The following is a 56,974-nucleotide window of genomic DNA, read 5'->3' on the forward strand; positions in this document are numbered from 1 at the left end:
GCGGGTGGCCCAGCCGCCGAGCAGCGGGAGCACATCGGCGGCGACTTCTTCGAGCACGGTCTCGCGGCCCGCGTACGGTCCGTCGGCGCGCGGCCAGTGGGTGATCACGTCGGTGAACCCGGCGTCGCGGGCGCGGCCCACGTGCTCCTGGAACGCGCCGACGCTCTCCAGGGAGTACAGCGGGGAGGCGTCCACGCTGACGTAGCGGGCCACCTTCGCCGGGTCGCGCCGCTGCGCGGCCAGGATGCCGTCGAACCGCCGCGCCCGCCGCTCCACGTCGCGCCACCACTCGTCCACCGTCGTGGCCTCCCGCGAGCCGGTGGTGACCCACCCCTGCCCGTGCCGCGCGGCCACCAGCATCGCCCTGGGCCCGTTGGCCGCGACGACGAACGGCACCCGGGGCCGCTGCACGCAGCCGGGCGCGCTGCGCGCCTCGGTGGTGCGGTAGAACTCGCCGGAGTGCGTCGTCTTGGGCTGGATCAACAGCGAGTCGGTCAGCCGCACGAACTCGTCGAACCGGTCGGCCACCTGGTCGGGGGTGATCTCCTCGTTCCCCATGACCACGCGGTCGTACCCGCCCGCGCCGCTCGCCCCGGACCCCAGGCCGAGCAGGAACCGCCCGTCGGAAATGTCGTCGATGGCCAGGATCTGCCGGGCGAAGGGGACCGGGTGCCGGAAGTGCGGTGTCGCGACGAGCGTCCCGAGTCTGATCCGCGAGGTGACCATGGCGGCGGCGGTCAACGTGGTGATCGAGTCGAACCACGGGCCGTCGACCAGGGTTCTCCACCCCAGGTGGTCGTAGGTCCAGGCGTGGTCGAAGCCGTATTCCTCGGCCCCCCGCCAGCAGGGCTCCGCGGCCCACCATCGATGTTCGGGAAGGATCACAATGCCAACGCGCACCAGGCGAACCTATCGCTCAGAGCCCACGATTCAGGCCGAGGTAACCAAGCCCACCCTGGACAGCCGCCCACGTCGGGGAGGATAAGACGGTGGACAACCCCCGCCTCGTTGCCTCCGACGTCGACGGCACCCTGCTCGACCCGATGGACCGCGTCTCCCCTCGCACCCTGGACACCATCACCAGGGTCCGCGCGGCCGGAGCGCCGTTCGTGCTGGTCAGCGGCAGGCCCCCGCGCTGGATTCCCCCGGTCGCGGCCCTCGCGGGCCTGGAGGGCTACGCGGTCTGCGCCAACGGCGCCATCGTCTACGACATCACCTCCGACGAAGTCCTCTCCGCGCACTCGCTCGACCCGATCCTCTTGCACGACGTCACCCACACCCTGGAGACGGTCCTACCGGGCATCCGGGTTGCCACCGAACGCGCGGAAGTCGGCGCGGACCTCGGCGTCACCGCGTTCGCGTCCGAGCCGGGGTACAGCAATCCGTGGGGGGACGCGGAGAACAACGTGCGGCCTCGTGCGGAAGTGCTCGGGCACCCGGCCAGCAAACTGCTGATCCGGCACCAGGGCATGACCAGCCATGAGATCGCGCTGGCCGCCACCGAACTGCTGGGCGACGCCGTTGACGTGACTTACTCGACTGACCGCGGGCTGATCGAGGTGTCGGCGCCCGGCGTCACCAAGGCGACGGGGCTGGCTGAAGTGGCTGGTTTGCTGGGGGTTCCGCAGACCGCGGTGATCGCGTTCGGGGACATGCCCAATGACATCGAGATGCTGCGGTGGGCGGGGCATGGGGTGGCTATGGCCAACGCTCATCCCGCTGTGAAAGCCGCCGCGGACGAGGTGACGGCCAAGAACTCCGAGGACGGGGTGGCTCGGGTGCTGGAGCGGTGGTTCTGAGGGGGCTTGCTTTCGTGGGGTTGCTCGATGGGGTGGAGTGGTTTCTTCGGGGCCCCTACGAAGGAAGATCGCCCGTGTGAAAGAGGGTGGGAAGCCTGCGGCATCACACGCGCGGCCAGCTTAGCGATCTTCCTTCTCCCCCGAAGAAACCACTCCACCCCATCGAGCACCTGGCAGCGTTGAGTCCGGCTGGCAGGAGGGCGGGTTCGCTGTCCCGCTGCGGTCGAGCCCCCGGCAGGGTCTGGCTTCCTTGGCAGGTGAGAGGGCTGGCCGCTTTACCCCGTCAAGCACCTGAGAGGTCGGGCTCGGTTGGCAGGTGAGTGGGGTGGGTTCCTCAAGGTGAGGCGGCGCTCGGGGAGCACCGCCTCACCTTGATTCAGTTGTTTTGTTCAGTTGTTTGTCGAGCTACTTGCTTGCGACCTTGCGGTACTTCGCCACCGCGATGGGGGTGAAGATCACCAGGATCGCCACGCAGGACACGATCGCGAACAGGACCGCGTGCTGGGCAGGCCAGGACTCGGGGCGGGCGGCCAGGACGCCGGGGCGTTCGTTGCCGAATAGCTCGCGGGCCGCGTCGGCGACGGCGGTGACCGGGTTCCACTCGGCGAAGACCTTCAGTGGGCCGGGCATACTCGACGCCGACACGAATGCGGACGAGATGAAGGTGACCGGGAACATCCAGATGAAGCCCGCGCTCTGGGCGACCTGGACGTTGCCGGAGAGCATCCCGATCCAGGCGCCGATCCAGGACATGGCGAACGAGAACAGCAGCAGCATGGCGTAGCCGATGACCGCGTCCACGACGCTGCCTCGGATGCGCCAGCCGACCAGCAGGCCGCAGACCGACATCACCAGCAGGCCGAGCGCGCTGACCACGAGGTCGGATGTGGTGCGGCCGACCAGCACCGCCGCCCGGGACATGGGCAGCGAGCGGAACCGGTCGATGACGCCCTTCTCCAGGTCGGCGGCCATGCCGATGGTGGTGTAGGCGGAGTTGAACGCGACCGTCTGGGCGAAGATGCCGCCCATCAGGAACTCGCGGTACGCATCGGGGTCGTTGCCGATGCTGTTGCCGAAGACGAACGCGAACAGCAGCACGAACATGATCGGCTGCAGGGTCGCGCCGAGCAGCAGGTCGGGCTGGCGGCGCACGTTCATCAGGTTGCGCCACGTGACGACACCGCTGTCGCGGGTGCTCGCGGAGATCGTGGTCATCGGGACTTCGCCTTCCTGCCCTTGCTCTTGCCCTCGGGCTCGGCGGTGGGCTCGTCCTCGGCCGAGTGGCCGGTCAGGGAGAGGAACACGTCGTCGAGGGTCGGGCGGTGCAGGGCGACATCGAGGACGGTGACGCTCTGCTGGTCGAGCCTGCGCAGCGCTTCGACCAGGGCCTTCGGGCCGGTGTCGACCTTGACGTGCACGCGCCGCTGGTGGTCCTCGGTGACCGGCTCGTCCGAGCCGACCTCGGACAGCACCTGGGCGACCGCGGCAAGCTCGCCCGGCTCGCCCACGACGATCTCCAGCCGTTCGCCGCCGACCTGGGCCTTGAGCTGGTCGGCTGTGCCGTCGGCGATGACCTTGCCGTGGTCGATCACGAAAATCTTGTCGGCGAGCTGGTCCGCCTCCTCCAGGTACTGCGTGGTGAGCAGCACCGTGGCGCCGTCGGCTACCAGTTCGCCGATGACCTCCCAGGTGTCGAGCCGCCCGCGCGGGTCAAGCCCGGTGGTCGGCTCGTCCAGCACGACGACCGCGGGCTCGGCGACCAGCGCGCCCGCGAGGTCGAGCCTGCGGCGCATACCGCCGGAGTAGGTCTTGGCTGGCCGGTCCGCGGAGTCCTGAAGCCGGAACCGGGCCAGCAGCTCGCGGGCGCGGGCCGCCGCGTCGGTGCGGTTCTTCCCATAGAGCCTGCCGACCATGTAGAGGTTTTCGTAACCGGTGAGGTGCTCGTCCACGGCCGCGTACTGGCCGGACAGGCCGATCGAGCGCCGGACGGCGTCCGGGTCGGCCACCACGTCGTGGCCCGCGACGAAAGCCCGCCCGGAGTCCGGGCGCAGCAAGGTAGTGAGGATTCGTACGGTGGTTGTCTTCCCGGCCCCGTTGGGGCCGAGCAGACCGAGGACGGTGCCTGCGGGGATCTCTAGATCGACACCGTCGAGGGCGCGGGTCGACCCGAAGGTCTTGACCAACGCTTCCGCGCGCACAGCGATCGAGGACGCGGGCGGGGGCATGTGCCCTCCCTGGATAGTCCGAATGAGTCAGTGCCCGGAGGGTAAACCGGGCCACCGACAAAGTCGGCCCATTTTCGCCGAGGGCGGCACCCGATCGGCCCAACTCACACCACTGAGGGTGAGGAACCTAGAGGTCGACCCCGGTCCACTCCAGGCAGTGCCACCCCGCCTGCCACCCCACCCGCGACCCCGAGCCGCGCCACTCCATCAGCACGTGCCCGGTGTTGGGCAGCGGCCGCGCGTTGGCGAGCTGGGCGCCGATGTTGTCGCACAGCCAGTCGGCGACGAGCCGGATGACCCCGCCGTGGCTCACCAGCAGGACCAGGCCGTCCGGATGCCGGTCCTGGATCTCCCGGAGGGCGGGGAAGTAGCGTGCGCGGATCTCTTCGCCGCTCTCGCCGCCGGGCATCGCCGCGGCCAGGTCGCCTTCGGCCCACCGGGTGAAGACCTGGCCGAACAGCGTCATCGCCGCGTCGTCCGAGCGGCCCTCCAGGTCGCCGACCTGGAGTTCGTGCACGCCGTCGACGACAACCAGCGGCAGCCCGTGGGTCTTCGCCAGCGGCTCGGCGGTCTCCCGCGCGCGGGTGGCGACGCTGGCGTAGACGGCGGCCACGGGTTCGTCCGCGAGCCGTTCTGCGAGGGCGGCGGCCTGCCTGCGGCCCATCCCGGTCAGCGACGGGCCGGGCGGGCGGGAGTCCAGCACGTGCCGCACGTTCGCGGGCGTCTCACCGTGCCGGATCAGCATCACCCGCAGGCTCACGCGTCCTCCCCGCGGCGCAGCGCCGCCAGCCAGGCCGCTGACTCCCGGTAGTCGGTGTCGCCGGTCCCATCGGTCACTGTCGACGCCACACCGTCCGCTTTGGGATAAGAGCCGAGGAAGCGCACGCGTTGGCTCCGGCGGTGCAAGGCGGCGAGAGCGTCGCCTACCCGCTGCTCGGCGATGTGGCCGTCGAAGTCCAGGTAGAAGCGGTACTCGCCGAACCGGTTGCGCAGTGGGCGCGACTCGATCCTGGACACGTTGATCCCGCGCATCGCCAACTCGGTGAGCATCGCGGCCAGCTCGCCCGGCCGGTGCGACACGACGACGAACACCGACGTGCGGTCGGCCCCGGTGGGCTCGGGGAGCGCGCCGGGTCGGGAGAGCACCAGGAACCGGGTCACCGCGTCCGACTCGTCGGCGACCTCGGTCGCCAGTTCCGCCAGCGGGTAGTGGGCTGCCGCGACCGGGGCCGTGACGGCGGCGTCGAACTCCCCCGCCAGCACGCCGACGGCGGCGGCGGCCGTGGAGGTCGACGCCAGCTGGGTCACGTTCGCCATGTGCTTACCGAGCCACTGTTGGACCTGTGCGAGCGCGTGCGGGTGGCTGGCCACGGTCTGCACGTCCGCGAACGTCGCACCGGGACGGACCAGCACGGAGAACCGGACCGGCAGCACGCGCTCGGCGACCGCGACGACGGGCGCGTCCCCGGCGAGAGTGTCCATCGTGGCCGACACAGCGCCCTCGACCGAGTTCTCCACCGGCACGCACGCCAGGTCCGCCTCACCCGCGCGTACCGCGGCGACGGCAAGCGGGATCGTCGGCAGCGGCACCAACTCCGCGTGCGCGTCGAACGCCGCGGCGGCCTGCTCGGTGAAGGTTCCTCGGGGCCCGAAATAGGCGATTCTCGGCACGCGCTCACCCTACGCACGATCGGGGAACACCTGTCACAGACCGTCTACGCTGCCCAACGTTGTTCCGTTGATTGCCAAACAACGGTTACCGCCGGTGCTTCCCAGATGCCATGCTGGGAGTGTGACCGCGGATTCGGAGACCGGGACGGCGGCGGTGCCCCGCCGGATATCCGGCACCCCAGACCTGGTCCTGTGCGCGGTGAGCGAGTCGCTCGCCGCGGCGTGGGAGACCGCGGCCGAGGGCAGGCAGGACGTCCGGGTGCACCGCGGGTCGGTGCTGGATGTGCCCGCGCACGCCGTGGTGTCCCCGGCGAACTCGTTCGGCTGGATGCGCGGCGGCATCGACGCGGTGTACGCGCGGGCCTTCCCGGGCGCGGAGCAGCGCGTGCGCAGCGCGGTGCTGGCCTACCACGGCGGCGAGTTGCCGGTCGGCGAGGCGCTGATCGTGCCGACCGACGCGGTGGCCCCCGCGTGGCTGATCACCGCGCCGACGATGCGCGAGCCGTCGCAGATCCTGGCGCACGACACCGTCCATCCCTATCTGGCGGCGAAGGCCGTCTTCCGCCTCTGGCGCGACGGCACCCTTGACGACGGCACCCCGGTCCGCGCCGCCGTGCACACCATCGCCATGCCCGGGTTGGGCACCGGTGTCGGCCGGGTGCCACCCGAGGTGTGCGCGCGGCAGGTCTCGGTGGCCTGGGACGAGATTTTCCTCGAAAGCTGAGTTCTGATCACCTCGCCGCAGGTCATCGGGTGTTTCATAAATCGGGCGTTCACCGAAACGTCACGTGCGCCACACCGTAGGTCCCCCGATCGGTGTAATCGGTCACAGCGCAAACCCGTGCTGAGCACCTACGTTGACGCTAGGTACGCCCATCACAACTCGGCGAGGAGTCGGACATGGCGCGGGTGCGCGAGCTGAGCCCGTATGTCGAGCTCCGCCGCGAGCAGTGGCGTGAACTGCGCAAGTCGACGCCCCTGCCGCTGACCTTGGACGAGCTGGTGCGGCTGCGCGGCCTGCGCGACCCGGTCGACCTGGAAGAGGTGGTCGACGTCTACCTGCCCCTCTCCCGGTTGATCTCCCTCCAGGTGGCGGCCCGGCAGCGCCTGTACGAGTCGACCACCGAGTTCCTCGGCGAGGACCCCCGGGCGGGCCGCAAGGTCCCGTTCGTCATCGGCATCGCGGGCAGCGTCGCGGTGGGCAAGTCCACCACCGCCCGGCTGCTGCGCACCCTGCTGGCCCGCTGGCCCGACCACCCGCACGTCGACCTGGTCACCACGGACGGCTTCCTGTTCCCCAAGGCGGAGTTGCTGCGGCGGGGGCTGATGAGCCGCAAGGGTTTCCCGGAAAGCTACGACCGCCGCGCCCTGCTGCGGTTCGTGTCGGAGGTGAAGTCCGGCGCGGAGGAAGTGCGCGCCCCCGTCTACTCCCACCTGGCCTACGACATCCTCCCGGACGAGGAACAGGTGGTCCGCAGGCCGGACATCCTGATTGTCGAGGGCCTCAACGTCCTCCAGCCCGGCGCCCGGCTGGCGGTGTCGGACCTGTTCGACTTCTCGATCTATGTGGACGCCCACTCCGACGACATCGAACGCTGGTACGTGGACCGTTTCCTGGCCCTGCGCAGCACGGCCTTCGCCGATCCCGCCTCCCACTTCCACCACTACGCCGCCCTCACCGACGCCGAAGCCCAGGCAGAGGCCGTCCGCCTGTGGAAGCAGACCAACGAGCCCAACCTGGTCAACAACATCCTCCCCACCCGCCCCCGCGCCACCCTGGTGCTCCGCAAAGGCGCGGACCACCGCATCAGCCGCGTCCGACTCCGTAAGCTCTGACCCGTGATCCGCGTCCTGCTGGTAGACGACCACGAAGTCGTCCGCCGCGGCCTGCGAGACCTCCTGGACGGCGAAGACGGCATAGAGGTCACCGCGGAAGCCGGGAGCGTCGCGGAAGCGCTCACCAGGGCGAACGCGGTCCCGGTAGATGTGGCCGTAGTGGACGTCCGCCTCCCCGATGGCGACGGTGTGGCCCTGTGCCGCTCCCTGCGGTCCCTGAACCCAGCCCCCCACTGCCTGGTCCTCACCGCGTTCGACGACGAGAACGCCCTGGTAGAGGCCATCATGGCAGGCGCGGCAGGCTATCTGCTCAAACAAGTGCGCGGCCAAGACCTGGTGACAGCCGTCCGAGAAGTAGCCGCGGGCAGGTCGCTCTTGGACCCGGTCACCACAGCCCGAGTCCTGGACAGAATGCGCCGCACAGCCGAAACCGATGAACTGGCAGGTCTGACCGAACGCGAAAGAGCGGTACTGGACCTCATCGGCGAAGGCCTCTCCAACAGGGAAATCGCCGAACGCCTCTTCCTGGCCGAGAAGACGGTCAAGAACTACGTGACCTCGGTACTGGCCAAACTAGGCATGGAACGCCGTACCCAGGCAGTAGCCTGGATCGCCCGCCGTCACACCCGCTGACCAAGGGGAACCTCCCACACCACGGTGGTCCCACTACGTGGAGAAGACCGCACATCACATCGTCCACCCAGCTTCTCAGCCCGCTCACGAAGATTCTTGAGCCCCCGCTGGGTAACGCCCTGGGGAATGCCGCAGCCGTCGTCAGCGACGGTGAGCCGCAGAACATCCTTGTCACGGCGAAGACGAACAGCGACCCGAAGAGCACCAGCGTGTCGAACCACATTCGACAGCGCCTCACGCAACGCTGCCCGAGTGTGATCGGCGACCACAACCGGCACGTCCCGGATGTCATCGGGAAGATCGAACGACGGCTCGAACCCCAACAGCTCCCGGGCGATGGCGATCTCCGCCCGAACCGAATCGGCGAGATCGGCAGGTTCCTCAGGATCAGGGTTCCGCAGAGTGCGAACCACAGCCCGCACATCGGCGATGGCGGCGTCCAACTGGTCCACCGCGTCCCCCAACCGAGCGGCATCAGCCTTCGCGAGCTTCTTGGCGGGCCGACGCGCGAGCAGATCCAACTGCATCCCAGCCGCGTACAGCCGCTGCACGATGACGTCGTGCAAATCGCGGGCAAGCCGCTCACGTTCTTCGTACACACCAACCCGCTGCCGGGCGTTGGCGCCGTCCGCGAGGACCAGAACCAGCCCTGCCTGCGCAGCGAAGGCGGTAAGCACCTCCACCGTCCCCCGCATGAACGGCTTCCCTGACCGACGGCGGTAAACCGTCAACGCCCCAAGCCGACTCTCCCGAGTGCCGAACGGCGCGGCGGCGAACGGCCCGAACCCCCGCAACTCGGCAGGCACATAGGGCGCGGTGCGCGGATCAGTCACCATGTCGTCGGTGACGATGGGAACCCCGCCACGCGCGACCCGAGCCGCCGACGACCGCGGCGAGAGCACCAGTCCCACTGGATCGAAGTCGCGAGCGCCGTAAGCGGCCTCCACGACGAGCGACCCGTCCCCGCTGCCTGCCATCACCAGCCCCAGATCCGCCTCGGCGAGCTCGGCCGCCGCGCGCACCACCAAGTCCAGCACCGCGTCCGGGTCACGCCCGGACAGCGCCGCCGTGGCGATCTCGGTGGACGCGGTGAGGGTCCGCGCGGCAAGAGTGGGGTCCATGAGCTGCATCCCAGGTTAAGCCCTCACGCGCGCGACCTCGCGCACCTCGCCATCGGACACCTGGAGAATCACATCGGCGTCGTCAGCTTCCTCGGCCCGGTGGGTCACGTGCACGATGGTGCGGCCCGCCAGGGTCTCCCGCACCCCGGCGAGGACCCGGCGGGCAGTGGGGACGTCGAGGTGCGCCGTCGGTTCGTCGAGCAACACCAGCTCGGCGTCGGCGAGCAGCGCACGCGCAAGAGCGATCCGTTGAGCCTCGCCTCCCGAGACAGCGGTCGCGCGTGCGTCCAGATCCAGGTAACCAGCGGCCGCCCGGGTAAGAGCGGCCCGTAGGTCGTCGTCGCTCGCGTGTGGCGCGGCCAGCCGCAGGTTCTCCCGGATGGACGTGCCCACCAGCATCGGCTCCTGCGGGCACCAGGCAACGGTCGCGGGCCGGGTCACCGTGCCACGCTCGGCGTCGAGAAACCCCAGCAGCAGCGCCATCAGCGTGGACTTGCCAGCACCGGACGGCCCGACAACGGCGACATACGCGCCCGGCTCGATCCGCACGTCCACGTCCCGCAGCGCGGGCCGGTCGGCGCCAGGCCAGCGCACGTCCACCCCGTCGAGCCGCACCCCCGGCCCTGCCGCGAACCGTGCCGAGAACGGCGGCGCGTCGGTATGCGTGTGCGCGGCCCGCAGAGCGGGCAGATGCGTGATGGCAGGCGGCAGCAGGGCGAGCGCTTCGGCGACCGCGAGCGGCACCAGGGCGACGATCGGCACGAGAACCGGGTCGATCCGACTCGCGGCGAGCGCGGTGGAGGCGACCGTGGCCATCCCCAGCGCGAGGGTGATCAGCGCCAGCGCCGCACCCGCCCCGAACGCCTGCTTGCGGGCCCGCGCGACCAGCGCGGCGTCGGCGTCGGCCAGGGCCGCGCGCCGAGCGGTGTGCCTGCCGAACGCGATCAGGTCGGCAGCCGAGTCGAGCAGCGTCAACACCCCGCCCGCGACGACCCGCCGCCCCTGCGCAAGCGCTTTCGTTGCCTGTCTCTCCACCACCACGGCGATCAGCGGCGCGCCCACCCCGGCGACCAGCACCGCCCCGGCCAGCACCACCCCCGCGACCGGCAGGATCACCGCCTGGATGACCACCGCGGCCACCGCCACCCCGGCCGCGACCAGCGGCGGCACCAGCACCCTCGGCGTCAGATCGCGCACCGCGTCCACGTCGTCCACGAGCCTGCGCAGCCCTTCTCCCCGCCGCAGGCCAAGCGTCCGCGCGGGCCCGAGCCGCACGAGACCCCGCCACAGCCGCACCCGCGAACCGGTGGCCGTGCGGAAAGCCGCGTCGTGCGTGACCAGCCGCTCGACGTACCGCAGGCCGGCACGCGCGAGCCCGAACGTGCGCACCCCGACGATCGCCACCGACAGCGTCAGTATCGGCGGCTGCTGCGACGCCTTGGCGATCAGCCAGGCCGACAGCGCCGCCAGCACCACCCCGCAGGTCAGCGACCCCGCGGCCAGCGCGGCCCCGGCGAGGGTCCGCCCGCTGAGCAGATCGCGCAGCCGCCCAACCCGGGTCACCGCGTTGTCGACCACCGCCACGGCCGCGCCGGGAGCGCCCACCGGTTCGACTCCCCCATCGACCCTCCGGTGGGTGGCCAGCAGCACGGCGGTCCCCCGTTGCGCCGCGCGGTCGACGGCCGCCATCACCAGCGCGGCCGTGGCGGGGTCGAGGGCGGCGGTCGGCTCGTCGAGCAGCAGCAGCCGGGTGCCCGGCCGCAGCAGTGCCCGCAGCAGAGCCACCCGCTGCCGCTCCCCCTGGGATAGTTCGTCGATCCTACGATCCAGTAGTTCAACAATCCCCAGATCAGCGGCGGCCGACCTCAACTCCGCGACCGGCACCGGCCCGACCTCGGCAGCCACGGTGGATTCCGCGAAAACCGGCTTTTGCGGTACCCAGGTGACGATTTGTCGCCAAGTCGACATGTCGATGTCAGCCAGCGGCACGCCGTCGACCAGCACGTTTCCGCCGGACGGGGACACGAAGCCGAGCAACACCCCGAAAAATGTCGACTTCCCACTTCCACTGGGCGAGTCGAGCCGCACGACCTCCCCGGGCCGCACGACCAGCGACAGCCCGTCCGGGGCGAACCCGTCCCGCCGCCGCACCCACAGCCCCTCGACTCGGATCTCGCCGAACTCCCGCACCGCCCGCCCGCCGGGCACGGGCGCGACCGGAATCTGGGCGACCCGCCGGACCGCCTCCATCCCGTCCTCGCTCGCGTGGTGCGCCGCCCCCGCCGCCCGCAGCGGCAGGTAGCACTCGGGCACGACGATCAGCACGAACAGCCCGACCGCCAGCGACAGGTCTCCCCCGACCAGCCGCACCCCGATCACCACCGCTACCAGCGCCACGGAAAGCGTCGCCACCAGTTCCAGCGCGAACGCCGACGAGAACGCCACCCGCAGCACCCCGAGCGTCCCCCGCCGGTGCGCCTCCGACACCGCCCGCACCGTCTCGGCCTGCGCCTCGGCGCGACGGAACGCGGTGAGCACCGGGAGCGCGCGCACCAGTTCCAGCAGGTTCCCCGACAGCCGTTCGGTCGCCGCCGCGGCCGGTCCGACCCGGTCTTCGGTGTAGCGCCCGATGAGGATCGCGAAGAGCGGGATCAGCGGCACTGTCATGGCGACCACGACCGCTGACGGCCAGTCGACCACCAGGATCACCGCGCCCACCCCCAGCGGCACCACGGCGGCGGTGACCAACGCGGGCAGGTAAGTGCCGAAGTAGGCGTCGAGCGCGTCGAGCCCCTTGGTCGCGAGCGCGGTCAGCTCACCCGGCCCCCGCTCGGCGATCCACTCCGGCCCCCGCGCCAGCGCCCGGTCGATCAGCACCCCGCGCAGTTCCTCCTTGGCGCCCGCCGCCGCCCGCGCCGCGACGACCTGCGTCGCCCACCCCAGCAGGGCCCGCGCGACGACCGCCCCGGCGAGGACGGCGAGCGCCCCCGACGGCATCCCCCGTCCGCTCACCACCCCCGCCAGGGCCGAGGCGAGCGCCCACGCCTGGACCACGAGCGCGGCCGCGGTCATGGTGGCGAGGACGCCGCAGGCGAGCAGCGCCCGGCGCGCTGACGGGGACAGCCCCGGCAGCGCGCCGAGCGGCCCCCTCCCGAGCCGACTGGCGGGTCGAGGTCGCTCGGGAGAGATCGGGGGGTTCACGGGACGTGCACCGGCGGGATGTGCGCGGTGCTGACGCGCTTGCGGAACACCCAGTACGTCCAGCCCTGGTAGACCAGCACCGCGGGCGTGCCGAACAGCGCGACCCAGCTCATGACCTGGAGGGTGTACGGGCTGGACGCGGTGTCGGCCACGGTCAGCGAGAACGCCGGGTCGAGCGTCGAGGGCAGCACGTTCGGGTAGAGCGCGCCGAACAGCGCGATCACCGACGCGGTGATCAGCACGCCCAGCCCGGCGAACGCCTGCCCTTCCCGCCCCAGCGCGAGCCGCTGGAACGCCACCGCGCCCGCCGCCGCGGCCACCCCGACCGCGAGCCAGGTCCACAGCGACCCGGATTCAAGCTGCACCAGGATCAGCAGCGCGGCCAGCGGCAGCAGCGCCCCCGGCCCGAGCCGCAGCGCCAGCGCGCGGGCCCGGTGCCGGATGTCGCCGTCGGTCTTGAGCGCGACGAACACCGCGCCGTGCGCCAGTGAGAACCCGGCGACGGCCAGCGCCCCCAGCGCCGCCTCCGGGGTGATCGCGGCGAACGGCGAGCCCACCCGGTTGCCGTCGGCGTCGAGCGGGAGCCCGAACATCATCGTGGCGAGCAGCAGTCCGACGCCGAGCGCGGGCAGCCACGACCCGGCGACGATCACCCGGTCCCAGTTCCGCCGCCAGCGCTCGGTGTCGACCTTGCCGCGGTACTCGAAGGCGACGCCGCGGCCGATCAGCCCGAGCAGCACGACCAGGATCGGCAGGTAGGCCGCGCTCAGCAGAGACGCGTACCAGCCGGGGAATGCGGCGAAGGTGGCGCCGACGGCGACGATCAGCCAGACCTCGTTGCCGTCCCACACCGGGCCGATGGTGTTGACCATGACGCGGCGTTCGGTGTTGTCCTTGGCCAGCACGGGAAGCAGCATTCCGACGCCGAAGTCGAAGCTCTCCAGGAACAGGTAGCCCAACCAGAGCAGGGCGATCACGCAGAACCAGACGACCGAGAGTTCCACAGTGGACTCCTAGTAGGCGAACGCGAGCGTGTCGCTCGGCTTGTCGGATTCCGGTTTGTCCGGCGGCATGACGCCTGCGACTCCGGCGCGGGTGTAGCGGGCGATGAGGAACACCTCGACCACGGCCAGCGCCGCGTAGACGACGGTCAGCGCGATCAGCGAGGTCAGCACTTCGCCGCTGGTCAGCCCGGACACGCCGCGCGCGGTGAACATCCACACACCGTCCACACCGGACGGGTTGGGTGCGACGACGAACGGCTGCCGCCCCATCTCGGTGAAGATCCAGCCGAAGCTGTTGGCCAGGAACGGTGTCGCGATCCCGGCGAGCGCGAGCCGGGGGAACCACTTGCTCTTCGGGACGCGGCCCCCTCGGGTGAGCCACAGGACCGCGACCGACGCGAGCGCCGCCAGCGCCCCGAAGCCGATCATGAACCGGAAACCCCAGTAGGTGACCGGGAGGTTGGGCACGTAGTCGATCGGCTTGCCGGACAGCTCGCCCAGCCGCTCGTCGACCGGGTAGTTGGTCCCGTAGCGCTCCTGGTACTCCCCGACCAGCTGCTCGATGCCGCGCACCTCGGTGGTGAAGTCGCTGTGCGCCAAGAAGGACAGCAGCGCGGGCACGGTGATCGACTTGACGTTCTCGCAGTCCGGCCGGGTCACATCGCCCACCGCGAAAACCGAGAACGCGGCAGGCTGCTCGGTGTGGCACAGGGCCTCGGCGGCGGCCATCTTCATCGGCTGCTGCTCGAACATCAGCTTGCCCTGCAGGTCCCCGGTGATCGCCAGCGCGGCGAACGACACCACGCCGACCCACCCGCCGAGCTTCACCGACGCCCGCCACACCGGCCCGTCGTCGTCGCGGCGCCGCCACAGGTGCCAGGCGCCGATGCCGACGAGGAACGCGGCCCCCACCGCGAAGCACCCGGCGACGGCGTGCGGCACGGCGGTGAGCGCGGTGTTGTTGCCCAGCACCGCCCAGATCGAGGTCAGCCGGGGCCGCCCGTCGACCATCTCGACGCCGACCGGGTGCTGCATCCACGAGTTCGCCGCGATGATGAAGTACGCCGAGGCGATCGTGGCCAGGCTGAACGCCCACGCGCAGGCCAGGTGCACGCGTTTCGGCAGCCGGTCCCACCCGAAGATCCACAACCCGAGGAACGTGGACTCCACGAAGAACGCGACCAGCCCCTCCATCGCCAGCGGCGCCCCGAACACATCCCCGACGAACCGGGAGTACTCACTCCAGGCCATCCCGAACTGGAACTCCTGCACGATGCCGGTCACCACGCCCATCGCGAAGTTGACCAGCAGCAGCTTCCCCCAGAACTTCGTCATCCGCAGGTACTTCACATCACCCGTGCGCACCCACGCCGTCTGCATCCCGGCGACCAGCACCGACAGGCCGATGGTCAGCGGGACCATCAGAAAGTGGTAGACGGTGGTGATGCCGAACTGCCACCGCGCGAGTTCCAGTACGTCCACGCCGACCAGCCTGTCCCCGCGCGCGCCCGGACAGTAGGTGCCCGGGTCCCGCGTGGACGGGACGTAGGTCCCGTGAGCGGAGACACGTCCACGGCCACGGGTCCGGCGGTTAGGATCGGGACAGCCAGAGGGGAGTAGTTCCGACGGCCAAGCGTCCATGACGAGTGGCCCGGCGAGGACATCGACATACTGACTCGCGTGCGAGTCCGGTGCCTCACCCGCTTCCAGGAGCGGGCGAACGAGACCTCCGGCCGGGTTCACTCATGCCCGGTCGGAGAAGACTCGCCTTCCTCCGTCCGGGCCCGGACGTAGAGGACTTACCGTGGGCACAGCCCTGATCGCGTTCGCCAGTGCTTTCGCGTTGGTGTTCGTCGTGGAACTGCCGGACAAGACGCTGGTGGCCACTCTCATCCTGACCACCCGCTACCGCGCGTGGCCCGTGTTCGTCGGGGTGACCGCCGCGTTCGCCGTCCAGTGCGTGATCGCCGCCGCGTTCGGGGGCGTGCTCACGCTCCTACCGGACCAAGCGGTAGCGGGGATCGTCGCGGTCTTGTTCGCCGTGGGCGCGTTTCTCTTGCTGCGGGAGGGGTTTTCTGAGCAAGAGTCCGATTTGGATGAAGAGACTTCCGCTCAGCAGACCGTGCCCTTTTTGCGCGCTGCCCTGACCTCGTTCGGTGTCCTCTTCGCGGCGGAATGGGGGGACGCTTCCCAGATCGCCACGGCGGGCCTGAGCGCGAAGTACGCGGCTCCGGTGTGGGTTGGGCTTGGCGCGTGGCTGGCTCTGGTTTCAGTTGCTGGGATCGCGGTTCTGGTGGGCAAGAAGATCGCTGAGCGCATCAAGCCGCATCTGATCCAGCGCGTTGCGGGGGTGGTGTTCGCGGCGTTCGCCCTGTTCGCGGCGTATCAGGCGCTGTTCGCGTAACGTCCTGGATAAGAAGTTACCCTGGGTGCTCGATCGACCACGGAAGGGAGAGAGCGTGGACAATTTTGACGAGGTGTACGTCGGTCCTGTGGTGTTGGAGGTGGTTCCCACCGAATACACGAAGATTCCGGGCGACCACGACGTGCGACACAACTACGACGAAATCTGACCGACCGCGACGGGGGCGGGTAGCCCCGCCCCCGTCGCCTTCCACGCAGAGGTCGCCCGTGTTCAAGTTCTGCCTGCACCAGACCCAACCACAACACCCGTGGCAATGGACCGTGGACTGCTGGTCGGATGGGATAAGCACCATTCAACCCTTTCCACACCCGATGCTTGAACACATCTCCATGACCGACGGCCAATCCACCTTTTTCGTCGTGCGGGAACGAATCGACGCCGGTTCGCCGCTCGACGCAAGGCAGACATCAAAGATCGCCGACACCCGCACCTACCAACAATCGCTCGCCGAAATACGCGCATCCGCGCTGGACTTCACACTCATCGAATGCAATCCCGACCTCCCTTTTCGGATAACCGTAGGATTATGGGGAACAGCTCCCCTCTACCTGACCGATGCCGGGGGCAGGCTGCACGGTTCATGGTCGCTGCCGGATCTGCGGGAACATTTCAACCTGGATGCGCTCGAAGAAAGGGTCGTCACTCGCATCCTGACCGTACGGCATCGCTACGCTCGGGAGACGCTGTTCAGCGGTGTCTACCAACTCACCGAACGCGCCTACGCAACCTTCGACGAAGTGGGTCTTGCCATCCACTACCCGGAGCCTGCAAGACACGCTCGCCCCCGCGAACTACGGGAGGGAGTCGATGCTGCCGAGATCTACCGGCAGACATTGTCCGACGCGGTGCATGAAAGGCGTTTCAACCCCAAGGAGACCGCCGTCGAGCTTTCAGGGGGAATAGACTCGGCGAACATCGCAGCCACGCTCGCCGAGGAACACCACGGACAGGTCCTCTCTTACGCCCTGTTGATCGGTGGCGAGGCAGGTGAGCAGCAGGTCAGGCGCAGAGCCGAGATGTTGACCAGATTTGGATTTCCCGACCTGACCGTCGACGCGTTGCCTTTGGCTCCCCTGAACCCGACTGGGCAACGTGCCCGTGGCGAATTGATCGATCCTATGGGCGAGCCTTACCACGAGGCAGTCGGGAAGATTCTCGCTAGAGCGCGTCAGCAAGGGGTACGGACGGTGTTCACTGGGGACGGTGGCGACGAACTGCTGAGCCTGCGCGGTGACGAGTGGGCTGAGGTCGGCAGAGTGCCGGGGCGCTATGCCGACAATGTCGAACTACCGGCCTGGCTAGGCCCACGTGCCCTTGATGTCATCGACTCGATCGAGGAAAATGTCGCCCCGCCATCGACCATCAACCATTCGACCCTGCGTGGCTTCGCTCTGCGCTCACCACAATTTCTCGATGCCGGACTGTGGCCGGTATCGCCGTTCTGCTCGCCTCGGCTGATCCGCTTCGCCGAACAACTCCCGGTGCGCTGGCGACACGACAAGTACGTTGCCCGTGAGCGCTTGGCCCGGCTCAGCTTCTCACCTGAGGTCGTGCGACCGCCCAAGCGGGAGAACTTCCGGCATGTCATGGAACACGGGCTCCGACACTACGGCATGCCCTTGCTCGAAACGCTGTTACCGGATTCGATCACGGTCGACCTCGGGTTCGTTGACGGTGACGCACTCCGCAGAGAACACCAACGAGTGAACGACGGCGGCCCCATCGCCACAATGCTGTTCGCGGTGATCTCGCTTGAACTCGCTCTACGTGCTCTGACGACGAGCCGCGACTACGGGAAGGACTCATTGTGTATGTGATCCGGCCGGGCGCCCCCGAAGATCGCGAAGCGGTCGCGACCTTGGTGGGCGCGCGGGCAGAGTGGATGCGCGCGAGCGGTCTTTCGCGGTGGCAAGGGTGGGCGAAAACCGCTGACACGCTGGCGAGTCTGGTCGGTGAGCCTGGTTGGCCGACGGTATGGCTGCTGACCGACGTCAACGGCGCCCTCTTGGGCACCACCACGCTTGGCATCACCCCAGACCTCGGCTGGACCGAGCAGGAACGCGCTGAGCCAGCGATCTTCCTCCAGTCCACGGTCACCCACCCGGCGGGCGCGGGTGGAGGTCTGGGGATGGTCATCGCGTTCTGGGCGCTCGACCGCGCCGCGCGCCAAGGGCGGCAGTGGGTTCGGCGGGGGGTGCTCAGCGACAGCGGTGGCGGAAACCTCGGCTTGGTGCGCTACTACCGGCGGCAGGGTTGGCGAGTGGTCCGCACAGTCCCGCACCCGCGCAAGCCGGGCGAGATCACCGTGTGGTCACTCGCCCGGCCTGCGGCGCGACAGCCCGATCTCGTCGGCGTCGTGACCGAGCCGACCACAGCGACGCATGACCGCGCATGTGTCTGACCTGTGGCACGTTCGCCGGATCAGGGGCGGGTCAGCGGAGGGCGTCGGCTACGAGGAGGGCGGTGGTGACGACCTTGGGGCCGACTACCTCGCCGTCTAGGGGCTCGAAGGTGACTACGCCGACGCTGGCGCGGAGGCCGGGGACGCCGCGGACGGGGGCGGCGATGCCGTAGGCGCCTGGTTGGAGTTCGCCTACGGTGCCGATCCAGCCGGGGCCTTCGGTGCGCAGGTCGATGGCTTTGCCCGCGGCGCCTCGGTGGAGGCCGTGGCGGGTGCCGACGCGGTAGGCGACGTGGTAGGTGGTCCAGGTCGGCTCTACCACCGCGACCGCTTGGGCTTCGTCGCCGTCGGCGACGGTGAGGTGGGCGGTTGCGCCGACGGCTTCGGCGAGTTCGCGGAGGGCGGGTAGGGCGGCGATGCGCAGCTGGGGGGCGACTTTCGCGGCTAGTTGCAGCAGGCCTAGGCCGAGTCGGACCTTTGAGCCTTCCCGCCGCACTAGGCCGCGGGCCTGGAGGGGGACCAGGAGGCGGTAGACGGCGGCGCGGCTGGCGCCGATGGCGGTGGCGAGGTCGCTGATGGTGGGGGCTTCGGTGTCGGCGTCGGCGACGGCTTGGAGCAGGGCGAGGCCGCGGTCCAGGGTGAGTGAGCTTTCCTTGGTGGCGGGCGCGGACGGCCGGGGCGCCGGGCCGGACGAGCGGATGCCCGGCATGTCAGACCGCCGCCACGACGGTTCCCGCGACCTCGGACAGGCCGATCACCGACCCGTCGGGGCCGGGCGCGGTGGCGGTGATGACAACGGTGTCGCCGTCTTCGAGGAAGGTGCGTTGGGCGCCGTCGTCCAGGGTGATCGGCTCCTTGCCGCCCCAGCTCAGTTCGAGGAACGAGCCGCGTTGGCGTTTCTCCTGGCCGGAGACGGTGCCGGAGGCGAACAGGTCGCCGGGGCGGACGGTGGCGCCGTTGACGGTCATGTGCGCGAGTTGCTGGGCGCAGGAGTACGCCATGCCCGCGAACTCGGGCCGGGTGACGACGGTGCCGTTCCAGGTCACGGTGAGGGTGATGTCCAGGCCCCACGGCTGGTCTTCGACCAGGTAATCCAGCCTGGGGTGGCCGGGGTCGGGCACCGGGACGCGGGCCGCGGCGAAGGCCTCCAGCGGGGTGATCCATGCGCCCAGGGAGGTGGCGAACGACTTGCCCAGGTGCGGGCCGAGGGGGGCGTACTCCCAGGCCTGGATGTCGCGCGCTGACCAGTCGTTGACCAGTGCGACGCCGAAGATGTGCTCCGCGGCTGCGGAGGTGGGCACCCGGCGGGCGACTGGGCCGCCGCAGACGAAGCCGACTTCGGCTTCGATGTCGAGCCGGGTGGTCGGCCCGAACACCGGTCCGTGCTCGCCCGCGCGCTGCCCGTGCGGGCGGACGACCTCGGTGCCCGAGACGACGACCGTGCCCGACCGGCCGTGGTAGCCGACCGGCAGGTGAGTCCAGTTCGGCAGGAGGGCTTCACCGTTCGGCCGGAAGATGCGGCCGACGTTCTCGGCGTGGTGGCGCGACGAGTAGAAGTCCACGTAGTCGCCGACGGTGAACGGCAGCCGGGTACGCGTGTCCGCCAGCGGCAGCAGTTCCGCGCTGTCCGGCGCGGCGGTAGCGGTGACCAGTTCGCGTACGCGCGCGCGAAGAGCGGACCAGGCAGTCCTACCGGCGGCCAACAGCGGGTCGAGCGAGTCCGCGGAGACCAGCTCGGCGAGCTCCAAGGTGAACTCGTCCGCGAGGGGCCGCAGCGGGAGGGCGTGGTCGCCGACGCGCACCGCGACGGCCTGCCCCGAAGCCGTCTCCACGACGCCGCAGGGCAGCGTCTGCGGGCCGAACGGGCGGTCGGCGGCGAACGCGGGGTCCTCGATCCAGGAGCGCGGCGCGGTCACAGCAGGCCCAGCCCCTCCAGATCCTCGACGGGCTCCCGCAGCGAGCACGAGCCGTAGGAGCCGAAGACCGCGCGGACGGCGTGGGCGGCCTGGTCCGACAGCGCTGACGCCTCGCCCGCGAGCACCGCGCCGTCGGTCTCGGAGAGTGCCCCGCGCACGTCGCCGCCGGAGAGCAGGCGGGCAGTGGCGACCAGCAGGTTCAGGAACCCGTGATGGGTGAACCCGGTCTGCTCGTCGGTGCGGCGGACCGCGTTGTGCAGTCCGGCGGTGGCCTTGAACGACGCCTCACCGGCGCTGATGACCGCGAGGAAGTCGGCGACCTCGTCCACGCTGGGGAACGCCTCGTGGCTCACCCCGCCGCAGCGGATCTTGGGCCAGCTGCCGTGCTCCACGACGCGGCGGATGCCCTCCAGCCACTCCGGGCCGCCGCGGCGCGGCTCGACCACCCGGATGACGTCCTCGGGCACGAACTCGTTGACCCGTTCCAGCCACACGTCGTCCACGTCGGCGGGCGCGGGCATCTCGACCATGCGCAGCGCGAGCAGTTCGGCGCGCGACTCCACGATCGACAGGGCCTTGGGCACGCCCCCGAGCCCGGTGTCGGTCACCAGCGAGAGCGCCACCGGCTTGGCTGGCTTCGCCTTCACCAACTCGGTGATCAGCTCGGGCAGCCGGGACGCCTGGCACAGGAACACGCCCAGCACGCCCGCGTGCTCGCCGTCGCGTCCCGCGAGGTGCAGGCGGACCGCGTCGGGCATGGCTGCGTTGCCCGGTGGGAAGAGAGCGGCGTCGTCGACAAACCGCGCGAACAGCGGCGGGATGCCTCTTGGACCGGGCGCTGGGAGAGGAACGGCGCTTGACACGGCTGACACGCTAGTAGCGTATCGGCTACTGAACAAAGATGTCCGTTATCCGGACTTTTCAGTGGAGTTTCGGAGGGGCCATGCCGCACTACCGCCGCGTCGGGGAGATCCCCCGAAAGAGGCACACCCAGTTCCGCTCACCGGACGGTTCGCTCTACGCCGAAGAGCTCATGGGCGTCGAGGGTTTCTCCTCGGACTCGGCGCTGCTCTACCACCGCCACCTGCCGACCGCGATCGTGAACGCCGAGGTGGTCGAGGATTTCCGCGGCCCGCTGCGGCCAAACCACCCGCTCAAGCCCCGGCACCTGCGCACCCAGGACCTCAAGTGGCCCTCGGGGGCCGACGCGGTGACCGGGCGGCGGACTCTCCTGGGCAACTCGGACGTCGTGATCGGCTTCACCGTCGCTACCGAGCCCAGTCCGCTCTACCGGAACGCGGTAGGCGACGAACTGCTCTATGTGCAGGGCGGTAGCGGCACTGTGGAGACTGTCTACGGCCCCCTGCGGGTCGCTGACGGCGACTACGTCGTCATCCCGACCTCGACCACTTACCGCGTCGTCCCGGACGGCGAGATGCGGCTCTACGTCGTGGAGGCGACCGGCCATATCGGCCCGCCCCGGCGCTACCTGTCGGCGAAGGGCCAGTTCCTGGAGCACTCGCCCTACTGCGAGCGCGACCAGCGCGGCCCCACCGAGCCGTTGCTCGCCGACGGCGAGGACGTCGAGGTCCTGGTCCGCCACCGCGCGGGCCTCACCCGGCTCACCTACGCCAACCACCCGTTCGACGTGGTGGGCTGGGACGGCTGCCTGTACCCGTGGGCGTTCCACATCGGCGACTTCGAGCCGATCACCGGCCGCGTGCACCAGCCGCCGCCGGTGCACCAGACCTTCGAGGGCCCGAACTTCGTGGTGTGCTCGTTCGTGCCGCGCAAGGTCGACTACCACCCCGAGTCGATCCCGGTGCCCTACAACCACGCCAATGTCGACTCCGACGAGTTGATGTTCTACGTGGGGGGCGACTACGAGGCGCGCAAGGGTTCCGGCATCGGCATCGGCTCCCTGTCGCTGCACCCGTCCGGTTTCACCCACGGCCCGCAGCCGGGCGCGGCCGAGGCGTCGATCGGGGTGGACTATTTCGACGAAACGGCGGTCATGGTGGACACTTTCCGGCCGCTTGAACTCGGTGAAGCCGCAGGTGAATGCGAGGATTCCCGTTACGCGTGGTCATGGAGCAGGCGCGGTCCGAACTGGGACTGAATGGTTGTGGACAACTTCTGATGGCCCGCCCTTTTCGCCCGCATAATGACGGTCTCGTCGGCGGAGCTTGGAGGGCACCGGCATGGCCTACGCGAAGGAACTGGCGGACCCGTGGGGCCTGCTGCTGGCGGTGAGCGCCGCCCTGGTGGCCGTGGCGATCGACCTGCCCGCCGGGGCCGTCGTCGCCGTGGGCGTGGCCGTGCTCTGCGGCCGCGCGGCGATCATGCTCTGGACCCGCGCCAACAGCGAGCCCGAGGTGGAGATCGTCCCGGAGCAGGTGTGGCTCGACCGCGCTGTCACCGCTGAGGCCGATTTCCACGCCGCCTCGACAGCGTTGGTCTCGGACTCCTTATCCGACTGGCTCGCGGACATGGCCGGTGGCATAGAGGACGCCGTCAACACTCTGCACGCTCTCGCGGCCCGCGCCGACGAGCACCCCGAGGTCCTGGCCCACCTGGAATACGGCGCGCTCGCCCTGGAAGACCTGGTGTCCCGCATCGAGAACCTGGCGAGCGCGGACGCCGACGTGCTCGCCGACTTGGCCGACTATCTCGACGTCATCCGCCGCACCGTGGCCGAAACCGAGGAAACCACCCGCCCGACCGTCGGCTGAGCACCCGGCCCCGGAGACGCATCGGCGGTCAGGTGGCTGATAGTTGGCGTCTTGCCGCAGGTCAGGGCGGTCTTCGGTCGTGCACCGGGAATCGGCGCTGGAGTTTTTCCGACGCATTCCGGCGGGACCTTTCAACCCCGGATGCTCGCCTTTTTCTTGCGGGGGTGGAAAAGGTGAGACCGCGACCGCCCCCGGTGGCGATCCTGACCCAACGTCCCTGGTAGGCGACACGCGGACGGCAGGATCGCGGGACTTCTCAGTCACGTCCAGGATAGAGTAATGCTCAGCCAGTATTTGTCATTCATATCTGACGCGGTGACTCTTTCATTGTGGATGCAGGACCGGCGTCGTTGAGAAGTGGGGTGAAGGGTGTCTCAAGAGGACGCGACGGGGTCGACGGTGGCACGCCGCCAACTGGGCCGCTTCCTGCGGGAACTGCGGGGCAGGGCGCGGTACTCGGTGCGGGCGTCGGCGCAGGAGTTCGAGTGGTCTGAGACCAAGATGTGGCGGATAGAGTCAGGTCTGACGTCTATGCGGGGCCAGGACGTCAAGATGATGTGCCAGTTCTACGGCGCTCCGGAGGAGACCACCACTGCCCTCATGGCGTTGGCCAAGGAGACCAAGGCGAACGGTTGGTGGATGAGCTACAGCGACGCCATCCCCGAGGACTTCGACCTCTACATCGGTCTCGAAGACGCGGCGGCGGAGCTTGACGGCTACTGGATAGATGTGGTGCCGGGGCTGTTGCAGACCGAGCGCTATGCCCGCGCCCTGATCGAGAGGCGGGTCGGCATCAGTCCAGAGGTGGTCGATCGCAGGGTGCGGCTCCGCATGGCCAGGCACACGTTGCTGTTGCGCATGGTGCGTCCACTGTGGGCGAGGATCGTGCTCGACGAGGCCGTCCTGCATCGCCCGATCGGTGGGGCCGACGTGATGATCGAACAGCTTCGGTATCTCGTCGTGATGAGTCAGCGCAACAACCTCGCTATTCGGGTGATTCCGTTCTCTGCCGGTACTCATCGGGGCATCTCGTCCGGCCGGTTCGTCAAGCTGGACTTCCCGTCCTTGGCGAACGGTTCCCCTTCCGAGCCGACCACGGTCTACGTCGAGGGCTACACCGGAGCGCTCTTCCTGGAGAAGCCTAACGAGATCGAGCGCTACAGTGAGGCGTTCGCGGAACTCTGGGAAGCCTCGATGAGCGAGGTGGAGTCCGTGAACTACATCGCCAAGCTGGCAAGGGAGACGCAGTGATGAGCAGCGACAGGCTGGCCGACGCCCGGTGGTTCAAGAGCACCCGGAGCCTGGAAGAACGCGAGTGCGTCGAGGTGGCCTTCCTGGGCGACGGCGAGATCGCGACCCGCGACAGCAAGGTAGGCGGCACCGAGCAGGTGCTGCTCTTCGGCACCCGCCAGTGGGACGCCTTCGTGCGCAACCTGAACGCCTGACAACACCAGACTTCACCACAAAGCAGCCCGCCCGCACCCGCTGCGCGCGGGCTGCTTGACGAACACCCCCGTGATCACCATCGTGGAAGCCGCCCTTCACACAAAGGAGACCCCGCGATGAGCAACGACAAGCTGGCCGACGCCCGCTGGTTCAAGAGCACCCGGAGCCTGGCCGATGAGTGCGTCGAGGTGGCCTTCCTGGGCGACGGCGAGATCGCGACCCGCGACAGCAAGGCAGGCGGCACCGACTCGGTGCTGCTCTTCGGCACCCGCCAGTGGGATGCCTTCCTACGCAACCTGAACGCCTGACCTCGCCGCAGGCAGCCCGCCCGGGGGCTACGCGGGAATCCGGTAGGTCGGAAGAGGCTCGGTAAGCCACACCGGATCGAAGGACAGACCGGTCCGCCGTTCCATCGCCGCCAGGCTCGCGGACCGCAAGTGCTCCAACGGGAACTCGTCGTCCCCCACCCACCCCGGCAGCAGGTCGTTGGCTCCAGCAGGCAACCCGATGAACGTCGGATCGAAGCGCCCCGTGATCCGCCCGTCCACGGCCTGCACAAGCTGATGCCCGTTCACACTCCAGTACACCGAGAAGAACAACCCGGTCGGCCTCGACAGCACGCAAGCGACCTCGGCGCCGTTGCCGACCCAGCCGTTCGGCTCAATGGCCACCAGATACTCACCGTGCGCCTTGAACTGCACAAGACCGTAGTCGCCCAAGTGCTCGGCTCGCTCGGCATCGGCCTGCCCGAACGTCAGCAGGCCGATCCCCTGATCCACCCCGTAGGCAACCCGCACCTCATCCACGGTGCGCCCCCTACTGACAGCCACCGTCCACGACAGGTCGTAAGCCGTGTCCACCCACGTGTAGCGGTTCACACCGCGCATTCTTCCACCGGTTCCTCCGCGTCATCGGCGCCGGTGAACGGCTTGGTCGCGACCTTCGCGGGATTCGCGATCACCACCAGGAACCTGTCACCTTGGCCAACGCCTGCCTTGGCGTAGCCGCCTGCCACTGCCCCGCCCTGGCAGCGCTGCTCACGCAGGGGAACTTCCTCCACACGCGCACCAGAGCCACCCTCATCGGTGGTGGCGAAGCTGAACTCGTCGCAACTGCCACCGTACTTCGGGACAAACGTGCCGCAGGCCGCAGCGCGGTTCGCGGCCTGCTTGGCCGAGTTGCGGGTCAGGATGGAGGGAATGCCGTCCGACCATGCCAGTTGGATGTTGCGGGAGATGAACGGCATCTTCGCCGCGTCGATGGGTACGACCTTGAGATCGCCGCACTTGCGAGTGGTCAGAGCGACTTGTGGCGTGCACTGCTTGACCGTGGACTCACCATCACCGCCGACAAGGAGCTGGAGACCGTCGTCCGCCACGATCACCGGATCATTGCCGCCGAACAGGTCGCCCACGGTGTCCGCGACTTGATCCACGCCCAAGTAGGCCACGAGACCAGCCACGACCAGGAGCGGCAGGAACATGCCCGTCTTGGTGCTCGCCACGGATACCCCCGCCTACTACATACAGTCGCCATGCGGACACGACAGGTGTAGTAGGCGGAGGCGGCAAGACGTGACGCATTCGGGAGGCTGTACCCCAGTCGGAGCAGCCGGTGCGACAGCATTCGTAAGACGGGGTGGCAGTGCTGGATACGACACCGTACCTGTGGATCATGGACGAGCGGTACGCATCCGTCACGGTCGCCGTGGCGGAAGGCGCGACACAGGACGGACTGATCACCGCCTACCGCGGTGCCCCTGACTCGTCCGGGACCATGACATTTTCCGACGCGGCGGCCACGTGGGAGGACGGCGACCCTTTCTATGTCCAGACGTTCGCGGCGGGCTCGTGCGTCGTCGCCGTTGAGAACAACGGGGTTGCCGGAAATGATCTCGGCATCGCCAAGGCGGCCGTTGGCGATACCGGCCAGTTCGTCAGCTTCCGATGGAGCGTGACCGGCGGCCACCACCTTCTATCCCTTGTCGGCGGCCAGGTTGACGGCGACTGTGACGTGTTGGCCTACGTCCACGGCGGCGAACCCAACGGCCCCGTACCCGAGTGGGTCAGCCGGGTCGACTGGACGAAAGACCCGGCCCGCGCGGCGTACCTGGCCCTGATCTCGGACGTGATGCGCGTACAGGTCACCCCTGAGTGGTTCACCGGCCCACACACCACAACGCCGATCCCGTGGACCGCGTAGTGGCGCTCTGCCCGCTTTGGCGGATTCGTTGGCGGATTCGGTCGCACGATTGCGCCAAGTAACTGTCCGTAGTTCGCCCCAGTGCTCGGCTCGCTCGCCATCGGCCTGCCCCAATGTCAGCAGGCCGATCCCTGATCCACCCCGTGCGCAACCCGCACCTCGTCCTCGGTGCGCCTAGGCAGGACCGTCGGGCCTCGTCTTTCGCCGATCCCGGCAGCGCCGCCCACCTCGGCCACACTGAAAAGATCAGCAACTCAGCAGGTACGGACGATTTCGATTCCGAGCTGATCGACTACGAGCTGCATCGGATTACTGAAGGAACGCTTCGCGGGTGGATCGCTAGCCGCGAAGTGCAAACCAAGGAGATCGTAGCTAGCGCCGACCTTACCTCCTGGCGGCCAGAGCCACACAGCGGAACCAGAATCCCCACCCCCCGTGAAATCTTCCCCGATCCCTGTAATGCCAATTTGCCCAGCGAACACCGCCGCTGCTTGGTGAATTTTCGACCATACTCGTACGGTCACATTCACATCTGACACCTTCCCTTTTGTCACGCCAGTGCTACGCCCCGACTTCCCAACCTCCTCACCGAGAGAGTTATTCCAGTCCTGTACGATACTGCTCCCAAACTCTTGGCGCCCATCCTGATGATCCTTGTCAGTACAAAGGAATGCGCAACTGGCCGGAATGACTAGCTCGGCAATGGCGCAGTCAACACTATTTTTCGCCCCCGAGAAGTCGATAGGGGCCGACGAGTGGTACTTTGCGGCCCAGTCATTGGGCATCTTCCCCTTGTCGTCCACCCCAGGCTGAACAATCGGATCATTCTTTTTGGCTGTATTATCTTTGCCGATCACGTGGTCGCACGTCAGCAGATAATAAACCTTCGGAGTGCCGCTCCGAATCACGATGCAGCCGAGAGTTCCCACGGCAGCTTGATCAGCACGGCCGATCGAAATACCAGGGAGGACGGGCCTGTACCGCTCCTGGTGCTTCTCGGCGTACGGGTCCTTCCCCACAGGGGCGGCTGACAGCTTATTCTCACGTTGAATCACCCCCGTAACGGTTATGCGCAGAGGAACGCTGAGGGCGGCCGTCCGGCCGATGCTGGAAGTGAGAAGCGAGCGGATTTCTTCGTCGGGCACCGGCTCTCTGGTCATGACTTCAAGGATCAAATTGCCCGGCTCTGAAGGGCGAGAAGGATCCGCCATGCCGACAGCTACCCCCTGTAGCTTTTCCTCTACAGCCCGGACCGACCGCCCCGCCGCACGGGCGCGTACGGCATCCTGGATAACCCGACTGAGCGCGTAGTGAGCCTCGATCATCTCCTGCGGTGTCCCGTCAGGGTTATTAGAGGCCAGAGCGTCGAAGTCCAGATCGTCGTTCCCCGAAGACATGTAAGAGACCTCTCTTGATCGTCATTTATCAGTCGTTATGCGATCCTGCACCCGGACGTCGACAGCCCTTCATTTGTTCTACCACTGTCCTCAGGTGACCGCGACTCAGGAGGTTCACGCCGTGGCCAAACGGACGTTCCCGTGAAACGTCTGGGTGATTTCTTGTCCCCCATCAGTAGGAAGGGGTCTCAACCCGCTAAAGGACCACCCGTCTGGTACCGAATATATGATTGGGCGGCATCCGATTGGTGCGCCCCGCGGGAACAACATGCCGACTGTGAGCGCCAGTGAAAACTTGAGAAGGAGAGCTATGCCAACGATAGCTGATGACGCGCTTGAAGGGATTTCAAGTGCCGTATGGACAAGGCTGGCCGTGCTGGCCAACAAGAACAAGTCCTCAGACCAGGACGACGTCACAGCGGCCCAGATGAAGAAGCTGTACTGTGACAGCATCCAGAATTTCCACAAGAATCCCGACACGACACAGACAGTCCAGGGGCCAGAACAGATCGACACAACGGCACCTCAGATGGTAATCGGCCCCTACAGCTTGACGGTGGTGGACTCCATCTCAGTCAGCGTCGGCGGGGAATTCACCGCTGGGGACGCAACCAGTTGGAGCGCAAACCTCACCGCCAGCCTGATGGTTTCGGGACGCACAGTTTGGACTACGTCCTACAACTTGTCTCCCGAGAACTACTACGTCCGGTACACGCCGAACGTGGGCATCGCAAAAGCCGACATCACCGTTGGCTTCTTCGGGCAGAAGCTGTGCTTCACAGCATCCGGAAACGCTTGCTACTGGTGGTTCGGCTTCCGGTGTACAGACTTCAACTCGATGTTCTATTGCCTCAGGGGCTGAGATTCACCGACAGTCCTTCTTCGTGCCTGTTTCCGAGTTGGCGTAGCTGGAGGACCTTTGGTGCGGAGACGAGGGAACTCCTGGTAGGTCGGACGTTGTCGAAGCGCTGCTCTACCAGGAGTTCCGTTGCTACAGATCTTGGAAGACCAACTCGACGTCATCCGCCGCACCGTCGCCGAGACCGAGGAGACCACCCGCCCGACCGTCGGCTGAGCACTGGCCCGGAGACGCGGCGGGGGGCGCCCGAATGCTCAGGCGCCCCCTGAATGCTGCCGCTGGACGGTCGAGGAGCCCGGTGGTGGGGTTACCGGCCACCATCGGACTGACCTTGTCCGCCTCGCCGGGCCACCTCGATGGCGACGACCGCGACGACAAGCTGTCCCGCGACGACCGCCACGCCACCCCAAGCGGGGAAGCCCGACGGAAGCGCGCTGAGCGTCAGCACAGGACCCAGTGCCGCGCCCACCGCCGCGACGACCACGACGAGTGTTCTCAGGAACCCACCGGTCTGCGCGGCGGGCACTTCCAATGCCACCTGCAGGTCGGCTTTCTCGATCGTCACCCGCGCCGCGTGACTGGGTTCCTCTGGGCCCTTCGGTGAATCGTCCTGTCCGTGGCGCTCCGGACTCGGTGCTGGGGACCCCATGGGAACCCCCCTTTCCACCCGAGACGAGCGGCGCGGCGCGCCACCTATGACCATCTCAGGCCTTCTATATATGGATCTACATAGATCGACCCCCTTTTTTCTGCCGATGAACCTCCTCGCCCCATCCTGCGGCGGGATGAGGTCAGCGTACAACGTCCGTGCCGGATCGCAACCGATTCCCCACACTTTTCGCACAGAAAAGGCGACAAGCGGCCACGGCTCTGGCATCATGGTTGGGTGCCAGCAGTGCGCACGGCAGAGGAACGGGAGGTGGACCAGAAGATGAGCCGGGAGACGAGCCAGGAGACGAGCACGGCGTCAGCCACCGAGAAGGCCGCGCGGCCGGGCGCCGTCGAGCGGCTGAACGTGGCCCTGGTCGCCGAGGCCGCCGACGCGGTGGCGAAGTTGCAGGAGCGCACCGGGCTCAAGAAGGTCGACCTGGTCAACCGGGCGCTGTCGATCTACGAGTTCATCGACGCCGAACTCCGGGCGGGCAACAAGGTGATAATCCGGGACCCGGACGGGGTCGACCAGATTGTGAAGATTTTTTAGTCTTTCCCGGAAAAGAAAATGCCGGGACGGCACCGCGTCCCGGCATTTCTTCAAGCGATGGTCAGCCGTCGCCCTTCACGTCCGCCATGCGGCACGCCTCGTCGACGGTCGCGGCGTCGGGGAGGATGTCGGCGAGCAGTTTCACGCACTCGTCGTACCGGCCGTCGCCGCCCAGGCCGCAGGCCACGATGATCTGGTCGGTCTGCAGGCCATGGCCGCCGAGGAACCTGATGCACTGGTCGGGAGTGGCCTGAGCCGGAGCGGCGAAGGCGATCGGGACAACCGTCGCAGCCAGAGCGATCATCGCGGTCGCCGCGGCGCGGCGGGCGAATCGGGAAATCATTGCGGTCCTCTCGAATGTGTTGTGGAACCCGGCCGGGTTCCACGGCCAGCGAGCCAGACCTTGGCAGAGAAAACGACCTACGTCGTTGTTGATCATGCTTGTGGGTGACATTCCCTAACCGATCGGGATCGGGTGTCCGCGCTCGCTTAAAGCGCCCCGAAGCGGGCCACGGTGAGAAACGGATAGCCCGGCAGCCCCACGGCGGCCTCACCGCCCGCCACGGGCGGGCCCGCGGTCCACAGCAGGCCGGTCGCGGCGATGTTGGCCCGCAGCGCGTGACCCGACCTGCGCAGCGCGACCGGGACGACGCGTCCGTCCGGCAGCGTCGCCCGGCCCGTCGCGGCCGCCCGCCGCACCCGGGTCGGCGCGGCGAACTCGGCCGGGACCGGCGTCCACGGGCCCGCGGCCAGGAGACGGTCGGCCTTCGCCCAGTAAAGGACGCGCCGGACCCGCCAGGCCAGCAGCGCGACCAGGCCGAGAGTGCCCAGGCCGACGAAGACCGCCAGCCACACCTGGTCGGGCCGGATGCCGCGGTTGACCAGGTCGACCACGACGAACCCGGCGAACACCAGCAGCAGCGCGGGCGCGACCAACTCGGTGCGAGAACGCCTGCGCGGGGTGGCGATCACCCGGGACAGCACGGCGTCCGCCGCCGCCAACGGCGCGCGGACCGGGGCGGGCTGCTCGACCTCGATCTGGTAGCCGGCCGACACGTCCTCGGCCGTCACCCGGGCCTGGCCAAGCGGCAGCGCCAGGCCCGCCGAGCGGATCGCCACCCAGCCGCGCGCGTCCGGGCCGACGAGCCACACGCGCCCGGTCCTGGCGAGCACCTGCTGCGCGGGCCAGGGCAGTGCGGGGGCGAGCAGGTTTTTCGCGGTACCGTCTTCTTCTCGGACGAGCAGTCGGGTGCGCGGGAAGCCGCGGGTCGGGCGGAAAACCGTGACCGCGGCGGGCCGCCAGGCCTGGGCGCGCAGCAATCGGCTCGCCGGGCCGATCCAGAAGCCGCTGATCAGCACGGTGAGGATGGTGGCGATGAGGAAGGCCAGCGCCGCGACGGCCAGCGCGGTGACCGCGATCCAGCCCGCCCCGGCCAGGGCGAGCCAGGCCGCGGGCACGCCGAACAGCAGAACCGCGACCGGCAGGCTCGCCAACGACAGGCGCAGACCGGACATGGCGCGGGCGGTCGCCGGGTCCTGGATCGCCGGGCGGTCCGTCGGCGGCTCCACGGCGGGCGCCTCCCGTTGGCCGGTCTTGCGCCCACCGGTCTTACGCTGACCGCGCTCGCCCTGGCCGGTCTCACTCAAGGCGGGTCTCCTCCCGTCCGATATCTCCGGCAGCGTAGTGCCCGGAAACGTCCAGGCAGTGGAACGCGCGGGGCATCGGCTTCCCAGCACGACCCGCTTCAAGTTAGGGTTACCTAAGTAGGAGGTGTGGCAGTGACCAGTGCAGCGGACCCGCCCCGTCCCCCGACGCCGCACCCGGCCGAGCGGGCCAAGACGATCGCCGCGCTCGGCGGCCGCGCGGCCGTGGTCCCGGCTGGCGGCGACCCGGGCAGAGCCGACCGCGTCTCCCCCCTGCTGCACCACGTCCACGCCGACGGCTCGGTCAGCGTGCTACTGCCCGCCGACCACGAACTGGTCGCCACGGCATGGCAGGCGCCGCGCGGCGAACTAGCCATGATGGTGGAACTCGCCGACCCCGCCCCGGTGCCGCTGCGCGAGCCGATCCGCGGCCTGCTGTGGATCACCGGCTGGCTGCGCGCGCTCGCCGACGACGAGGCCCGCGCGCTGGCCGTCGACGTCGCCGAGACCCGCCCCGACCCCCGGCTGCTCGACCTCGGCCACGGCGCGGCCCTGCTCCGGCTCGTGCCCGCGTCGCTGGTGCTGGCCGACGCCGAGGGCACGCACGCGGTCGCCCTGGACGCCTTCGCCACCGCCGAGCCCGACCCGTTCGCCGCGTTCGAGGCGGGCTGGCTGCGGCACCTGGAGGTCTCGCACACCGACGTCGTCGGGGCCCTCATCCGGCACCTGCCCGACAACCTGCGCGGCGGGCACGTGCGGCCGCTCGGCCTGGACCGGTTCGGCCTGCGGCTGCGGGTCGAGGCCGCCGACGCCGACCACGACGTGCGGCTGGCGTTCTCCCGGCCGGTGCGCACCGCCGCCGAGCTGAGCGTGGAACTGCGCAGGCTGGTGGGCTGCCCGTTCCTGGCCGAGCAGCGCACCCGGTAACTTGCCGCGGTGACCACCCTGCGCGCCTGGCTCGCCCCGCGCCGACCGGGCGGCGACCTGATCGCCGACCCGCGCGAACGGCGGCTGGTGTGGGCCGAATTGGTGATCGTCTTCGCGGTCACCCTCGGCCTGTCCGGGCTGAGCAGCCTCCTGTCACTGATCGACGCCCTGCTCGCCCCGGTCGCGCTCGGCGACCAGACGGTGGCGATCAACGTGCCGCAGGCCGACGTCGGCGTGCTCGACCTGCTCAAGCAGCTGCTCGGCGTGGTGCGGCTGACCGCGTGGGGCGCGCTGGGCGCCTACCTGCTCTACCGCGCCGGGATGCGGTTCGCCGACATCGGCATGGACCTGCGCCGCAAACGCGCCGACGCGCTCGCCGGGGTCGGCCTGGCCGCGCTGATCGGGTTGCCCGGGCTGGGTTTCTACCTCGTCAGCCACGCCATCGGGATCAACCTCGCGGTCGCGCCGTCCACTTTGGACGACACCTGGTGGCGGCCGGTCGCGCTGACCCTGCTCGCGGCGGGCAACGCGTGGGCGGAAGAGATGCTGGTCGTCGGGTACCTGATCAGCCGGTTGCGGCACCTGGGCTTCGGGGAGAACTCGTCGCTGCTGGTCTCGGCCGTGGTGCGCGGGTCGTACCACCTGTACCAGGGCTTCGGCGGGTTCATCGGCAACGTGGTGATGGGCCTGGTGTTCGGCCGGGTGTGGCAGCGCGCGAACCGGCTGTGGCCGCTGGTGCTGGCGCACACGCTGCTCGACTTCGTCGCCTTCGTCGGCTACTCGCTGCTACGCGGCAAGGTGTCCTGGCTGCCCTGATTGCGGGCTTTCGCGCGCGCGGGTACTAAGAGGACGCAGGGGGTACTTAGAGGATATGGCAGGCCTCGGCGAGTACCGCAGGAAGCGGGACCCCGGGCGCACCCCGGAGCCGGTGCCCGCCGACGACGCCCTCCCGCGCGGGGATGACAACACTGGGAACGACAACACCTTCGTCATCCAGGAGCACCACGCGAGCAGGCTGCACTGGGACGTGCGGCTCGAACGCGGCGGCGTGCTGGTGAGCTGGGCCGTCCCCAAGGGCCTGCCGACCGAGCCCGGCGACATCCGACTGGCCGTGCACACCGAGGACCACCCCATGGAGTACGCGACCTTCGAGGGCGAGATCCCCCAAGGCGAGTACGGGGGCGGCAAGATGCTCATCTGGGACCGGGGCACGTATGAGACGGTCAAGTGGAGCGACCGCGAAGTGGCCGTCGTGTTCTCCGGCGGCCGGGTGCGCGGCAAGTACACCTTCTTCCACGGCGGCAAGTCCCCCCGCGACTGGATGGTCCGCCGCTCCGACCCGCCGCAGCGGCCCGACTGGGCGCCGCTGCCGGACAAGATCGCGCCGATGCTGGCCACCCCCGGCTCACTGCCGCCCGCCGACCAGGACGACCAGTGGGCGTACGAGTTCAAATGGGACGGCGTCCGCGCCCTCGCCCGCGTCGACGGCGGGCGGCTGCGGCTGTTCGCCCGCAGCGGCAACGACATCACCGGCACCTACCCGGAACTGCGCCCGCTCGGCGAGGAACTGGGTAGCACCCAGGTGTGGCTCGACGGCGAGATCGTCGCCTTCGCCGACGGCAAGCCCTCGTTCGCCGCGCTGCAACGGCGGATGCACGTCACCGAGGCGCGGCTGACCCGCAGACTGGCCGCCGACCTGCCGGTCACCTACGTGGTGTTCGACGTCGCGCACCTCGACGGCCGCTCCTGCCTGCCCCTCCCCTACACCGAGCGCAGGGCCCTGCTGGTGAGCCTCAACCTGCGCGGGCCGCACTGGCAGACCTCGCCGAGCTACCCCGGCGAGGGCCCCGCCGTGCTGGCCACCGCCCGCGACCAGGCGCTGGAGGGGATCATCGCCAAACGCCTGGGCTCCCGCTACCACCAGGGCAAACGCACCCCGGACTGGATCAAGATCACCGACCTGCGCGCCGTGGAGGTCGTCATCGGCGGCTGGCGCCCCGGCGAGGGCAGGCGGAGTGACGTGTTCGGCTCCCTGATGCTCGGCATCCCGTCTGCGGACGGGTTGCGGTATGTCGGGCAGGTCGGCACCGGCTTCACCGACGAGATGCTGCGGACCCTCACCGCGAAACTGCTCCGCCTGGAACGCAAGACACCCCCTTTCGCCACCCCCGTCCCCCGCGAACGGGCGCGCGGCGCGCGGTGGGTTCGACCGACGCTCGTCGGGGAAGTCGTGTTCCGGGACTGGACGGCCGACGGCCGGATGCGGGCGCCGTCCTGGCGCGGGCTGCGTCCGGACAAGCGTCCGGAAGACGTCGAAGGGTGGCACGGCGATGGCCGGTGAAGTGCTGGTGGAGGTCGAGGGCAGACGACTCCGACTGTCCAATTTGGACAAGGTGCTGTACCCGGAGGACGGCTTCACCAAGGCGGACGTGATCGACTACTACAGCCGCGTCGCCCCCGTGCTGACCCCGCACCTGGTCGACCGCCCCGTCACGTTCCGCCGCTTCCCCGACGGCGTGGCCGCCCCAGGTTTCTTCGAGAAGAACACCTCACGGCACGCGCCGGAATGGATTCGGACCGTCACCATAGAGACACCCGGCAGCACCACCGGCGCGGAAACCCTCGACTTCGCGCTGCTGTGCGACCTGCCGTCCCTGGTGTGGGCGGCAAACCAAGCGGGCCTGGAACTCCACGTTCCACAATGGACAGTAGGCCCGCGTGGCGGCAAACAGTCCCCGGACCGCCTGGTGTTCGACCTGGACCCCGGCCCACCCGCCACCATCGTCGAATGCTGCGAAGTCGCCCAACACCTCCGCGAGACCCTGACCGAAGACGGCATTGAGGTGCTGGCGAAAACCAGCGGCTCCAAGGGAATGCAGCTTTACGCGGCGGTGACGACCACTTCGGACACCAAAACCTCCGACTACGCCAAGTCCCTGGCCGAACGCCTGGAGAAAACCCTCCCCACCCTCGTCGTCTCCCGAATGGCGAAGAACCTCCGCCCCCACAAGGTCTTCATCGACTGGAGCCAGAACAACCCCAAGAAGACAACGGTCGCCCCCTACTCGCTGCGCGCCCGCCCCCACCCCACCGTGTCGACTCCCATCACCTGGGACGAGGTAGCCGCCTGCCGCACCCCCCAAGACCTCACCTTCACCGCCGACGACGTCCTGGACCGCATAACCACCCACGGCGACCTGTTCGCCCCCCTGCTGGCAGGCAAAGGCCCCAAACTCCCCCGCTGACTCCACTCAGCACCAACGGCACCCTCAGCCACTCATGAAACCCAAGCAGCTCCAGTCACGGGGGCACCACCAAGCGCCCCCGGCCCTCGGCACTCCCCAGCACCCAAACACCACCGGCACCCCCGGCAAGCGCCAGCCCCCACCCCAAGTGCTCGATCGGGTGGACCGGCTTGATACGGGGAAGGGCGACCGTAAACTTGCCGTGGTCGTGGGGGCGAAGCCGCCCCACCCAGCTTTTCCCGCGACGGTCGCCCGAGGGGTCCCCGTGTCAAGCCGGTCCACCCGATCGAGCAAACCCACCCAAACCCGGGCACAGCACCCCGAGAAAACCCAGCAGAAACGCAACGCTCCCACACAACAAACCCCACCCGCCCTGGGGGCCAGGGCTCCGTCAAAGTCGTGTTTGGGCACGTCAGGATGGCTGCTCGGACCCGACTGCGAGGGCCTCGGCGGTGGGGGTTGTGGTGGTGTTCGCAGTCTCGGTGGCGTGTTGCCAGTGAGCGTCGGCGGGAACCGGGGCGTGATCGAATGGCGGGGAGACTTGCCGACCTCTCCCGGCACGTGCGGCGGGTCGGTCCACAAACTCCACTCTCGACTGAACGTGAACGCAGAACACCGTTCTGGTTCGTGAACCCGCAGGTCGGCGAGTGTCTTTTCCTCGCACGCGGGGTTGCTCCGGCTGCGACCGCCGCTTGGGGTGTTCGCGATGCCGTCTTCCCGACCCGGAGGACCCGGCCCATGGGCTGATCGAATTTGACGGTCCCCTGGTCCTGGGGCCGGGCCCTGCTCCAGACTATCGCCGTAGGTCACACGGGGATGAGGGTGCGTCGCGCCTGTGGATAACTTGGCGGCCGCAGGTCACAGAGCGAGAGCCGCCGAACCGAACGAGACATTGAAGCGGTCGCACCAGATGACGGCGCTGCGAAGACCTGCCAGGTCGACATCGGCAGGTATGGCGTAGTTGTGGTTGCCGTCAGTGGCCTTGAGCTTGCCCAGCGAAACGTATCGGCCGTCGTCGTACTTGCCCCAGGAGCCGCCTGCTTCGGCAGCGGAGAGCCACACGAACAGGTCAGGCCCATCCGAGGTGGAGAAGCCCTCCAAGCGCAGGACCCGGTCACCGCCCTGTTCGAGGACGCGGGCCGTGCCGCTGGTGGTGTGCTCCTGGGACACGAACGCCCCTTCGGCGAGCACCCGCGGCCCCACCGGCGTAGACGGGGTGGTGGGCGTAGCCGTGTCGGAGGCGGGAGCGGAGCCGGGCACGGCTGGGGCGGCGGTCGTCGCGACCGGGGCGAAACCCTCGGGCAGCGCCTCGTCGACCGTGCTGCGGGTCCACAGCCGCCACGGCTGGAACGCCCACAATCCGCCCGCCAGGAGCACCAGGGCGACCACAAGCCCGACCTGGACCACCCTGCGACGCAACAACCCGCGCATCGAACTCGCCTCTCGTTTAACGATTCGCCCACGAGCACGGCGACCACCGGCTTCTTCCGCCATTCTGCCCTGCGGCCTGCCGCTTTTTCCTTACCGAGTGGTTACGCTCGGCTGGTGACCGCCCCCACCCCGGACGCCGAGCGGACTCAGCCCGCGCCGCGCGTCGACAGCGAGGTCGGCCCCCTGCGCGCGGTGCTGCTGCACCGGCCGGGCAACGAACTCAAGCGTCTCACGCCCCGCAACAACGACCAGTTGCTGTTCGACAGCATCCCCTGGGTCGACCGGGCGCAGGACGAGCACGACGCGTTCGCCGACGTGCTCGGTGGGCGGGGTGTCGAGGTGATGCTGCTGGCCGAAAGCCTGGTTGTGGCGTTGGCCGACGAACGCGCCCACGCCGCGGCGGCGCGGACCGCGGTCGACCGGCGCAGGCTCGGCAACGAACTCGCCGACGCGCTCGCCTCCCATCTGTCCACAGTGGACGCCAAAGGGCTGGCCGATGTGCTGATGGGCGGCATGACCTTCGAGGAGCTGCCCGCGGCCGAGGGCGCGTCGCTGGTGCGCAAGATGCACCACCCGCACGACTTCGTGGTCGACCCGCTGCCGAACCTGCTGTTCACCCGGGACTCGTCGGTGTGGATCGGCGACCGGGTGGCGATCGCGTCGCTGGCGATGCCCGCGCGGGCGCGGGAAACGGCGCTGTTGGACGTGATCTACGCCTACCACCCGCGGTTCCGCACGGCGGGCCGCGCGTACGGCGCGCACTCCGCCCCCGTCGAGGGCGGCGACGTGCTGTTGCTGTCCCCCGGTGTCATCGCCATCGGCGTCGGCGAGCGCACCACCCCGGCGGGCGCGGAATCCCTTGCCCGGTCGGCGTTCTCAGACGGCTTGGCGCACACCGTGCTCGCCGTCCCGATCGCCCAGGACCGGGCGACGATGCACCTGGACACCGTGTGCACCATGGTCGACCGCGACGCCGTGGTGATGTACCCGGCGATCCGCGACACGCTGCGGGCGTACACGCTGCGCCCCAACGGTTCCGGCGGCGTCCAGGTCGACGGCCCTGACCCGTTCCTCACCGCGGCGGCCACCGCGATGGGCATCGATCACCTGCGGGTCATCGACACCGGCCTCGACCCGGTCACCGCGGAACGCGAGCAGTGGGACGACGGCAACAACACCCTGGCCCTCGCCCCGGGCGTGGTCGTCGCCTACGAACGCAACGTGGAGACGAACTCCCGCCTGGCGGACGCGGGCATCGAGGTCCTGCGGATCAGCGGCTCCGAACTCGGCACCGGCCGCGGCGGCCCCCGCTGCATGTCGTGTCCGGTCGCGCGGGATTCCTTGTAGACGATCACTTTAGAGGGAACTCCCGCCCGAACCGGACGGGTGACCAGCACTGGTGCCGATGTTCCTCGGGTGACCGTGCACGTCTTCGTCGACGAATCCCGCCGGGGCAGCACTTACCTGCTCGCGGCAGTTCTGATCCCACCCACCCAGCTGACCTCAGTTCGCGTCCTTATGCGCAAGATGTGCCTCCCCGGAGAGCGGCGCGTGCACTTCCAAGCGGAGCAAGACTCGCGACGGCGGCTGATCATCGGCCGCCTCGTGGAGGCGGGCCTGCAAGGCCGCATCTATCTGGGAGCGGGTAGGCCTGATCGGGTTCGCGCCGCGTGCTTGACCGCGCTGGTGGAGGACATCGTCAAAGCCAACGCCTACCGTCTGGTGGTGGAGTCGCGCGACGCCGCCGGAGATCGACTGGACCGCGCGGTGATCCACCGCGCCCTCGCGAACGCGGGCACCGCTCCCCTGGCCTACGAGCACCTGCGCGGGCACGAGGACCCGAATCTGGCAGTCGCGGACGCGATCGGGTGGGCCTTCGGCGCGGGTGGGGATTGGCGCCGCCGGGTCCATCCCGCGATAGACCAAGTTACCGACCTGGGTCGGGTCTGACTGCCCCTGAACAGCGCGAAGCCCGGGCTCCCGTCGTCCGGCGGGTCCTGCCCGGGCTCACTTCCTCGGCCTAGCGGCCTCGGCTGTCTCCCACTCTACACCACATACCGCACGACCCGCCGTCACAAGATCGGGTGAACGGTTTCCTGCAGCGGCACCGAATTAGGAATGCCTAACCTGAATTAGCGTTTCACAGCCTTACCTAACGTGATCCAGATACCGCCTCAAAAGGCTTGTTCGGATTGCGCGCACCCCCCGATGTCGGCGTATTCTCGACCCTATGACCGCCAAGTTCCATCGGCTTCTGCAGGTGCAGATCCGCAACGAGTTCACCGCGTCGCAGCAGTACGTCGCCCTCGCGGTGTGGTTCGACGGGCAGGATCTTCCGAGGCTGGCAAAGCACTTTTACCGCCAGTCGCTTGAGGAGCGCAACCATGCCATGATGATCACCAGGTACTTGTTGGACAACAGCATTCCGGTGTCGATTCCCGGCATCGACGAGGTGCGCAACGAGTTCGCCGACCCCATCGATCTGATCGAATTGGCGCTGCAACAGGAACGGGCCGTCACCGACGACGTCATCACACTGGCCAAGGTCGCCCGGGACGAGGACGACTACCGGGGCGAGCAGTTCATGCAGTGGTTCCTCAAGGAGCAGGTCGAGGAAGTCGCCGCCATGACCACACTGCTCAACGTCGTCAAGCGCGCCAACGGCAACATGTTCCACGTCGAGGACTACCTCGCCCGAGAGCATGTCGCCGCGGACACCAACGACTCGACGGCGCCGCGCGCAGCGGGCGGGACGGTCTGACACCGCCGCTGTTGAGGGGGCGGACCACCCGGTCCGCCCCCTCAACGGTTCTGCCGTAGCCCCGCAGAGACAGGAACTTCTCGCCCACCTCGTCGTTCGCGTCGCGGCGCGACCGTGATCCAGCCGCAGGCTCTACCGCTGGGCCAACGCCGACGGCAGAGTGAAAAAACCGTCGGCGCCGGGCGGGAAATCGTGCGCCGCGACCACCGCCGCGGCCGGGACCGGGCCGTACACGTGCGGGAACCACGGTCCGTCCGGGATGGGCGGCGACCCGGGCTCCCACCGGACCGGGACGCCGACCTTCGCCGGGTCGATCTCCAAGAGCAGCAGGTCCGTGCGGCCGCGGAACAGGCGGTTCGCGGGCAGGTGCACCGTGCCGGGGTCGGAGCAGTGCACGAAGCCCTCGGTGTCCAGGCTCGGCGCGCGGACCTCCCCGGCAGGCCAGGCCGCGCGCTCGATGATGTGCAGGATCACCGGATGGTGATCTGCCTGCCCAGGAGGCCGTCGCGGGCGCGGCGCTCGTCGCTGGTCAGCGGCTCGGCGGCCAGCGAAGCCAGCGCGGCGTCGATACGCGCGCCCAACTCCTCGACGCCGGTGAGCCATTCGCGGGCGTGCAGCTCGCGGTCGAGGTCCCAGACCGGCACCAGCAGGCCGTGCGCGCGGAACGAGCCCGCGTACCGCGAGCCGTCGCCGAGGCCGAGCTCACCGCGGGCGTGCAGCCGGGCCAGCGCGGCGAGCAGGTCGTCCTCCGGCTCGGGACGGACCCAGCGCAGGTGCGCCTTCTCGCCAGCGTCGACCCAGTAGGCCGCCGCGCCGATGCGCTCGGTCGGCAGGATCGCGCCGTTGGCCCGCTCCAGCGACAGCGCGACCTCGCCGGTCGGCTCGCTGCCCTCGGGCATCCACCAGCCGAAGTCGGCGTGCACGGTCGGTTCGAGGGTGGCCTTCGGGTCGAGCAGGTCCTGCAGGCGCTCCGGCTTGTCCCCCGGGTCGGTCTCCGGGCCGACCGCGCCGAGCACGTCACCCGGCTTCGCGTCCAGCGCCCAGCGCACCGCGCGGGCCAGGTCGCGGCTGACGTCGTTCGACCGGGTCTGCACCTGCAAGCCGACGTAGGCGACGCCGTCCGCGCGGATCAGCGCGGCCGCGGCCATCGGCAGCACGGTGGCCAGGGTGATCTCCCGGTCGCCCTCGGCCAGCGGCAGCACGGCGGTGCCCGACGGCACGAACTCGCGCAGCGCGATCAGCTCGCACTCCGCGGCGAGCCCGTCAAACGGCCGGGCCACGGGGATGTCCACGACACCGCCCGCCGAACCGTGGCACGCCTTGTAGCGCTTGCCCGAGCCACACGGGCACGGTTGACGCGGAGCGATGCCGGAGGGGTCCTCGGTCTTGGCCTTGCGCGCGCTCTTCACGGCAGATCGCCTGGACATCTGCGAACTCCTCGTCGAAACCGGGTGAACGATGCGGGAAACGCTATCCAACCAGCTCCGGCCCACTGCGGCTCGGGTAGCGGCGCGTCGCACTACCGTGACGGGATGAGCTTCGATCCCGGAGATCCCGAGTTCATCGCCGACCCGTACCCGGCCTTCGCCGCCCTGCGCGCCACGGGCGAGGTGCACCACCACGACGGGCTCGGCCTCCCGGTCGCCGTCTCGCACGCGGCGTGCTCGGCGGTGCTGCGCGACCGCAGCCTGGGCCGCCTGTGGACGGACGCGGCCCCAGTCGAGGCGTTCACCGCGTTCAACCTGCTGCACCGCAACTCGCTGCTGGAAAGCGAACCGCCGACCCACACCCGGCTCCGCGGACTGATCTCGGCCGCGTTCGCCCGAGGACACACCGAACGGCTGCGACCCCGCGTCGAGGCCCTGGCCGAGCGGATGGTGGCGACCCTGGCCGACCGAATCGCCGCCGACGGCTCAGCCGACCTGATCGAACACCTCGCCGCGCCGCTGCCGGTCGAGGTGATCGGCGAACTGCTGGGCGTGCCGGAAGAACACCGGCCGAGGCTGCGGCCGTGGTCCAACGCGATCGTGAAGATGTACGAGTACGACGTGCCCGCACCCGTGGCCGACGCGGCGGAACGGGCGTCGCGGGAGTTCGCCGACTACCTGGGCGAATTGGCGGACGAGCGGGCGGTCTCACCTCAGGCGGACCTGATCAGCGACCTGGTGGCGGTGCGCGCGGGCACTGACCGGCTGACACGGGACGAGTTGGTGGCCACGGCTGTGCTGTTGCTGATGGCGGGGCATGAGGCGACGGTCAACGTGATCGGCAATGGGGTGCTGGCCCTGCTGCGGCACCGGGAGCAGTGGGACCGGTTGGTCGCCGACCCCGCTTTGCTGCCCACAGCGGTGGAAGAACTGATTCGGTTCGACGCGCCGTTGCAGCTTTTCGAGCGGACCGCTATCGCCCCGGTGACTATCGGCGGGCATCGGGTGGCGGCGGGAGACAAGATCGCGGCGTTGCTCGGGGCGGCTGGGCGGGACCCGCTGGTGTTCCCGGAACCGGACCGGTTGGACGTGGGACGGTCGCCGAATCCGCATCTCGGGTTTGGGGCGGGGATTCACTATTGCGTCGGGGCGCCGTTGGCCCGGGTGGAGGTGGGGGCGGCGTTGCGGGCGTTGGTGATTCGGGTGCCGGGGCTGCGGTTGCTGGGGGTGCAGCGGCGGTCGGAGTTCGTGATTCGGGGGGTTCGGTCGTTGCTGGTGGCCTAGCTCGGTGGGTTGGCTCGATTGGGTGCAGTGGGCGGAAATTGGGCGGGCCCGACGGGATGGCGGTTCGGGCCGGGGTCAGCGGGTGGAACCGGCTGGGCGGGTGGCGCGCAGCGGTGGTTCGGGAGCGCCGTCGACGCGGATCACGCGCATGAGGTGGAGGGTGGTGGGGTCGAGGGGGGCCAGCAGGGTCGACAGGCGGGTGATCACCAGGGCGGTGAGGGTCGCGACCACGGCCGCCGCGAGGTTCGTCGTCGCGGTCAACAGGACACCGTCGGCTTGTGCTTGGACCGAGTCTCGGAAGCGCCAGGCGATGGTGGCCGCGAACAGGAGGCCGCCCGCCGCCCAGGCGGCCCACCACCAGCGGACCAGGGGGGTGGGGGTCGGGCGGGCTTCCGCCTGCCTGCGCAGTACCGCGTGTTCGAGTTCGGCGAGCATGGCGCCGGGGACGACCAGGTTCAGGCCGGGGACAAGCAGGCCGGGGACGATGTGCCAGTCGGGGCGGGCCGGGTCGTATCCGGCGGCGTCGGCGGCGGCGCGGCGGGCGACGAACAGCCACGACAGCACTGTCCCGGTGGCGATCAGGCCGCCCGCGATCGCGAGGACGGAGCCGGTGACCACCAGGCTGTCGGAGAACCGCACCGTCTCGCCTGACAGCGCGCTGGTGCGGCTTCGCAGCAGCAGGATGTACCGCCACACTTCCGCGCCCGCGGCCAGGACGGTGACCACGGTCAGGACCCACAGTGCCGACACCGCGAGCCGGGCGCGGCCGCGGACGCGTTCGATGGCCTCTTCGCGGGATTCCGCTATGCCGGGGACCGAGGTGGGCCACCGCCACGCCAGGGCCGGGAAACCCCAGCGGGGCGGGGTGCGGTACGCGGGCGGCCCCAGGTACGGGGCCCGCGGCCGTGGGGCGATGGGGGTGCCGACCCCGGGCGGCGGGGTGGCCACCCACTCGAACCGGGGCGACGGTGGCACGGCTAGATGACCTGCGGTTCCGCGCCGGAGTCGGTGACCAGTGGGCGGCCGAGCGCGGCCCAGGACTGCATCCCGCCGTCGACGTTCTTGGCTTCCCAGCCGTTGCCGTTGAGGTACTGGGTGACCCGGGCGGACCGGCCGCCGACCCGGCAGATCACGTAGATCTCGCCGCCGTCGGGCACGTCGGCGAGCCTGCCCGCGAGTTCGCTCATCGGGATGTGGACGGCGCCGGGGGCGTGGCCCGCGTCCCACTCGTCCTGTTCCCGGACGTCGAGCAGGACCGCGTCCTCTGGGACGTCGGCGCAGGACACGGCGGGCGGGTTCATCGGCTGCACACATCGATGCTGCCACGTCCACCCGTACGGCGCGGGTGAAGCCCGCCGCGTCCCGTGCGGCTCAGTGGGCGGTCGCCTTCTCCGAGCCAGCGCCGGTCAGCGCGCGGACCTCCATCTCGGCGTGCTTGGCCGCGTCGCCGGGCTTGGACAGGACCGTGCCCAGCCAGCCGAGCAGGAACGACACCGGGATGGAGACCAGGCCGGGGTTCTGCAGCGGGAACAGGTCGAAGTCGGCGTTGGGGAACATCGCGGACGGCCTGCCCGACACCGCGGGCGAGAACACGATCAGCAGCACGCAGACCGTGAGGCCGCCGTAGATGCTCCACAGCGCGCCCGCGGTGTTGAACCGCTTCCAGAACAGCGAGTACAGGATCGTCGGCAGGTTGGCCGACGCCGCGACGGCGAACGCCAGGGCGACCAGGAACGCGATGTTCTGGCCGTTGGCGACGATGCCGCCGACGATGGCGACCCCGCCGATGACGACCGCGGTGATCCGGGCGACGCGCACCTCGGCGTCCTTGTCGTCGGCGGCGCCGCGCTTGATCACGTTGGCGTAGATGTCGTGCGCGAAGGACGCCGACGCGGTGATGGTCAGGCCCGCGACGACGGCCAGGATCGTGGCGAAGGCGACCGCGGCGATGAAGCCGAGCAGGATCGGCCCGCCCAGGGCGGCGGCGAGCAGCGGCGCCGCGGAGTTGGCCTTGCCGGGGGCGGCGAGGATCTCGGCAGGCCCGACCAACGCGGCCGCGCCGTAGCCCAGGACCAGGGTGAACAGGTAGAACACGCCGATCAGGACGATGGCCCACACCACCGAGCGGCGGGCCTCGCGGGCGGTGGGGACGGTGTAGAAGCGCATCAGGATGTGCGGCAGGCCCGCGGTGCCCAGCACCAGCGCGACGGCCAGGGACAGGAAGTCGAGCTTGGTCACCTCGGTCGCGCCATACTGCAAGCCGGGTTCGAGGACCTTCTCGCCCGCCTTGGGGCTGTTCTCGACCGCGGCGCCGAGCAGGGTGGACAGGTTCATGCCGTACTTGCCGAGCACCCACGCTGTCATCACGGCGGCGCCGCTGATCAGCAGGACCGCCTTGATGATCTGCACCCAGGTGGTGCCCTTCATGCCGCCGATGAGCACGTACAGGATCATCAGCGCGCCCACGACGGCGATCACCAGCGCCTGCCCGACCTTGCTCTCGATGCCCAGCAGCAGCGCGACGAGCCCGCCCGCGCCCGCCATCTGCGCGAGCAGGTAGAAGAACGACACCGCCAGGGTGGAGGTGGCCGCGGCGGCGCGGACCGGACGCTGCCGCATCCGGAAGCTCAGGACGTCGCCCATCGTGTACTTGCCGGTGTTGCGCAGCAGTTCGGCGACCAGCAGCAGCGCCACCAGCCAGGCCACGAGGAACCCGATGGAGTACAGGAAACCGTCGTAGCCGTAGACGGCGATGGCGCCCGCGATGCCGAGGAAGGACGCGGCGGACAGGTAGTCGCCGGAGATGGCGATGCCGTTCTGCGCGCCGGTGAAGGCGCGGCCCGCGGCGTAGTAGTCGGACGCGGTCCTGGTGTCGCGACTGGCGCGGAACACCACGACCAGGGTGACGGCGACGAAGGCGCCGAAGATGGCGACATTGAGCCAGGCGTTGGACCCGGCGGTCTCGGCGGTCTGGGCGGTCAGCCCAGGCAGCCCGGTCAGCCCGGTCAGCCCGGTCTCAGCCGCGGTGACGTGCGCTGCGGTCATCGGTCGTCACCCTCCAGGTCTTGGCGGATCTTGGCCGCGAGCGGGTCGATGTGGCGGTCCGCGTGGCGGACGTAGAGGAACGTGATGAGGAATGTCGAGGCGAACTGCAGCAGTCCGAGTGCGAGGCCGACGTTGATGTTGCCGACGAGCGGGGTCGCCATGAACCCGTGGGCGTAGTCGGCGAGCAGGACGTAGAGCAGGTACCAGAGCAGGAACGCCGCGGTCATCGGGAAGACGAACCTGCGCAGTCTCCGCTTGAGTTCGACGAACTCCGCACTTTGCTGCGCTCGCACCCATTCCGTTTCCTCGGTGCTCATGATGGACACAGTGACCCTCCGTACGTTTTGGCTTCGGGTCGAAACGATAGGACTCCGTACTGGTGCTGTAACCAACCGATCGGGGCGATCTCGCCAAGCTGACGGGTGAAGCATTGCCGGAACAGATACTGTGGCTCGCATCACAACGCCACAATTACCAATAGTTCATAACCAAATCAGGTGAGGATTTTTTCACCCATTCGTGAAACCACCACGTGGGGTAATTGCCGAGCCGTGGCACTTATCGCCCTTCGGTGGCCTAGCAGCCGACCCGATCGGGCTTAGCGCCGGTGTCGGCCATTCGCCAGCCGAGTCCGGTCGGCCGCGCTGCCGAACCGGGCGATGTCCCGGTCGCGGATGAAGCCGAGCCGGTCCGGTGCGTGCATCCGCATCCGGATGCGGTTCGTGTCCGCCGGAATCCGGCTCTGCGTCGCCTTGCTCATGATCACCACGGCCAGGAACGCGACCGGCACGGTCACCAGCGCGGGCTGCTGCAGGTACTCCGGCGCCCAGTCCCCGGTGAACCTGCTGAAGATCGTCACGCCCAGCGCGGCCAGCACCAGCCCGCCGCCGATGACCATCCCGGCCGCCGCGCCGATCCAGGTGATCTTGCGCCACCAGATGCCCAGCACCAGCACCGGGCAGAACGTCGACGCGCCAAGCGCGAAGGTCATCCCGATGCTCATCGAGATGTCCCCCTGCTTCAAGACCAGCGCCAGCGCCAGCGGCACCCCGCCCGCGATGCCGCTGGCGAGCCGGAAGTCCCGAAACCACCTCTTGAGCCAGTCGGTGTAGAGCACCCCGGCCACGCTCACGACCAAGCCCCCCGACGTCGAGAGGAACGCCGCGAACGCCCCGGCCGCGGTGACCGCCCCCAGGATCTGCCCGAGCAGACCGGGCGCGATCTTCATCGGCAGCGCCAGCGCCGCCGCGTCCGTCGTGCCGGTGACCAGCAGCTCCGGGGTGTAGACCCGCGACAGCGCGCCGATCAGCATCGGGAACACGTAGAACAGCGAGAGCAGCAAGAGCACGTGCAACGTCGTGCGGCGGGCCGCGCGGCCGTCGGGGTTGGTGTAGAAGCGCACGAGCACGTGCGGCAGGCCCATGGTGCCCAGGAACAGCGCCAGGATCAGCGAGTACGTGGTGAGCAGGTCGCCAGAGCCGGACACCGGGCGCAGCCAGCTCTGGTTGTCGGTCGGCGCGCCCTCGACGACCGGGACCGACTCGCCAGCGGCGAACCGAAGCTCGGTGCCCTGCTCGACGGTGTGCGTGGTGCCCGCGCTCCAGTACGAGTGCCCATTGGCCGGGGCGTTGTCGATGCGGCCGCTGGCCCACGGCCGTACGCTCTCGTCTACCCGCACCACGACGTCGGTCTCCACCCGCACTACCGCCGCGCTGGTAAACCGGGGCGGTAGCGGCTCGGACAGCCCTGTCGCGTCAAGACCGCGCACACCGCCGTCGCCGATGAACAGCGCGCACATGACGAACGTCGGCGCGGCGATGGCGAACAGCTTCAGCCAGTACTGGAACGCCTGCACGACGGTGATGGCCCGCATCCCGCCGCCGAAGACGTTGACGATGACCACGACCGCCACCACCGCCGCCCCCACCCACGTCGGAGCCGACGGCAGCACCTGGTGCAGGGTCATGCCCGCGCCCTGCAACTGCGGGACCAGGTAGAGCATCCCGATGAGCACCACGAACCCCGTCGACAGCCCGCGCAGCCCCCGCGAGCCGAGCCGGGCCTCGCAGAAGTCGGGCAGCGTGTACGCCCCGGAGCGGCGCAGCGGGGCGGCGACGAACAGCATCAGCGCCAGGTAGCCCGCGGTGAAGCCGATCGGGTACCACAGGGCGTCCGCGCCGTCCTTGAGCACGAGTCCGGCGACGCCGAGGAACGACGCGGCCGACAGGTACTCCCCCGAGACGGCCGCCGCGTTCCGTCGGGAGCGCACGGTGCGCCGGGCGACCAGGAAGTCCTGCGTGGTGCTGGCCAGGCGGGAACTGCGGAAGCCGAGGGAGAACGTGGCCAGGCCGACCAGCGCGATTCCCGCCACGGCCCACAGGTTCAGAGTCAAGCTCGTCCGGATTCCACTCGTCGCCGAAGCTACTTCTCGACCATGTCGACGAAGTCGCGCTCGTGCCGCTCAGCCAGCACGTTGTACCAATACCCGACACCGAACAGCAGAGGGAAGGGCATGACACCCAACAGCAACCAGGGCAGCGACACACCCGCGACGCTCACCTCGGACAGCTCGGGAACCAGGAAGAACACTAGCGGCAGGCTGCCGAACACCACGACGACGATCCCGGCGAGCCGGACCGCGGTCCAGAACTGGGTGCGGATGAACCCGCGCACCACTTCCTCGGCCCAGCTGGTCTGCTCCTCCAACTCGATCACCGTGCGCAGCACCGTCACCGGCGCGCGCGAATCGGCCAGGACGACGCGCTTGCGGCGGGGCCGCGCCGCCGGGGCGGTGTCCTCGCGCCCCCCGCTCACGGCCCGGAGCCCCGCACCAGCCGGTCTTTGAGCTCCCGGGTGTGCCTGCGGCTGACCGGCAGCACCTTTTCCTCGTGGCCGATGACCACGGAGTACCCGGAGCCGCCCATGCGCAGTTCGGTGATCAGCGAGATCGGCACCAGGTAGGAGCGGTGGATGCGGACGAAGCCCGCCTTCTCCCAGCGCTCCTCCAGCTGCGCGAGCGGGATGCGCACCAGGTGCGAGCCGTCGGAGGTGTAGAGCCGCGCGTAGTCGCCCTGCGCCTCCACCCAGCGCACCGCGGCGCGCGAGACCAGCTTGGTCGTGCCCGCGAGCTCGACCGGGATCACCTCGTCGTCGCGCTGCTCGGCGACCGAGGCCGGGCCGCCCGGGCCGTCCTGGTGGAGCTTGGCCAGCACGCGCTCCATGGCCTTGTCCATCCGGTTCTGCTGGGCTGGTTTGAGCAGGTAGTCGACCGCGCCGAGCTCGAAGGCGGCGACCGCCTCGTGGCTGTGCGCGGTGACGAAGACCAGCACCGGGGCGGGCTTGAACCCGGCCAGGACCCTGGCCAGCTCCATGCCGGTGAGGCCGGGCATGTCCAGGTCGGCGAACACCGCGTCCACGACCGAGAGGCCTGCCTCCTTGCGGGCGGCGAGCTCGTCGTCGTCGCCTGCCAGTAGCAGCAGGGCCTCCGTGGCGTCGAACGCCTTGAGGACGCGGCGCACGTGGCGGTTGCCGTTCAGTCGTTCGACGAGCATGTCCATGCCGTCTTTCTCGTCGTCGACGGCCAGGACGACGAGACCGGGGGAGTTATTCGCTGTACTCACGGTGATCGCAATCTTGCCGATTACCCACGTCGCCTGTCCATGGTCAATCCTGCTGACAACCCACCGAGTGAATCCAGCCCGCGAACACCCACGCAGAGTTGATCACCGCAGGGCGCTACAGCCCAAATCTGGACCAAGCGGCCCTGCTCTCCAGCGCTTCCACAGCGGCGAGTACACGGTCCGCAGTCGAGAGCCCCAGCCCGGGACCGCCCGCGAGGCCCAACCGGGCCAACAGCGCCCGTTTGGGTTCGGTCACCGCGAGTTCCGCCTCCGGGAACCGCTTGGCGACAACCGAGCGCAGCGACCCCAGCCCGTCGACCAGGCCGAGGTCGAGCGCCTTGGCCCCGGTCCACACCTCGCCGGAGAACAGGTCGTCATGCTCGCCGTTGAGCTTGCCCGCCCGCCGCTCGCGCACCCACCCGGCGAACTGCTCGTGCAACTGCCCCTGCAACCCGGTCAGCCAGGCCACGTCCTCGGGACTCTCCGGCTGGAACGGGTCCAGCCGCACCTTGCGGGTCCCGGCGGTGTGCACCCGCCGCTCCACGCCGAACCGCTCCAGCAGCCCGGACAGCCCGAACCCGGCTGAGACCACCCCGATCGACCCGACCAGCGACGACGGGTGCGCGTAGATCTCGTCGCCTGCGCACGCCAGCCAGTAGCCGCCGGACGCGGCCACGTCCTCGCAGAACGCCAGCACCGGCACGGACTTCTGCTCGGCCAGCTCCCGCACCCGCTCGGCCACCAGCGCCGACTGCGTCGGCGCCCCGCCGGGCGAGTTGATCGCCAACGCCACCGCGACCAGCCGGTCATGCGCGAACGCCCTGGTCAGCGCGGACTCCACGGTGTTGGTGTTGATCGCGCCCCGGGCCAGCGGCGACGGCGTCGGCGTGATCACCCCGTGCAGCTTCACCACGGAGACCACCGGCGTGCGATCTCCCCGGTCAGCGATCTTGGGCAGCCGTGCGGCAAGCTTCTCGGCGACACTCATACCGCTCAACAGTACGTGCGCCCTCCTGAGAACCGGTCAGTCCTTGTCGACGAGCGCTCAGGTGGTGCTGTGGGCCGCTTGCGGGGGTGGAAACGGGCCGCCGGGTCCGTCCATGTCCTCGTCGTCGTCGGAGTAGTCGGGGAGATCGGGGCGGACGCCGGGGAAGAACTTGGGGACCCGGAGGGTGATCTTCATGCCCGCGCCGGGGGCGGTCTCGACCATCAGGGCGTACTCGTCGCCGAAGTGTTGGCGCATCCGCTGGTTGATGTTGCCGACGCCGACATGGGACCCGGTTTTGTGGGCGTCGCGCAGGTCCTCGAACAGGCGGTCGGCGTCCATGCCGACGCCGTCGTCCTCGACGATGATCAGAGCCTCGGAGCCGTTGTCGTGGGCGAAGACGCTGACCGTGCCGCCACCGGGCTTCTTCGCGATGCCGTGCCGGACCGCGTTCTCGACCAGGGGTTGCAGCACCAGGAACGGCACGACCACCGACTGCACCTCGGGCGCGATCCGCAGCCGCACGTTGAGCCGTTCCCGGTACCGGGCGCACTCGATGGTCAGGTAGCGGTCGATGTTGCTCAGCTCGTCGGCGAGGGTGGAGAACAAACCGGAGGACCGGAAGGAGTAGCGGGTGAAGTCGGCGAAATCCTGCAGCAGTTCGCGGGACTGCTCGGGGTCGGTGCGGATCAGCGAGGAGATCGTGTTCAGGGTGTTGTAGATGAAGTGCGGCGAGATCTGCGCCCGCAGCGCCCGGATCTCCGCGCGGGCCAGCTGCTGCTTGGACTCCTCCAGCTTGGCCAGCTCCAACTGGATGCACAGGAAGGTGGCGACCTCGTCCGCGGCGCGGATCAGCCGTTTGCTGTCGACGCCGCCGACCAGGATCAGCGCGCCCTCGACCTGGCCGTCGATGATCAGCGGCACGATCACCGCGGTGCGCATCGGGCAGCTTCCGCGACGGCGGCATTGCAGGTTCTCGTGCTGGACGTGCTCGCGGTGGCCGTGCCGGACGACCTCGACAATCTGCTCTTCGAGGTCGGCGTAGTGCTCGTTGGCCGCGCCGTCCCAGGACAGCAGCGTGCCCTCGGCGTCGGAGATGCCGACGGCCACGCACCTGAGCATCTGCAGCAGATGCTGGGTGGCCTGGTCGGCGGCCTGCTCGGTGAGGCCGTTGCGCAGTTCCGGCGCGGCCTTGGACAGCCGCTGCACCGTGTCGAGCACGGCGTCGTCGACCGAGCCGGACTTGCGCGGCCTGCAGAGCACGACGAACAGGCCCAGCACGAACAGCGTGGCGACGACGCCCACGAACGCGCGCTCGGTCAGCAACTGGGCCACCAGGCAATGCTCCCGTTCCACCCAAGGTGTGACAAGGACCCGATCACGGTACCGCCGTCACTTGAGCAACCGGGACATCCTGCGGTCGGCCAGCGGCTTACCGCCGGTCTGGCAAGTCGGGCAGTACTGGAACGACTTGTCGGCGAAGGACACCTCGCGGACAGTGTCACCGCAGATCGGGCAGGGCAAGCCGGTGCGGGCGTGCACGCGCAGCCCGGAGCGTTTCTCGCCCTTGAGGCGCGCGGCGTCCTGGCCGACCGAGCGGTCGACGGCGTCGGTCAGCACTGACCGCGTGGCCGCATAGAGCCGGTCCATCGCGTCGTCGTCAAGCCTGCCCGCGGTGGCATAGGGGGACAGCTTGGCCACGTGCATGATCTCGTCGGAGTAGGCGTTGCCGATGCCCGCTATCAACCGCTGGCTGGTCAGCGCCGTCTTGAGCCGCTCTGTCCTGCCGGAGAGCAGTTCGGCGAACTCGTCGCGGGTGAGGGCGAGCGCGTCAGGCCCGAGAGTGGCGATCTGCTCGATCTCCTGCGGGTCCTCCACGATCCACACCGCGAGCCCCTTCTTGGTGCCCGCCTCGGTGAGGTCGAACCCGGGCCCCTGCCCAGGCGGGCCGAGGTGCACCCGCAAAGCCAGCGGCCCCTTGCCTGGCCGGGGCGGCGCCGCCGCCATCGTGTCGGCCCACCGCAGCCAGCCCGCGCGCGCCAGGTGGGTGACCAGGTGCAGGCCGTCGCAGTCGAGGTCGAGGTACTTGCCGTGCCTGCCCGCGGCGGTGACCGGCCTGCCGTGCAGCGCGGTCCACGGCGGGCTGGCCGTCTTGAGCACGCTGAGCGAGGCGACGTCGACCCGGGCGACCGTGCGGCCGACGGCGTGTTCGCGCAGGTGGTGGGCTAGGGCCTCGACCTCGGGGAGTTCCGGCACGCCCCCAGTCTCACCGCTGCCGGGCGCGCTGTCATGCCCGCAGCGCCGAAATCCCCGTGCCCCGGGACTACGGGACGGGCTTGAGCACGCCCTCGTAGCTGGGCTGGGTGTCCTGGCCGATGCTCTTGGCGACCTTCGCGATCTCGCCGCGCGCGGTGAAGTAGCCGCGGACCGTGCCCACCCAGCGCTCAGTGGGCTCGCCGTCGCCGTCGTCGCCGGTCTCGGCGACCAGCCGCCACGGCCTGCGCAGCGCCCAGCGGGCCGGGAAGAACAGGCCCAGCAGCACCAGCGCCAGGATCAGCCACCCGGGCACGTAGACATCGACGGGCATCCAGGACACCAGGACGATGGCCAAGACCGAGATCAGCGCGATCATCACCACGCCGGGGACGTACCCGGCTGCGACGTCGTGCTCGAAGTCGTCCTCGGTGGCCGGAGTCCGCCACTCAAGCGTGCCGTGCACGGTCCACAGTCGGCCGTTCACGTCGCGTACCTGACGCGTCATCTCCTGCCCTCCGGCGCGGCATACGGGTAATCAGGACACCACTTTCCGTTACAACACCGAGAGATAACGTTACCGCCTCGGCGTTGACCTTAACGGGTGAAATGCCCGACATCCTCTTACCGGAGACCATACGCACGGGACCGCCGGGTGATCAACTGTCCGGCGGCCCGGAAGACGTCGGCGCGACCGATTCCGACGCGGGCGATGTGGACATGACCCGGCTGTCCTGCTCGCCGCTGGGCGGGGTGCGGTGCTGGGTGTGCTCGGACCGCGAGGTGGCGACAGTGGTCTGGTTGGCCGAGTTGACCCGGGTGACCAGGGTGGTCTCGGTGATCACGTCGTACCAGTCGAAGATCGACCACTTGCGCTCGTAGTAGCTCTGCTCGAAGACGACCGGCAGCGACTCGTCGTAGTCGTCCGGCTCGGCGGCGATGTCCAGGTCGACCCGCGCCGCCTCCGAAGTGGTCCGGGCAGGCTCGGGGCTCGCCGACGTCGGAACGACCTTGTTCGTCGACGTCGCCGCTGTCTGACGCGCCTGCGGCGCCTTCGTCGCCGCGCCCCTCGGCGTCTGGATGCGCCCCTCGGCCCGCTCGGGCTGGGCGATGGTCGAGGCAGTCGGGTCGGTCAGGCCGGGCGCGGGCGGGCCGGGCGTCGAGACCTGGGTGGTCACCAGCCGCGAAGGGCCGGAGCCGTCGAAGTCGTCGGCCACCGGCTTGCCCGAGGCGCCCCCGGGGACCAGCGCCAGGCCGAACACCCCGACCGCGGCCGCCGAGGTGGCCGCGAGCGTGATCTGCAGTTTCGCGCTCGCCAGCACGCCCTTCACCGCGGCGCCGGAGCCCACCGCCGCGCCCGCGTGCTGCCAGAGCGCGAGCCCGGCGGCCGGGACGGCCAGGTACGCCGCGTGCGCGCGCAGCCCGGAGCAGACATCGCGCAGTTCGGCGTGCATCGCAGCGCACGAGGCGCAGGTGGACAGGTGCGCGCGGACCTTGCGCCGCTCGGCGCCCCGGATACTGCCCGCCGTGTACGCGCCCAGCTTCTCCAGCACCGACCGGCAGCCCGTGGAGCCCCGCTCGACGGTCAGGTGCGCCTGGAGATATGCCGCGCGCAGCCCCTGCCGGGCACGGCGGGCCAGCGCGGCGGTCGCGTTCGCGCTCAGCCCGAAGTTGACCGCGACCACCGACGGCCGCTCCCCTTCGACCTCGACCTTCCACAGCACGCTGCGCCACCGCTCGGGCAGGCTGGTGAACGCCCGGGTGATCAGGGTCCGCTCGGTGGACTGGCCGGTGGTGTCCGGGTCCGCGCCGACGCGGTAGTTCAACTCCTCGTCGGACACCGGGACGTCGCGCTTGCGCCCGTTCCACTCCCAGGCGACCCGCCGGGCGACGATCAGCAGGTAGCCGCGCACATTGTCGACCGGGCCGGAGCCGCGCCGGACGGCCTGCAACACCCGGAAGAACGCCTCGGCGGTCAGGTCCTCTGCCTCGGCGCGGTCGCTGACCAGGCCGAGCGCGAAGCGGCGCACCGCGTCGCTGTGCCGGGAGAACAGCTCGCCGAACGCGGCGTCCTCACCGGAGCGCAGGCGGCGGAGGAGGGCGAGGTCTTCCCGTGCGGCGGCGGCCGGATCGTGCTCGGTGCCCGCCTCGTCGCGACGCCCGCCGACAGCAGGCCGGTGAGTCCCGGTCATCCGGCCCGGTACCTCCTCCTGGCCGTCGTGACAATGATGAACAAGATGCCACATCCACCTGTCCAGCGGTGGATAAACGTGAAGAACGTTAAGACGGCCCCCGACATCCGTACTGGGCCATCCGGCGCTCAGGAGCCTTAAAGTGGACCCTCCGTGACGGGGCCCGCCGGGGCGTCGGTATAGTTCATCCCGCACCGGGCAACCGGGGCACGCGGACGTAGCGCAGTTGGTAGCGCATCACCTTGCCAAGGTGAGGGTCGCGAGTTCGAGTCTCGTCGTCCGCTCCACGAAGGCCCTGTCTCATCGAGACGGGGCCTTCGTCGTGCGCGGGTTTGGTCAGTCGGCCTGGCCGAACGCGACGCGCACGGCGCGCTCCAGGTGCGGCAGCAAACCCTGGTCGGGGGTCTCGGCCAGCAGGCGGGCCACGCGGATGATCTCCCGGGCGGCGGGCGTGGCCGGGTCGGGCAGCGGCAGCCGGGCCACGTACTGGGTGATCCACCGGCGCCTGCCCGCGTAGAGGCGGTTGCCGCACACCTCGTCGTAGAAGCGGGCGCCGAACTCGGAGTTGGCGACGCCCAGCACCAGGTGGGCGAGATCATCGCTGTCGCCACTGCCACCACCGGCGCCCGCGCCGAGTTCCGGCACGCTGATCCAGTAGCAGTCCCCGTTGACCACAGCGCCGCTGCGGTCGACGGTGAACCGGGGCTCCGGGCTGATGTCCGGGAACACGATCTTCGGCGCGCGCCACAGCGTGGGCCGGTGCGGGACCCAGATCTCGAACCACTCCCGGCCCGCGGCGGTCAGGTAGTGGCGGGACGCCAACCGTTCGCGGTGCAGGTTCAGGTAAGCGGCCGCGCGCGGGTGGTTCGCCAGGTCCACGACAGCGCGGCGCGGCAGGTCCAGGTACGGGTAGAGCACCCGGGCGCGCGGCGGGCCGGGCGGGCGCCACGCGCACACGTCCTCGTGGGTGAGCAGCGGGCGCAGCAACTCCGGCTCAGGGCGGCGGGCAGGCGGCAGGCGGTCCCACTGGTCGCTGATGAACACCGGGTCGGCCGTGGTCTTGATGCCGACCCGGATGCGCGCCAGGTCGCCCAGCGTCCGCCAGGTGCGCTCGCGGACGGCGAGGTGCCTGCGTTCGCGGTCCGGGGTGCTCAGCCGCCACGGCTGGTCGGGCGTCCCCCTGGCCAGGGTCCCCACGGACACGGCGAACGCCCGGTTGTTGACCCGCACGTTCGAGTCCGCGTCGGCGGTGAGCGCGTCGAAGAGGTCGCCGTTGGGCGCGTCACCGTCCACTTGGTAAGCACTCGCGAAGAGAGCGACCGCTGATTGCGCGGAGTTGGAGTCGTCGCAGCGGGAATCGTCGCAGCGGGAATCGGCGCCGTCGGAATCCCCTGCGTTTACCGCGACCACGACAGCGGGCAGGACCGCGGCGTCGAACAACCGGGTGTCGCCCAGGTCGAACACCTCACGCACCGCGAACCGGTCCCCCAGCAGCTCCCGCACGTTCGCCCCGGCGCGGGTGGTGAGGAACCGGTTGGAGCACAGCAGCCCCAACACCCCGCCCGGCCGCAGCAGCCGCGGCGCCATCGCCACGAACGGGTGGGTCAGGTCGATCCGCCCGCGCAGCCCGAACTTCGCCGACAGCCGCGCCGCCGCCGCCCCGCCGAGCACCTGGGTGCGCACATAGGGCGGGTTGGTGATCACGACGTCGAAGGCCGCCGCGGGCAGCGTCTCCCCGATCTCGGTGAAGTCCCCCTGCTCGATCCGCGCCCCCGGCAGCCGCTCCCGCGCCACCGCCACCGCGTCGGCGTCCAGGTCGAACCCCACGAACTCCGCGTCCGGCGCCAGCTCGGCCATCGCGGCCAGCAGCTCGCCGTCCCCACAGGCCGGGTCCAGCACCCGAACCGGCCCGTCGACCTGCCGCGCGACGCGCCGCGCCAGGAACCGCGCCAGCCCCGCCGGGGTGTAGTGCGCGCCGAGGCGCTTACGGGTGTCGGTGGGCATCGGGAGGAGGGTGTCACACGCGGCCGCCCACGAATGATCCTCACCCTCCCAAGTGGTCACGTGTCGTCGCGCTGTGTGCTGCCGCCC

Annotated in this window: 57 protein-coding genes and 1 tRNA gene (1 of these 58 running past the window's edge); 24 read left to right on the plus strand and 34 right to left on the minus strand. The window is 69.5% G+C overall.

Annotation, left to right across the window (positions count from 1 at the left end; all coding sequences use genetic code 11):
• Positions 1–900 carry the 5' portion of an LLM class flavin-dependent oxidoreductase gene (locus tag BLS56_RS10755; RefSeq protein ID WP_091449843.1) on the minus strand. Its footprint begins 90 nt before the window's first position, so only the first 900 of its 990 coding nucleotides appear in the window; its start codon is at positions 898–900; its stop codon lies beyond the left edge, outside the window.
• 89 nt (positions 901–989) lie between these two features.
• Here BLS56_RS10755 and BLS56_RS10760 point away from each other — a divergent pair, with 89 nt between their 5' ends.
• The gene (locus tag BLS56_RS10760) at positions 990–1,799 is read left to right on the plus strand and encodes a Cof-type HAD-IIB family hydrolase (protein ID WP_091449844.1); all 810 of its coding nucleotides are present in this window, start codon (positions 990–992) and stop codon (positions 1,797–1,799) included.
• Positions 1,800–2,204: 405 nt separating this feature from the next.
• Here the strand turns inward: BLS56_RS10760 and BLS56_RS10765 are convergent, their stop codons facing one another.
• From BLS56_RS10765 to pheA, 4 genes are all read right to left on the minus strand, one after another.
• Positions 2,205–3,014 (minus strand): ABC transporter permease, encoded by an 810-nt coding sequence (locus BLS56_RS10765; RefSeq protein ID WP_091449845.1) that lies wholly within the window; start codon positions 3,012–3,014, stop codon positions 2,205–2,207.
• Positions 3,011–4,024, minus strand: a complete 1,014-nt coding sequence (locus BLS56_RS10770) for an ATP-binding cassette domain-containing protein (RefSeq protein ID WP_091449846.1) — start codon at positions 4,022–4,024, stop codon at positions 3,011–3,013. Before BLS56_RS10770 ends, BLS56_RS10765 begins: the two co-directional genes overlap by 4 nt.
• 127 nt (positions 4,025–4,151) lie before the next feature.
• Positions 4,152–4,784 carry a histidine phosphatase family protein gene (locus tag BLS56_RS10775; RefSeq protein ID WP_324187512.1) on the minus strand — a complete coding sequence of 211 codons (633 nt, stop codon included), beginning with the start codon at positions 4,782–4,784 and terminating at the stop codon, positions 4,152–4,154.
• Complete coding sequence (gene pheA, locus BLS56_RS10780) at positions 4,781–5,695, minus strand: prephenate dehydratase (protein WP_091449847.1); 915 nt, start codon at positions 5,693–5,695, stop codon at positions 4,781–4,783. Before pheA ends, BLS56_RS10775 begins: the two co-directional genes overlap by 4 nt.
• A gap of 121 nt (positions 5,696–5,816) precedes the next feature.
• Here pheA and BLS56_RS10785 point away from each other — a divergent pair, with 121 nt between their 5' ends.
• The 3 genes from BLS56_RS10785 (at position 5,817) to BLS56_RS10795 (ending at position 8,164) form a co-directional block, all read left to right on the plus strand.
• Positions 5,817–6,419: a macro domain-containing protein gene (locus BLS56_RS10785; protein ID WP_091449848.1), complete on the plus strand. Its 603-nt coding sequence runs from the start codon at positions 5,817–5,819 to the stop codon at positions 6,417–6,419.
• A 176-nt stretch (positions 6,420–6,595) separates the two neighbouring features.
• Positions 6,596–7,531: a type I pantothenate kinase gene (gene coaA / locus BLS56_RS10790; RefSeq protein ID WP_091449849.1), complete on the plus strand. Its 936-nt coding sequence runs from the start codon at positions 6,596–6,598 to the stop codon at positions 7,529–7,531.
• A gap of 6 nt (positions 7,532–7,537) precedes the next feature.
• Complete coding sequence (locus BLS56_RS10795) at positions 7,538–8,164, plus strand: response regulator (protein ID WP_091450056.1); 627 nt, start codon at positions 7,538–7,540, stop codon at positions 8,162–8,164.
• Here BLS56_RS10795 and BLS56_RS10800 read toward each other — a convergent pair.
• The 4 genes from BLS56_RS10800 to BLS56_RS10815 form a co-directional block, all read right to left on the minus strand.
• A complete protein-coding gene (locus BLS56_RS10800; RefSeq protein WP_091450057.1) occupies positions 8,152–9,285 on the minus strand; it encodes a GAF domain-containing sensor histidine kinase in 1,134 nt (377 codons plus the stop codon). The two genes, BLS56_RS10795 and BLS56_RS10800, sit on opposite strands and share 13 nt — an antisense overlap.
• A gap of 15 nt (positions 9,286–9,300) precedes the next feature.
• The gene (cydD, locus tag BLS56_RS10805; RefSeq protein WP_091450058.1) at positions 9,301–12,408 is read right to left on the minus strand and encodes a thiol reductant ABC exporter subunit CydD; all 3,108 of its coding nucleotides are present in this window, start codon (positions 12,406–12,408) and stop codon (positions 9,301–9,303) included.
• A gap of 74 nt (positions 12,409–12,482) precedes the next feature.
• A complete protein-coding gene (gene cydB, locus BLS56_RS10810; protein WP_091449850.1) occupies positions 12,483–13,490 on the minus strand; it encodes a cytochrome d ubiquinol oxidase subunit II in 1,008 nt (335 codons plus the stop codon).
• A gap of 9 nt (positions 13,491–13,499) precedes the next feature.
• On the minus strand, positions 13,500–14,972 hold the full coding sequence (locus BLS56_RS10815) for a cytochrome ubiquinol oxidase subunit I (protein ID WP_091449851.1): 1,473 nt from the start codon (positions 14,970–14,972) through the stop codon (positions 13,500–13,502).
• A gap of 322 nt (positions 14,973–15,294) precedes the next feature.
• Here BLS56_RS10815 and BLS56_RS10820 point away from each other — a divergent pair, with 322 nt between their 5' ends.
• The 3 genes from BLS56_RS10820 (at position 15,295) to BLS56_RS10830 (ending at position 18,316) form a co-directional block, all read left to right on the plus strand.
• On the plus strand, positions 15,295–15,894 hold the full coding sequence (locus BLS56_RS10820; protein WP_228771545.1) for a TMEM165/GDT1 family protein: 600 nt from the start codon (positions 15,295–15,297) through the stop codon (positions 15,892–15,894).
• A 227-nt stretch (positions 15,895–16,121) separates the two neighbouring features.
• Positions 16,122–17,732, plus strand: a complete 1,611-nt coding sequence (locus tag BLS56_RS10825; protein ID WP_139190603.1) for an asparagine synthase-related protein — start codon at positions 16,122–16,124, stop codon at positions 17,730–17,732.
• A complete protein-coding gene (locus BLS56_RS10830) occupies positions 17,723–18,316 on the plus strand; it encodes a hypothetical protein (protein WP_139190604.1) in 594 nt (197 codons plus the stop codon). The genes BLS56_RS10825 and BLS56_RS10830 overlap by 10 nt, the downstream gene beginning before the upstream one ends.
• Before the next feature lie 31 nt (positions 18,317–18,347).
• Here BLS56_RS10830 and BLS56_RS10835 read toward each other — a convergent pair whose 3' ends face one another.
• The 3 genes from BLS56_RS10835 to BLS56_RS10845 are packed head-to-tail and all read right to left on the minus strand — an operon-like array spanning position 18,348 to position 21,095.
• Positions 18,348–19,025: a helix-turn-helix domain-containing protein gene (locus BLS56_RS10835; protein WP_091449854.1), complete on the minus strand. Its 678-nt coding sequence runs from the start codon at positions 19,023–19,025 to the stop codon at positions 18,348–18,350.
• A 1-nt stretch (position 19,026) separates the two neighbouring features.
• On the minus strand, positions 19,027–20,232 hold the full coding sequence (gene fahA, locus BLS56_RS10840; protein WP_091449855.1) for a fumarylacetoacetase: 1,206 nt from the start codon (positions 20,230–20,232) through the stop codon (positions 19,027–19,029).
• Positions 20,229–21,095 carry a hypothetical protein gene (locus BLS56_RS10845; RefSeq protein ID WP_267463906.1) on the minus strand — a complete coding sequence of 289 codons (867 nt, stop codon included), beginning with the start codon at positions 21,093–21,095 and terminating at the stop codon, positions 20,229–20,231. Before BLS56_RS10845 ends, fahA begins: the two co-directional genes overlap by 4 nt.
• Before the next feature lie 38 nt (positions 21,096–21,133).
• On the opposite strand from BLS56_RS10845, the gene BLS56_RS10850 reads away from it, so the two are divergent.
• The 5 genes from BLS56_RS10850 (at position 21,134) to BLS56_RS10870 (ending at position 24,718) form a co-directional block, all read left to right on the plus strand.
• Positions 21,134–22,351, plus strand: a complete 1,218-nt coding sequence (locus BLS56_RS10850; RefSeq protein ID WP_267463903.1) for a homogentisate 1,2-dioxygenase — start codon at positions 21,134–21,136, stop codon at positions 22,349–22,351.
• An 82-nt stretch (positions 22,352–22,433) separates the two neighbouring features.
• Positions 22,434–22,964, plus strand: a complete 531-nt coding sequence (locus BLS56_RS10855) for a hypothetical protein (RefSeq protein ID WP_091449858.1) — start codon at positions 22,434–22,436, stop codon at positions 22,962–22,964.
• A gap of 369 nt (positions 22,965–23,333) precedes the next feature.
• Complete coding sequence (locus BLS56_RS10860) at positions 23,334–24,215, plus strand: helix-turn-helix domain-containing protein (RefSeq protein WP_228771546.1); 882 nt, start codon at positions 23,334–23,336, stop codon at positions 24,213–24,215.
• Positions 24,215–24,409, plus strand: coding sequence for a DUF397 domain-containing protein (locus BLS56_RS10865; protein WP_091449859.1), 195 nt, complete (start codon positions 24,215–24,217; stop codon positions 24,407–24,409). Before BLS56_RS10860 ends, BLS56_RS10865 begins: the two co-directional genes overlap by 1 nt.
• A 117-nt stretch (positions 24,410–24,526) precedes the next feature.
• The gene (locus tag BLS56_RS10870; protein ID WP_091449860.1) at positions 24,527–24,718 is read left to right on the plus strand and encodes a DUF397 domain-containing protein; all 192 of its coding nucleotides are present in this window, start codon (positions 24,527–24,529) and stop codon (positions 24,716–24,718) included.
• Positions 24,719–24,745: 27 nt separating this feature from the next.
• Here BLS56_RS10870 and BLS56_RS10875 read toward each other — a convergent pair whose 3' ends face one another.
• Positions 24,746–25,288 carry a hypothetical protein gene (locus BLS56_RS10875; RefSeq protein ID WP_139190605.1) on the minus strand — a complete coding sequence of 181 codons (543 nt, stop codon included), beginning with the start codon at positions 25,286–25,288 and terminating at the stop codon, positions 24,746–24,748.
• On the minus strand, positions 25,285–25,914 hold the full coding sequence (locus BLS56_RS10880) for a NucA/NucB deoxyribonuclease domain-containing protein (RefSeq protein ID WP_091449862.1): 630 nt from the start codon (positions 25,912–25,914) through the stop codon (positions 25,285–25,287). The genes BLS56_RS10875 and BLS56_RS10880 overlap by 4 nt, the downstream gene beginning before the upstream one ends.
• A gap of 170 nt (positions 25,915–26,084) precedes the next feature.
• On the opposite strand from BLS56_RS10880, the gene BLS56_RS10885 reads away from it, so the two are divergent.
• Positions 26,085–26,612, plus strand: a complete 528-nt coding sequence (locus BLS56_RS10885) for a hypothetical protein (protein ID WP_139190606.1) — start codon at positions 26,085–26,087, stop codon at positions 26,610–26,612.
• 254 nt (positions 26,613–26,866) lie between these two features.
• Here BLS56_RS10885 and BLS56_RS30555 read toward each other — a convergent pair whose 3' ends face one another.
• The gene (locus BLS56_RS30555; RefSeq protein WP_139190607.1) at positions 26,867–28,009 is read right to left on the minus strand and encodes a chymotrypsin family serine protease; all 1,143 of its coding nucleotides are present in this window, start codon (positions 28,007–28,009) and stop codon (positions 26,867–26,869) included.
• A 277-nt stretch (positions 28,010–28,286) separates the two neighbouring features.
• Between BLS56_RS30555 and BLS56_RS10890 the strand changes: the two genes are divergently transcribed.
• A complete protein-coding gene (locus BLS56_RS10890; RefSeq protein ID WP_139190608.1) occupies positions 28,287–28,871 on the plus strand; it encodes a hypothetical protein in 585 nt (194 codons plus the stop codon).
• 304 nt (positions 28,872–29,175) lie between these two features.
• On the opposite strand, the gene BLS56_RS10895 is transcribed toward BLS56_RS10890, so the two are convergent.
• Positions 29,176–29,433 carry a hypothetical protein gene (locus BLS56_RS10895; RefSeq protein ID WP_091449865.1) on the minus strand — a complete coding sequence of 86 codons (258 nt, stop codon included), beginning with the start codon at positions 29,431–29,433 and terminating at the stop codon, positions 29,176–29,178.
• Between the two features lie 321 nt (positions 29,434–29,754).
• Between BLS56_RS10895 and BLS56_RS32215 the strand changes: the two genes are divergently transcribed.
• Positions 29,755–30,069: a hypothetical protein gene (locus BLS56_RS32215; RefSeq protein WP_228771547.1), complete on the plus strand. Its 315-nt coding sequence runs from the start codon at positions 29,755–29,757 to the stop codon at positions 30,067–30,069.
• A 61-nt stretch (positions 30,070–30,130) separates the two neighbouring features.
• On the opposite strand, the gene BLS56_RS10905 is transcribed toward BLS56_RS32215, so the two are convergent.
• The gene (locus BLS56_RS10905; protein ID WP_139190609.1) at positions 30,131–30,508 is read right to left on the minus strand and encodes a hypothetical protein; all 378 of its coding nucleotides are present in this window, start codon (positions 30,506–30,508) and stop codon (positions 30,131–30,133) included.
• 50 nt (positions 30,509–30,558) lie between these two features.
• Positions 30,559–31,716 (minus strand): hypothetical protein, encoded by a 1,158-nt coding sequence (locus BLS56_RS10910; protein WP_091449867.1) that lies wholly within the window; start codon positions 31,714–31,716, stop codon positions 30,559–30,561.
• 132 nt (positions 31,717–31,848) lie between these two features.
• Between BLS56_RS10910 and BLS56_RS10915 the strand changes: the two genes are divergently transcribed.
• From BLS56_RS10915 to ligD (BLS56_RS10930), 4 genes are read left to right on the plus strand one after another with little or no spacing between them, the layout of a single operon-like run.
• Positions 31,849–32,640: a DUF2470 domain-containing protein gene (locus BLS56_RS10915; RefSeq protein ID WP_091449868.1), complete on the plus strand. Its 792-nt coding sequence runs from the start codon at positions 31,849–31,851 to the stop codon at positions 32,638–32,640.
• Between the two features lie 9 nt (positions 32,641–32,649).
• Positions 32,650–33,456, plus strand: coding sequence for a CPBP family intramembrane glutamic endopeptidase (locus tag BLS56_RS10920; RefSeq protein WP_091449869.1), 807 nt, complete (start codon positions 32,650–32,652; stop codon positions 33,454–33,456).
• A gap of 55 nt (positions 33,457–33,511) precedes the next feature.
• Positions 33,512–34,981, plus strand: coding sequence for a non-homologous end-joining DNA ligase (ligD, locus tag BLS56_RS10925; protein WP_091449870.1), 1,470 nt, complete (start codon positions 33,512–33,514; stop codon positions 34,979–34,981).
• The gene (ligD, locus tag BLS56_RS10930) at positions 34,971–35,885 is read left to right on the plus strand and encodes a non-homologous end-joining DNA ligase (RefSeq protein ID WP_091449871.1); all 915 of its coding nucleotides are present in this window, start codon (positions 34,971–34,973) and stop codon (positions 35,883–35,885) included. The genes ligD (BLS56_RS10925) and ligD (BLS56_RS10930) overlap by 11 nt, the downstream gene beginning before the upstream one ends.
• Positions 35,886–36,743: 858 nt before the next feature.
• Here ligD (BLS56_RS10930) and BLS56_RS10935 read toward each other — a convergent pair.
• The gene (locus BLS56_RS10935; RefSeq protein WP_091449872.1) at positions 36,744–37,316 is read right to left on the minus strand and encodes a DM13 domain-containing protein; all 573 of its coding nucleotides are present in this window, start codon (positions 37,314–37,316) and stop codon (positions 36,744–36,746) included.
• A gap of 114 nt (positions 37,317–37,430) precedes the next feature.
• On the opposite strand from BLS56_RS10935, the gene BLS56_RS10940 reads away from it, so the two are divergent.
• From BLS56_RS10940 to BLS56_RS10950, 3 genes are all read left to right on the plus strand, one after another.
• Entirely contained in the window at positions 37,431–38,663 is a 1,233-nt protein-coding gene (locus BLS56_RS10940; protein ID WP_091449873.1) for an arginine deiminase, read from the plus strand.
• A 69-nt stretch (positions 38,664–38,732) separates the two neighbouring features.
• The gene (locus BLS56_RS10945; protein WP_091449874.1) at positions 38,733–39,266 is read left to right on the plus strand and encodes a hypothetical protein; all 534 of its coding nucleotides are present in this window, start codon (positions 38,733–38,735) and stop codon (positions 39,264–39,266) included.
• Positions 39,267–39,546: 280 nt separating this feature from the next.
• Positions 39,547–40,077 carry a ferritin gene (locus BLS56_RS10950; protein WP_091449875.1) on the plus strand — a complete coding sequence of 177 codons (531 nt, stop codon included), beginning with the start codon at positions 39,547–39,549 and terminating at the stop codon, positions 40,075–40,077.
• Between the two features lie 132 nt (positions 40,078–40,209).
• Here the strand turns inward: BLS56_RS10950 and BLS56_RS10955 are convergent, their stop codons facing one another.
• On the minus strand, positions 40,210–40,551 hold the full coding sequence (locus BLS56_RS10955; RefSeq protein WP_091449876.1) for a DUF952 domain-containing protein: 342 nt from the start codon (positions 40,549–40,551) through the stop codon (positions 40,210–40,212).
• The gene (locus tag BLS56_RS10960; RefSeq protein WP_091449877.1) at positions 40,548–41,504 is read right to left on the minus strand and encodes a DUF5926 family protein; all 957 of its coding nucleotides are present in this window, start codon (positions 41,502–41,504) and stop codon (positions 40,548–40,550) included. Before BLS56_RS10960 ends, BLS56_RS10955 begins: the two co-directional genes overlap by 4 nt.
• A gap of 105 nt (positions 41,505–41,609) precedes the next feature.
• Here BLS56_RS10960 and BLS56_RS10965 point away from each other — a divergent pair, with 105 nt between their 5' ends.
• A complete protein-coding gene (locus BLS56_RS10965) occupies positions 41,610–42,788 on the plus strand; it encodes a cytochrome P450 (protein ID WP_091449878.1) in 1,179 nt (392 codons plus the stop codon).
• Positions 42,789–42,863: 75 nt separating this feature from the next.
• On the opposite strand, the gene BLS56_RS10970 is transcribed toward BLS56_RS10965, so the two are convergent.
• From BLS56_RS10970 to BLS56_RS11025, 12 genes are all read right to left on the minus strand, one after another.
• A complete protein-coding gene (locus tag BLS56_RS10970; protein WP_091449879.1) occupies positions 42,864–43,763 on the minus strand; it encodes a DUF4328 domain-containing protein in 900 nt (299 codons plus the stop codon).
• Between the two features lie 2 nt (positions 43,764–43,765).
• Complete coding sequence (locus tag BLS56_RS10975; protein WP_091449880.1) at positions 43,766–44,089, minus strand: rhodanese-like domain-containing protein; 324 nt, start codon at positions 44,087–44,089, stop codon at positions 43,766–43,768.
• 70 nt (positions 44,090–44,159) lie between these two features.
• Positions 44,160–45,833 (minus strand): solute symporter family protein, encoded by a 1,674-nt coding sequence (locus BLS56_RS10980; protein WP_091449881.1) that lies wholly within the window; start codon positions 45,831–45,833, stop codon positions 44,160–44,162.
• On the minus strand, positions 45,830–46,150 hold the full coding sequence (locus BLS56_RS10985) for a DUF485 domain-containing protein (RefSeq protein ID WP_091450062.1): 321 nt from the start codon (positions 46,148–46,150) through the stop codon (positions 45,830–45,832). The genes BLS56_RS10980 and BLS56_RS10985 overlap by 4 nt, the downstream gene beginning before the upstream one ends.
• Positions 46,151–46,431: 281 nt before the next feature.
• A complete protein-coding gene (locus BLS56_RS10990; protein ID WP_091449882.1) occupies positions 46,432–48,225 on the minus strand; it encodes a sodium/solute symporter in 1,794 nt (597 codons plus the stop codon).
• A 29-nt stretch (positions 48,226–48,254) separates the two neighbouring features.
• Positions 48,255–48,647: a hypothetical protein gene (locus tag BLS56_RS10995; protein ID WP_175482769.1), complete on the minus strand. Its 393-nt coding sequence runs from the start codon at positions 48,645–48,647 to the stop codon at positions 48,255–48,257.
• Positions 48,644–49,453, minus strand: coding sequence for a LytR/AlgR family response regulator transcription factor (locus BLS56_RS11000; RefSeq protein WP_091449883.1), 810 nt, complete (start codon positions 49,451–49,453; stop codon positions 48,644–48,646). Before BLS56_RS11000 ends, BLS56_RS10995 begins: the two co-directional genes overlap by 4 nt.
• Positions 49,454–49,568: 115 nt before the next feature.
• Positions 49,569–50,441 carry a S49 family peptidase gene (locus tag BLS56_RS11005; protein ID WP_091449884.1) on the minus strand — a complete coding sequence of 291 codons (873 nt, stop codon included), beginning with the start codon at positions 50,439–50,441 and terminating at the stop codon, positions 49,569–49,571.
• A 57-nt stretch (positions 50,442–50,498) separates the two neighbouring features.
• Entirely contained in the window at positions 50,499–51,773 is a 1,275-nt protein-coding gene (locus tag BLS56_RS11010) for a GAF domain-containing sensor histidine kinase (protein WP_091449885.1), read from the minus strand.
• A gap of 57 nt (positions 51,774–51,830) precedes the next feature.
• Entirely contained in the window at positions 51,831–52,694 is an 864-nt protein-coding gene (locus BLS56_RS11015; RefSeq protein ID WP_091449886.1) for an Fpg/Nei family DNA glycosylase, read from the minus strand.
• A 67-nt stretch (positions 52,695–52,761) separates the two neighbouring features.
• A complete protein-coding gene (locus BLS56_RS11020) occupies positions 52,762–53,199 on the minus strand; it encodes a DUF983 domain-containing protein (protein WP_091449887.1) in 438 nt (145 codons plus the stop codon).
• Positions 53,200–53,350: 151 nt separating this feature from the next.
• A complete protein-coding gene (locus BLS56_RS11025; RefSeq protein ID WP_091449888.1) occupies positions 53,351–54,883 on the minus strand; it encodes a sigma-70 family RNA polymerase sigma factor in 1,533 nt (510 codons plus the stop codon).
• Between the two features lie 211 nt (positions 54,884–55,094).
• Between BLS56_RS11025 and BLS56_RS11030 the strand changes: the two genes are divergently transcribed.
• Positions 55,095–55,170: transfer RNA gene (locus BLS56_RS11030), tRNA-Gly, on the plus strand.
• A 49-nt stretch (positions 55,171–55,219) separates the two neighbouring features.
• Here the strand turns inward: BLS56_RS11030 and BLS56_RS11035 are convergent.
• Entirely contained in the window at positions 55,220–56,887 is a 1,668-nt protein-coding gene (locus BLS56_RS11035; RefSeq protein ID WP_091449889.1) for an Eco57I restriction-modification methylase domain-containing protein, read from the minus strand.
• Positions 56,888–56,974: the final 87 nt, after the last annotated feature.

It is taken from the genome of Actinokineospora iranica, assembly GCF_900101685.1.
GTDB lineage: Bacteria > Actinomycetota > Actinomycetes > Mycobacteriales > Pseudonocardiaceae > Actinokineospora > Actinokineospora iranica.

Excerpts from the sequence above, each read along its gene's own strand:
- BLS56_RS11035 (WP_091449889.1), bottom strand. The coding sequence starts at position 56,887 with ATGCCCACCGACACCCGTAAGCGCCTCGGCGCGCACTACACCCCGGCG.
- BLS56_RS10980 (WP_091449881.1), bottom strand. The coding sequence starts at position 45,833 with ATGACCGCAGCGCACGTCACCGCGGCTGAGACCGGGCTGACCGGGCTG.
- BLS56_RS10960 (WP_091449877.1), bottom strand. The coding sequence starts at position 41,504 with ATGTCCAGGCGATCTGCCGTGAAGAGCGCGCGCAAGGCCAAGACCGAG.
- BLS56_RS11005 (WP_091449884.1), bottom strand. The coding sequence starts at position 50,441 with ATGAGTGTCGCCGAGAAGCTTGCCGCACGGCTGCCCAAGATCGCTGAC.
- BLS56_RS10855 (WP_091449858.1), top strand. The coding sequence starts at position 22,434 with ATGGCCTACGCGAAGGAACTGGCGGACCCGTGGGGCCTGCTGCTGGCG.
- BLS56_RS10865 (WP_091449859.1), top strand. The coding sequence starts at position 24,215 with ATGAGCAGCGACAGGCTGGCCGACGCCCGGTGGTTCAAGAGCACCCGG.
- BLS56_RS10905 (WP_139190609.1), bottom strand. The coding sequence starts at position 30,508 with ATGATCAACAACGACGTAGGTCGTTTTCTCTGCCAAGGTCTGGCTCGC.
- ligD (WP_091449871.1), top strand. The coding sequence starts at position 34,971 with ATGGCCGGTGAAGTGCTGGTGGAGGTCGAGGGCAGACGACTCCGACTG.
- BLS56_RS11020 (WP_091449887.1), bottom strand. The coding sequence starts at position 53,199 with ATGACGCGTCAGGTACGCGACGTGAACGGCCGACTGTGGACCGTGCAC.
- BLS56_RS10800 (WP_091450057.1), bottom strand. The coding sequence starts at position 9,285 with ATGGACCCCACTCTTGCCGCGCGGACCCTCACCGCGTCCACCGAGATC.
- BLS56_RS10885 (WP_139190606.1), top strand. The coding sequence starts at position 26,085 with ATGGACGAGCGGTACGCATCCGTCACGGTCGCCGTGGCGGAAGGCGCG.
- BLS56_RS10950 (WP_091449875.1), top strand. The coding sequence starts at position 39,547 with ATGACCGCCAAGTTCCATCGGCTTCTGCAGGTGCAGATCCGCAACGAG.
- BLS56_RS11025 (WP_091449888.1), bottom strand. The coding sequence starts at position 54,883 with ATGACCGGGACTCACCGGCCTGCTGTCGGCGGGCGTCGCGACGAGGCG.
- BLS56_RS10870 (WP_091449860.1), top strand. The coding sequence starts at position 24,527 with ATGAGCAACGACAAGCTGGCCGACGCCCGCTGGTTCAAGAGCACCCGG.
- BLS56_RS10835 (WP_091449854.1), bottom strand. The coding sequence starts at position 19,025 with ATGCCGGGCATCCGCTCGTCCGGCCCGGCGCCCCGGCCGTCCGCGCCC.
- BLS56_RS10850 (WP_267463903.1), top strand. The coding sequence starts at position 21,134 with ATGTCCGTTATCCGGACTTTTCAGTGGAGTTTCGGAGGGGCCATGCCG.
- coaA (WP_091449849.1), top strand. The coding sequence starts at position 6,596 with ATGGCGCGGGTGCGCGAGCTGAGCCCGTATGTCGAGCTCCGCCGCGAG.
- BLS56_RS10965 (WP_091449878.1), top strand. The coding sequence starts at position 41,610 with ATGAGCTTCGATCCCGGAGATCCCGAGTTCATCGCCGACCCGTACCCG.
- BLS56_RS10770 (WP_091449846.1), bottom strand. The coding sequence starts at position 4,024 with ATGCCCCCGCCCGCGTCCTCGATCGCTGTGCGCGCGGAAGCGTTGGTC.
- BLS56_RS10935 (WP_091449872.1), bottom strand. The coding sequence starts at position 37,316 with ATGCGCGGGTTGTTGCGTCGCAGGGTGGTCCAGGTCGGGCTTGTGGTC.
- BLS56_RS10765 (WP_091449845.1), bottom strand. The coding sequence starts at position 3,014 with ATGACCACGATCTCCGCGAGCACCCGCGACAGCGGTGTCGTCACGTGG.
- ligD (WP_091449870.1), top strand. The coding sequence starts at position 33,512 with ATGGCAGGCCTCGGCGAGTACCGCAGGAAGCGGGACCCCGGGCGCACC.
- BLS56_RS30555 (WP_139190607.1), bottom strand. The coding sequence starts at position 28,009 with ATGTCTTCGGGGAACGACGATCTGGACTTCGACGCTCTGGCCTCTAAT.
- BLS56_RS10985 (WP_091450062.1), bottom strand. The coding sequence starts at position 46,150 with ATGAGCACCGAGGAAACGGAATGGGTGCGAGCGCAGCAAAGTGCGGAG.
- BLS56_RS10975 (WP_091449880.1), bottom strand. The coding sequence starts at position 44,089 with ATGAACCCGCCCGCCGTGTCCTGCGCCGACGTCCCAGAGGACGCGGTC.